The organism is Roseovarius sp. D0-M9 (genome assembly GCF_037083805.1).
GTDB lineage: Bacteria > Pseudomonadota > Alphaproteobacteria > Rhodobacterales > Rhodobacteraceae > Roseovarius.
The window spans coordinates 54371-112041 of sequence record NZ_JBAPKZ010000013.1 but is presented as its reverse complement, the minus strand read 5'-3'; the positions used below and the strand labels follow the sequence as shown (position 1 = coordinate 112041).

46 protein-coding genes and 1 tRNA gene (2 of these 47 running past the window's edge) are annotated in these 57671 nt (G+C 63.6%); 13 read left to right on the top strand and 34 right to left on the bottom strand.

What is annotated here, in order from left to right; all coding sequences use genetic code 11:
• Together V8352_RS10750 and V8352_RS10745 are read left to right on the top strand one after the other, a co-directional pair.
• Positions 1 to 3624: the 3' portion of an Eco57I restriction-modification methylase domain-containing protein gene (locus tag V8352_RS10750; RefSeq protein WP_336424289.1), read on the top strand. 144 nt of this gene lie to the left of the window's left edge; only the last 3624 of its 3768 coding nucleotides appear in the window; its start codon lies off the left edge, out of view; its stop codon occupies positions 3622 to 3624.
• A complete protein-coding gene (locus V8352_RS10745) occupies positions 3594 to 3920 on the top strand; it encodes a restriction endonuclease (protein WP_336424288.1) in 327 nt (108 codons plus the stop codon). Before V8352_RS10750 ends, V8352_RS10745 begins: the two co-directional genes overlap by 31 nt.
• Positions 3921 to 4073: 153 nt before the next feature.
• Here V8352_RS10745 and V8352_RS10740 read toward each other — a convergent pair whose 3' ends face one another.
• Positions 4074 to 4271: a hypothetical protein gene (locus V8352_RS10740; RefSeq protein WP_336424294.1), complete on the bottom strand. Its 198-nt coding sequence runs from the start codon at positions 4269 to 4271 to the stop codon at positions 4074 to 4076.
• On the opposite strand from V8352_RS10740, the gene V8352_RS10735 reads away from it, so the two are divergent.
• Both V8352_RS10735 and V8352_RS10730 read left to right on the top strand, forming a co-directional pair.
• Positions 4221 to 5387: a YfjI family protein gene (locus V8352_RS10735; protein ID WP_336424287.1), complete on the top strand. Its 1167-nt coding sequence runs from the start codon at positions 4221 to 4223 to the stop codon at positions 5385 to 5387. The two genes, V8352_RS10740 and V8352_RS10735, sit on opposite strands and share 51 nt — an antisense overlap.
• Positions 5388 to 5708: 321 nt before the next feature.
• Positions 5709 to 6260, top strand: coding sequence for a hypothetical protein (locus V8352_RS10730; protein WP_336424286.1), 552 nt, complete (start codon positions 5709 to 5711; stop codon positions 6258 to 6260).
• A 548-nt stretch (positions 6261 to 6808) separates the two neighbouring features.
• Here the strand turns inward: V8352_RS10730 and V8352_RS10725 are convergent.
• The 18 genes from V8352_RS10725 to rpiA all read right to left on the bottom strand — a co-directional run bounded on the left by V8352_RS10725 (position 6809) and on the right by rpiA (position 26838).
• On the bottom strand, positions 6809 to 7198 hold the full coding sequence (locus V8352_RS10725; RefSeq protein WP_336424285.1) for a hypothetical protein: 390 nt from the start codon (positions 7196 to 7198) through the stop codon (positions 6809 to 6811).
• A 2-nt stretch (positions 7199 to 7200) separates the two neighbouring features.
• The gene (locus V8352_RS10720; RefSeq protein ID WP_336424284.1) at positions 7201 to 7737 is read right to left on the bottom strand and encodes a HEPN domain-containing protein; all 537 of its coding nucleotides are present in this window, start codon (positions 7735 to 7737) and stop codon (positions 7201 to 7203) included.
• Between the two features lie 441 nt (positions 7738 to 8178).
• Positions 8179 to 8268: transfer RNA gene (locus tag V8352_RS10710), tRNA-Ser, on the bottom strand.
• 55 nt (positions 8269 to 8323) lie between these two features.
• Positions 8324 to 9043 carry an alanyl-tRNA editing protein gene (locus V8352_RS10705; protein ID WP_336424283.1) on the bottom strand — a complete coding sequence of 240 codons (720 nt, stop codon included), beginning with the start codon at positions 9041 to 9043 and terminating at the stop codon, positions 8324 to 8326.
• A complete protein-coding gene (locus tag V8352_RS10700) occupies positions 9040 to 11586 on the bottom strand; it encodes a DUF3772 domain-containing protein (protein ID WP_336424282.1) in 2547 nt (848 codons plus the stop codon). Before V8352_RS10700 ends, V8352_RS10705 begins: the two co-directional genes overlap by 4 nt.
• Complete coding sequence (locus tag V8352_RS10695; RefSeq protein ID WP_336424281.1) at positions 11583 to 12614, bottom strand: cysteine synthase A; 1032 nt, start codon at positions 12612 to 12614, stop codon at positions 11583 to 11585. Before V8352_RS10695 ends, V8352_RS10700 begins: the two co-directional genes overlap by 4 nt.
• Positions 12615 to 12673: 59 nt before the next feature.
• Positions 12674 to 13789: an NUDIX domain-containing protein gene (locus V8352_RS10690; protein ID WP_336424280.1), complete on the bottom strand. Its 1116-nt coding sequence runs from the start codon at positions 13787 to 13789 to the stop codon at positions 12674 to 12676.
• A gap of 1 nt (position 13790) precedes the next feature.
• On the bottom strand, positions 13791 to 14249 hold the full coding sequence (locus tag V8352_RS10685) for a TrgA family protein (protein ID WP_336424279.1): 459 nt from the start codon (positions 14247 to 14249) through the stop codon (positions 13791 to 13793).
• 3 nt (positions 14250 to 14252) lie between these two features.
• The gene (locus V8352_RS10680; protein WP_336424278.1) at positions 14253 to 15461 is read right to left on the bottom strand and encodes a cyclopropane-fatty-acyl-phospholipid synthase family protein; all 1209 of its coding nucleotides are present in this window, start codon (positions 15459 to 15461) and stop codon (positions 14253 to 14255) included.
• Positions 15462 to 15529: 68 nt separating this feature from the next.
• Entirely contained in the window at positions 15530 to 16951 is a 1422-nt protein-coding gene (locus V8352_RS10675; RefSeq protein ID WP_336424277.1) for a cryptochrome/photolyase family protein, read from the bottom strand.
• 53 nt (positions 16952 to 17004) lie between these two features.
• The gene (locus V8352_RS10670) at positions 17005 to 18231 is read right to left on the bottom strand and encodes an aminotransferase class V-fold PLP-dependent enzyme (protein WP_336424276.1); all 1227 of its coding nucleotides are present in this window, start codon (positions 18229 to 18231) and stop codon (positions 17005 to 17007) included.
• Between the two features lie 103 nt (positions 18232 to 18334).
• Positions 18335 to 20047, bottom strand: coding sequence for a BCCT family transporter (locus V8352_RS10665; protein ID WP_336424275.1), 1713 nt, complete (start codon positions 20045 to 20047; stop codon positions 18335 to 18337).
• A gap of 381 nt (positions 20048 to 20428) precedes the next feature.
• On the bottom strand, positions 20429 to 21868 hold the full coding sequence (locus tag V8352_RS10660; protein ID WP_336424274.1) for a Do family serine endopeptidase: 1440 nt from the start codon (positions 21866 to 21868) through the stop codon (positions 20429 to 20431).
• A gap of 185 nt (positions 21869 to 22053) precedes the next feature.
• Positions 22054 to 22251, bottom strand: a complete 198-nt coding sequence (locus V8352_RS10655; RefSeq protein ID WP_336424273.1) for a DUF2065 family protein — start codon at positions 22249 to 22251, stop codon at positions 22054 to 22056.
• Complete coding sequence (gene hflC, locus V8352_RS10650; RefSeq protein WP_336424272.1) at positions 22251 to 23330, bottom strand: protease modulator HflC; 1080 nt, start codon at positions 23328 to 23330, stop codon at positions 22251 to 22253. Before hflC ends, V8352_RS10655 begins: the two co-directional genes overlap by 1 nt.
• A 2-nt stretch (positions 23331 to 23332) precedes the next feature.
• Positions 23333 to 24499 carry an FtsH protease activity modulator HflK gene (hflK, locus tag V8352_RS10645; protein ID WP_336424271.1) on the bottom strand — a complete coding sequence of 389 codons (1167 nt, stop codon included), beginning with the start codon at positions 24497 to 24499 and terminating at the stop codon, positions 23333 to 23335.
• 123 nt (positions 24500 to 24622) lie between these two features.
• Positions 24623 to 25978, bottom strand: coding sequence for a glutathione-disulfide reductase (gene gor, locus V8352_RS10640; RefSeq protein ID WP_336424270.1), 1356 nt, complete (start codon positions 25976 to 25978; stop codon positions 24623 to 24625).
• A 71-nt stretch (positions 25979 to 26049) separates the two neighbouring features.
• Positions 26050 to 26838, bottom strand: a complete 789-nt coding sequence (gene rpiA / locus V8352_RS10635) for a ribose-5-phosphate isomerase RpiA (RefSeq protein WP_336424269.1) — start codon at positions 26836 to 26838, stop codon at positions 26050 to 26052.
• 286 nt (positions 26839 to 27124) lie between these two features.
• Between rpiA and V8352_RS10630 the strand changes: the two genes are divergently transcribed.
• The 4 genes from V8352_RS10630 (at position 27125) to V8352_RS10615 (ending at position 32238) form a co-directional block, all read left to right on the top strand.
• Positions 27125 to 28831 carry an ABC transporter substrate-binding protein gene (locus V8352_RS10630; RefSeq protein ID WP_336424268.1) on the top strand — a complete coding sequence of 569 codons (1707 nt, stop codon included), beginning with the start codon at positions 27125 to 27127 and terminating at the stop codon, positions 28829 to 28831.
• Between the two features lie 85 nt (positions 28832 to 28916).
• Entirely contained in the window at positions 28917 to 30140 is a 1224-nt protein-coding gene (locus tag V8352_RS10625; RefSeq protein ID WP_336424267.1) for a multidrug effflux MFS transporter, read from the top strand.
• A 41-nt stretch (positions 30141 to 30181) separates the two neighbouring features.
• Entirely contained in the window at positions 30182 to 31474 is a 1293-nt protein-coding gene (gene serS / locus V8352_RS10620; RefSeq protein ID WP_336424266.1) for a serine--tRNA ligase, read from the top strand.
• Between the two features lie 59 nt (positions 31475 to 31533).
• Complete coding sequence (locus V8352_RS10615) at positions 31534 to 32238, top strand: TspO/MBR family protein (protein WP_336424265.1); 705 nt, start codon at positions 31534 to 31536, stop codon at positions 32236 to 32238.
• A 54-nt stretch (positions 32239 to 32292) separates the two neighbouring features.
• On the opposite strand, the gene der is transcribed toward V8352_RS10615, so the two are convergent.
• From der to V8352_RS10600, 3 genes are all read right to left on the bottom strand, one after another.
• Positions 32293 to 33747, bottom strand: a complete 1455-nt coding sequence (gene der / locus V8352_RS10610; RefSeq protein WP_336424264.1) for a ribosome biogenesis GTPase Der — start codon at positions 33745 to 33747, stop codon at positions 32293 to 32295.
• 48 nt (positions 33748 to 33795) lie between these two features.
• Positions 33796 to 35136, bottom strand: coding sequence for a PQQ-like beta-propeller repeat protein (locus V8352_RS10605; RefSeq protein ID WP_336424263.1), 1341 nt, complete (start codon positions 35134 to 35136; stop codon positions 33796 to 33798).
• 85 nt (positions 35137 to 35221) lie between these two features.
• The gene (locus V8352_RS10600) at positions 35222 to 35941 is read right to left on the bottom strand and encodes a hypothetical protein (RefSeq protein WP_336424262.1); all 720 of its coding nucleotides are present in this window, start codon (positions 35939 to 35941) and stop codon (positions 35222 to 35224) included.
• Positions 35942 to 36259: 318 nt separating this feature from the next.
• Between V8352_RS10600 and V8352_RS10595 the strand changes: the two genes are divergently transcribed.
• The 3 genes from V8352_RS10595 (at position 36260) to V8352_RS10585 (ending at position 41880) form a co-directional block, all read left to right on the top strand.
• On the top strand, positions 36260 to 37573 hold the full coding sequence (locus V8352_RS10595) for an efflux RND transporter periplasmic adaptor subunit (protein ID WP_336424261.1): 1314 nt from the start codon (positions 36260 to 36262) through the stop codon (positions 37571 to 37573).
• Positions 37570 to 41403, top strand: coding sequence for an efflux RND transporter permease subunit (locus V8352_RS10590; protein ID WP_336424260.1), 3834 nt, complete (start codon positions 37570 to 37572; stop codon positions 41401 to 41403). Before V8352_RS10595 ends, V8352_RS10590 begins: the two co-directional genes overlap by 4 nt.
• Before the next feature lie 222 nt (positions 41404 to 41625).
• Positions 41626 to 41880 carry a VPEID-CTERM sorting domain-containing protein gene (locus V8352_RS10585; protein WP_336424259.1) on the top strand — a complete coding sequence of 85 codons (255 nt, stop codon included), beginning with the start codon at positions 41626 to 41628 and terminating at the stop codon, positions 41878 to 41880.
• A 58-nt stretch (positions 41881 to 41938) separates the two neighbouring features.
• Here the strand turns inward: V8352_RS10585 and xrtE are convergent, their stop codons facing one another.
• The 4 genes from xrtE to V8352_RS10565 all read right to left on the bottom strand — a co-directional run bounded on the left by xrtE (position 41939) and on the right by V8352_RS10565 (position 47736).
• Entirely contained in the window at positions 41939 to 43492 is a 1554-nt protein-coding gene (gene xrtE / locus V8352_RS10580; protein WP_336424258.1) for an exosortase E/protease, VPEID-CTERM system, read from the bottom strand.
• 174 nt (positions 43493 to 43666) lie between these two features.
• A complete protein-coding gene (locus tag V8352_RS10575; RefSeq protein WP_336424257.1) occupies positions 43667 to 44008 on the bottom strand; it encodes a hypothetical protein in 342 nt (113 codons plus the stop codon).
• Positions 44008 to 45825 carry an ABCB family ABC transporter ATP-binding protein/permease gene (locus V8352_RS10570; RefSeq protein ID WP_336424256.1) on the bottom strand — a complete coding sequence of 606 codons (1818 nt, stop codon included), beginning with the start codon at positions 45823 to 45825 and terminating at the stop codon, positions 44008 to 44010. The genes V8352_RS10575 and V8352_RS10570 overlap by 1 nt, the downstream gene beginning before the upstream one ends.
• Before the next feature lie 135 nt (positions 45826 to 45960).
• Positions 45961 to 47736 (bottom strand): LysM peptidoglycan-binding domain-containing protein, encoded by a 1776-nt coding sequence (locus V8352_RS10565; RefSeq protein WP_336424255.1) that lies wholly within the window; start codon positions 47734 to 47736, stop codon positions 45961 to 45963.
• 177 nt (positions 47737 to 47913) lie between these two features.
• Here V8352_RS10565 and V8352_RS10560 point away from each other — a divergent pair, with 177 nt between their 5' ends.
• On the top strand, positions 47914 to 48486 hold the full coding sequence (locus V8352_RS10560) for a TIGR00730 family Rossman fold protein (RefSeq protein WP_336424254.1): 573 nt from the start codon (positions 47914 to 47916) through the stop codon (positions 48484 to 48486).
• Here V8352_RS10560 and rarD read toward each other — a convergent pair.
• The 8 genes from rarD to V8352_RS10520 all read right to left on the bottom strand — a co-directional run bounded on the left by rarD (position 48405) and on the right by V8352_RS10520 (position 56302).
• On the bottom strand, positions 48405 to 49322 hold the full coding sequence (gene rarD / locus V8352_RS10555) for an EamA family transporter RarD (protein ID WP_336424253.1): 918 nt from the start codon (positions 49320 to 49322) through the stop codon (positions 48405 to 48407). The two genes, V8352_RS10560 and rarD, sit on opposite strands and share 82 nt — an antisense overlap.
• A gap of 125 nt (positions 49323 to 49447) precedes the next feature.
• A complete protein-coding gene (locus tag V8352_RS10550) occupies positions 49448 to 49903 on the bottom strand; it encodes a host attachment family protein (protein WP_336424252.1) in 456 nt (151 codons plus the stop codon).
• The gene (locus tag V8352_RS10545) at positions 49904 to 50125 is read right to left on the bottom strand and encodes a hypothetical protein (protein ID WP_336424251.1); all 222 of its coding nucleotides are present in this window, start codon (positions 50123 to 50125) and stop codon (positions 49904 to 49906) included.
• A gap of 134 nt (positions 50126 to 50259) precedes the next feature.
• Positions 50260 to 50859, bottom strand: coding sequence for a superoxide dismutase (locus tag V8352_RS10540; protein ID WP_336424250.1), 600 nt, complete (start codon positions 50857 to 50859; stop codon positions 50260 to 50262).
• Between the two features lie 148 nt (positions 50860 to 51007).
• Positions 51008 to 51586, bottom strand: coding sequence for a sarcosine oxidase subunit gamma (locus V8352_RS10535; protein ID WP_336424249.1), 579 nt, complete (start codon positions 51584 to 51586; stop codon positions 51008 to 51010).
• Positions 51579 to 54593: a sarcosine oxidase subunit alpha family protein gene (locus tag V8352_RS10530; RefSeq protein ID WP_336424248.1), complete on the bottom strand. Its 3015-nt coding sequence runs from the start codon at positions 54591 to 54593 to the stop codon at positions 51579 to 51581. Before V8352_RS10530 ends, V8352_RS10535 begins: the two co-directional genes overlap by 8 nt.
• A 58-nt stretch (positions 54594 to 54651) precedes the next feature.
• Entirely contained in the window at positions 54652 to 54981 is a 330-nt protein-coding gene (locus tag V8352_RS10525) for a sarcosine oxidase subunit delta (RefSeq protein ID WP_336424247.1), read from the bottom strand.
• Between the two features lie 76 nt (positions 54982 to 55057).
• Positions 55058 to 56302: a sarcosine oxidase subunit beta family protein gene (locus tag V8352_RS10520; protein ID WP_336424246.1), complete on the bottom strand. Its 1245-nt coding sequence runs from the start codon at positions 56300 to 56302 to the stop codon at positions 55058 to 55060.
• Positions 56303 to 56574: 272 nt separating this feature from the next.
• On the opposite strand from V8352_RS10520, the gene ccmI reads away from it, so the two are divergent.
• Positions 56575 to 57671, top strand: the 5' portion of a protein-coding gene (gene ccmI / locus V8352_RS10515) for a c-type cytochrome biogenesis protein CcmI (RefSeq protein ID WP_336424245.1). The gene runs 196 nt beyond the window's last position; only the first 1097 of its 1293 coding nucleotides appear in the window; it begins with the start codon at positions 56575 to 56577; its stop codon lies off the right edge, out of view.

The following is a 57671-nucleotide window of genomic DNA, read 5'->3' as shown; positions in this document are numbered from 1 at the left end:
CTTCGGCGTTGGGCCGCTCGGGGCAGTCAGAAAGAAACCACAGCACAAGCTGCGTTATTTGAAGAATTTTTCCGAGCCACATGGGGTTACGTGCAGGCCGGTCAGGCTGGCGGCGAAACGAATTACACCCTCTATCCTGCATATCCAGTCGCGGGTGCCGGGCAGCGGGGCGGTATGGGAGAGGCTGATGCTGCCCTCGGCTTCTTTGCCCCAGACGAATCCTCGCCAGTGCCGCAGGTCCTTGTCGAGTTCAAAGACATCAAGAGTGCCCTTGACGCTCCGCAGAAACGAAAAGGCAATTCCAGATCGCCGGTAAAGCAGGGTCTTGATTATCTATATGCCAGCAGAAAAGGGATGTTTGGCTATGAGTCGATCATTCCCACGTGGGCAATCGTCACCGACATGAATGAATTTCGCCTCTATTGGGCGGATCGGGGCGAGCGTCAATTCATCAGCTTCGCAATCGAAAAGAAAGACCTGCTCCAGCACGCCACTTTGCTGGATGATAACGATGAAGGCCGGTTTGACCGGTTCCTGTTCTCGCGCCTGTTCCACCGCGACACGTTGATCGTCAGCGGCACCAGTGGCCGCGCGCAGCTTCTATCTCTCATCCAGCAACAGCGGTTTCGTCAAAGCGAGTTGGAGAACCGTTTCTACGCCGAGTATCGCGGTTTCCGCGAACACCTCTACCGAACCATGCTGGAGCACAACGGCCCGGACACCGACCGCTTCCCCGGCACCAAGGGGCGGCTGGTCCGAATGGCGCAGAAAATCCTCGACCGGGCGATCTTCGTGTTCTTCTGCGAGGACATGGGCCGCGCCCTGGGCTTTCCGCCTCAGCTTCTGCGCGACTACCTGATCCGGCAGGGCGACGATCAGTTCTTCGATCTTAAAGGCGGGGAAATCTGGCAATGGTTGCGCCGCCTCTTCACGGCGATGAACGATGGCCGCGCCTTCGGCGACCACCAGATAAACCAGTTCAACGGTGGCCTTTTCGCGCCCGATCCCGACCTCGAAAAGCTGCACATTCCTAACAGCATCTTCTGCGAGCGCGGGCAGGGCCAGAACGAGGCCAGCCTTGCCGCCAACAAGCTGACGCTGCTCTATCTGTCTGCGAACTACAACTATGCCTCCAGTTGGGGCGAGGGCGTGGTTAATGATGAACACGCGCCAGCGGCCAAGCGCGATCCCGAGCGCAGCATCGGCCTCTACACCCTTGGGCGCATTTTCGAGCAGTCGATCACCGAACTGGAAATCCTCGAAGCCGAGGAAGAAGGCCGCAAGTCGGTCAACAAGGAAAGCAAGCGCAAGCGCGATGGCGTCTACTACACGCCCGAATGGGTGGTGGAACGCATAGTGGATGAAACGGTGGGCCGCCGACTGGCCGACCTAAAAGCCGCCTGCGGCTGGCCATCAGAAAAGCAGGACAAGCTGCCCACGATTGAAGCGATCGACGCCTACGAGGCAGAACTGCGCGACATCCGCATTGTCGATCCCGCCTGCGGTTCTGGCGCGTTCCTGATCACGACGCTCGCCTACCTGCTTGACGAATGGAAGGCCCTGCGCAATCTGCGCCGACAGCTTGGACAGAAGATGGCGGAAGAGGACTGGACCGACGCTGCGGTGCGCGAAATCCTGCGCCGTAACCTCTACGGCGTGGACATCAACCCGGCCTCGGTCGAGATCACCAAGCTCGCGCTCTGGCTTCACACAGCGCGATCCGACCAGCCGTTGTCCTCGCTCAACGACCACATCCGCGATGGCAACAGCCTGATCGGACCGGAGTTCTACAACGGCCTCGCACCCTATAGCGAGGACGAGAAAGAGCGGATCAACGCCTTCGACTGGCAGGCCGCATTCCCCGGTGTGTTCGAGCGTGGCGGGTTTGACGCGGTGGTCGGCAACCCGCCCTATGTGAAGCTCCAGAATTTCCGCAAAGTCCATGGCGACATGTCCGCGTTCCTGAAACGCGACCCAGAGGAAGGCGGCGTCTATCACAGCACCCAGACCGGCAATTTCGACCTGTATCTGCCCTTCATCGAACAGGGCATCCAGCTTCTGAATGAGGATGGCCGCTTGGGCTACATCGCCCCCTCCGTCTGGCAGATGAACGAATATGGAGCGGGGCTGCGTGGGGTGATCGAGGCTGGCCGACACCTCTGGGGCTGGATCGACTTCGGCTCGCACCAGATTTTTGATGAGGCTACGGTCTACACCGCGCTCATGTTCTTCTCGAAGCGCCCCAATGACGAAGTGGCCGTGGTGCAGGCCCCGAACGGAGTTGTGGCCGAAAGCCCGTGGGAGGCGGAGGACATACGCTTGCCCTATGACCGGCTAACCTTCGGGGACCGTTGGCTGCTGGTGGCGGGGGGAGAGCGCGACCTGATCGACAAGCTGACGGGCAACGGGGTGCGGCTGGATGATCCCGCCGTGACGCGGAACATCTTCGTCGGCATCCAGACCAGCGCAGATCACATCTACCACCTGAAACGGTTGGGGCCGAACCGCTACGAGGAAAAGCCGCCGAAAGGGGCCAAGCGCGGGCGTGTGGTCGAGATCGAAGACGAGATCATGAAGCCGCTGGTGTCTGGCGCGGAGGCCAGCCGCTACCTAACCCCTCAGACCGACACCTACCTACTGTTTCCTTACTCGGTATCTGGCGGACGCGCCCAGCTCATCCCGCCGTCAACGATGAGAGCGCAATACCCAGATGCCTGGATTTACTTGACCGGCCATGAAGAAACTTTGCGAGCCCGCGAGGGCGGAAAGTTCGACAATGATGGGTGGTATCAATTCGGTCGCAGCCAGAACTTGGGCAAGCAAAACGTCGAAAAGCTGATAGTGCCGCGACTGGTTAGGCAGGTTTGCGCTACGGTGGATCAGTCGGGTGAATACTACTTGGATAATGTTGATGTCGGGGGAGTGGGTGCGGCACGAGACGTTTCGCCTTGGTTCCTCGCTGCTGCAATCAATGCAGCGCCTGCCGGTTTCGTATTTCGCCGCATTTCAAAACCATTCCGTGGCGACTTTCGTTCCGCTAACAAGCAGTTCATAGCGCCGCTACCAGTTCCTGTAGTTCCCGAGATGGAACGAGGAGAACTTGCAAATGACGCTGAGCGCCTTCAAGCGTTGAGTGGGCGGAAGCGACAGGCGCTGGACGACATCGCCCGCCGTATGGCATCCGTCCGCATCCGGCCTCTGCCCGATGATTGGTTATTTCGCGATCTGCCCAAACCGGACGAGTTGAAGGACACCGCCCCCAAGCGCCTGATCGGCACCGAACGTCGCAAATGGGCCAAGGACCGCCTCGCGCGCGAAGTCGAGGCCCGCCAAGCCGCGCTGGAAGAACACCTCAAACCCGGCGTGCCCCTGTCGGCAGAACTGGAACGCGGCGAGTTGCGCTTCCTGATCGACGGCATCCCCGCCGTCACAGGGATTTTCCCGCCCCCCGAACAAGCCCCGTTCATCCTCGCCCAATGGAAGGTTCTCGCCAGCCGAACCGAGGTCAGCGCCCGCATGACCGGCAAGAAGCTGGCGACTGAGTTGAAGAAGGTGAGCCCGCCCGCGTCACCCCAAAGTCAGGTGATGGGGGCGTGGATGTCATCGCCCATATGGACCCGCTAGGCTTTCAACCGCCTATCGTAAAAGTCCAATGCAAACGGACAACCAGCCAAACGCCACGTTCGGATGTGGACCAACTCTTGGGAACCTTGGGCGACGGCGAATATGGGCTGTTCGTCAACCTTGGCTCATTCGCCAGGGGCGCTGTTGAACTGGAACGCAACCGTGCCAAGTTGCGGCTGATCAACGGCGAACAGTTTGTGGAACTCGTTTTTGAGCACTACTCCAAGTTGTCACCCCGCTATCGGGCATTGATACCACTGAAGCAGATTTTCGTCCCAGACCTTCAGCAGGACTGACCTGACCTCATCTCGTTTTTGGTTGGGGCAGCAATTCAGTTTGAGCCTTCTAGTCGTTGTCAATTCGCAGCCAGTAGGCGAGGCTATTGCGGTCGAACTGCCAGATTGGCTGAGATGGGAAATGGCTGCGCATCTGCACCCGCACCTAAAGCATCAAACTGTCGCCTCGATCAAAGAAATCTCTACAGGCGTTAGGTCATGCAGGCGGTAGATCGTCTGGTTGATCCGGATCTCCAGCGTGGCGATCTCGATCTCTGCGGTGGAAATCTCTTCCTGCAGGCGGATCACGTCGGCCATGATGTGATCGTCGACGCTCAGCGCGACGATGTGCGAAGCTGGCAAAACACGCATGCGCTCTGGAAAGGCGATTGTGACCGCATCTTGACCGAAGCCAAGAGAGGCAAAGGCGAGAAGCGCACGGCAGCGGAGGCGGATCTGGCGGCGCTAGGCGGCGAACCGGCCGCGCCGCCCAGCCCTGACCGAATCGTGACTGAGCCGACATTTGAGGGGCTGACGCGGCTCTATGCGACCGGACAACCGTCACTTGGCATTTTCTCGGATGAAGGCGGGCAGTTCCTTGGTGGTTTTGCCATGAACAGCGACAACCGGCAAAAGACGCTGACCGCGCTTAATGGCCTCTGGCAGGGAAACCCAATAAGGCGCACTCGTGCGGGCGATGGGGCATACACCCTCTACGGGCGGCGGCTGGCGGTGCATCTGATGGCGCAACCGGGCGTGGCGCATGCCTTTATAGCAGACCCACTGGCGGCAGATAGCGGCTTTCTGGCGCGCTTCCTGATATGTCAGCCGCCCAGTGCAATCGGCACGCGGCTGCATCGCCATATGACGCCGGATAGCGGCGCGCTGGGCGCATTTTCCAGCCGCCTGCGCGGGATACTGGATACACCCATGCCAATGGACACTGACACGCGCGAATTGCAGCCCCGCGTCCTGCCCCTGAGCCAGGGGGCGCGTAGCCTCTTGATTGAGTTTCACGATACAATCGAGGCATTGCAGGCACCCGGCGGCGACCTGGCCCATATCACCGGCACAGCGTCTAAGGCGGCAGAACAAGCCGCGCGCATCGCTGGTGTGCTGACGCTCTGGCAAGATCTTCAAGCGGTCGAGGTTTCGGGGCAGGACATGGTGCACGCAATCATGCTGGCAAAATTCTATCTGTCCGAGGCTGCGCGGCTGGCTGAAGCCGCAACCGTGTCGGCTGAAATCGAGCGGGCGGAAAAGCTGCGCAAATGGCTACTCGAAAGTTGGGGCGAGGCAGATATAGCCCAATCTGAGGTCATTCAATCCGGCCCATATGCGTTGCGCGATGTGAAGGTCGCGAAAGCTGCGCTGGCGCTATTGGAGCAATACGGTTGGATTGTCCGATTGGATAAGGGCGCGGTGGTGCGCGGGTCTGCCCGCAAGGATGCGTGGCGCATCGTGCGAGGGCTGGCCGATGTGGTTTGACGCGCAAGCCGCGTTGGCAAGAATGGGCGGCGGCGATGCGCTGCCCGCTCTATCTGCGCCGCCAAACTTGGGCGCAGGCGGATTAGCAGGAATAGCAGGAATAGCAGGTCAGGAAGGTCGCGAGGCAGAAACACCAACGAGCGCCGCCTTGCAGTCCATGCCCCAACCATATGGGGCATCCGCCGGCGGCAGGCCGCTGACGTATACCGGGTGCGTTGTATCGCTGGACGCCTGGCGCAACCTGACCGGCTGGGACACGCCTGCATCAGGCGGCCGCACATGGGTTGCGCGCCAAGTCAGTGGAGAACAGAGGGAACCGAAATGACTGAGAAAAAGGTATTGGCAGAAAAACCGCCCTTGGCGGACAAGAACCGCAAGACTCCTAGCCTGAAAATGACTCGGGATGAGACGGGAGCTTTAGAGATTGCGCCACGCGGAGATTTTGACCGCCTGAATTGTGCGGTCGCCAATCTGGACGTTTCCGCAGGTCTGATGATGCAGGTTGCGGCTCTTGGATTTCACGGCAATCAAATGGACGAACGCGCAGTCAACTTTGCGTTGGGCTTTGTCGATTCGATGCAACCGAGAGATGCCGCCGAGGCTGCGCTGCTGGCGCAGATGGCCGCCATTCATCAAGCAACGATGGCGATGGCACGACGGCTCAATCATGTTGACAATATACAGCAACAGGATGCGGCAGAACGCTCCTTGAACAAGCTTACGCGCAGCTATGCGGCGCAGATGAAAGCCTTGAAAGGGTATCGCTCAAAGGGGCAACAGACGGTGCGGGTTGAGCGTGTGACGGTGCAGGATGGCGGGCAGGCTATCGTGGGGAATGTCGAGCGCGGGGGTGGGGGCGACGATGAAACCTGACGCTTACCCCATGCAAAGTGCGCATAGCGCGCCTCGATGCACTGCTAAGTCAAAACGCACCGGCTTCAAATGCCGCAATCCAGCGGTTCGCGGCTGGACCGTATGCCGGATGCATGGTGCGGGCGGAGGCGCAGGATCTGGCAAAAAACATCCAAACTACAAGCATGGCGAACGCAGTCACGAAGCCGTAGAACTACGGTTACTGGTGAATGCCCTCATTCGTGACAGTGCAGCAACTCTTAAAACCTAGGACCTACCCGATGGACAGCCAATGAAGCCATGCTCGCGTCCGGGAGCTTTCAATACCTTTGTCGAACAAGCTCCAATGATGGCTTTGCGGACCTTCGTAGTAAAGGCAGCGAACGGCGGCTTCTCTAATTAGGTGTTTGGGTCAAGCTCGTTTTCCTTCTTTCTTCTGGGTCCTTGTCGCTCATCCGGGTCACTCTTCTCTTCGCAGTCTGGGTGGTGCCGTGATGGCACCGCTGCACGCATGTGTCGGATTGGCATTGGATAGGGGGGGGACAGACCGAGGCCAGCAACGAGATCAGCTAGTGGGTTTCGTAACCGGCCGGGATTTTCATCACGCCGACGATCTCCGGTTGCTTCTTAAGCGGCCCGGATCGGGTGGTGCCTGAATCGATATAGAGCTGGCTGCGGTCTTCAAAGCGCAGTGCTAACACCACCCAAGGCTGCGTCTTTGTCGCGCTGTAATGACGATGGATCATCGCATCCCGGCTGATCTCGCTGTAGGAAATAGTCTCAAGCATTCCGCCGAACTTGCTTGCCGGGTGCAGCCCATCAGCCTTGATTTTTTCTAGGTTTATCGCAGGGGTTGCGTGAAAGACGGTCAACTTATCCGTCTCCAGCTTGTCGGGGAACAGCAGATAATTGCGGCCCTCGAGACTCCCTTCCGGCAGCGGGTAGTAGGTCAGTGCCATCTCTAGAAAAATGCTTTCGCGTGCTCTTCGAACCGCGCTGCCAGCTGCTCGGAGTAATTCCGAAACGTCCTCACCTTCGCCAGCGACAACAAATAGTCGGCGTTGTTGACACGCAGGGGATTAGCGCCGTGCGCGATGCTGTTACGGACGTGATTCAGTTGGTTGAGCCGACTGCGCACGGTAGCGTTGTCGCACTTCTGCCAGCTCAGGTCGGCGAACACGTCATCAACGCCGATCTTGAGGAAGAGTCGCTTGACGTTCTCCGCACTCGGATTGCCCCAGCCTTTCATTTCCTTCCAGTAGGCCACCCAAACCGCGTCATCGTCAAGCCTTGGCAGAGCCTTCTTGGCGCAGATTTCGAACACGTTCTGCATGTAGGATTGGAGTAGCGCGCTCATCATGACGATGCAGCTTCTGTTGATCGAGGCACCCTCCCGGGAGCCGTCCTCGACCTTTTTGGGCGCGCCACGGCTGCCGCCGTGCAGCACCTGCCGCACGCTGATAAGCTCGTCCACATAGGTGAGATTTAGTCCGACCATGACACCCTCGATTTAGGTCACATGCACGGACGTATAACATACCCCACGCATCGCGATAGGGCTTGAAGTGCGCAGCCACGGTGCGGGATCGCTTGAACCTGCCTGGGTCATCCACTGCCGCCTTTAATGTAAGGGCTGCGATCGGCCCGACGCCCAGGACAGTCATCGTGCGCATGCAGACCGCGTCCTGAGAGGCTGGGGCAGGCCCCCAAAAACACAAGCGCGAAGAACGCGTAGAGATGAAGGGGACTATCGAGCCTTGGCTGGGGGCATTTCAGGACCAGCGGCGTCAGTCAAATTTGTGCGTGGGCGATTCCAAGACAAAAAGTTGAGTCCGGTAAAAGCCGCTACCATCCGAAAATGAATGGGGGTATTTTTGTGGGAAGCGAAAATCACACAACCCCATAACATCTTGAAAAATAATAAAATACTGGGATTATGTGGCGGAGCGACAGGGATTCGAACCCTGGAGACGGTCTCCCGCCTACACACTTTCCAGGCGTGCGCCTTCGACCACTCGGCCACCGCTCCGTTGGGCCTCTTTAACGGGGGCGTGGGCGGCAGATCAAGCGGATAATGGCACTTTTCAATCGTCGAGGTGCAGATAGACCCGTCGGTTCTGGCGCCCCTTCTTTTCGATCTTGCCGAGACGAAGCCAGCCGATCTCGCCGGTGCGCGCAACATGCGTGCCGCCGCAGGGCTGGCGGTCGGTCCATGGGGCGGCCTCGCCGATCTGAACGAGGCGGATGCGCCCCGCACCGCGCGGGGGCGCGACCGACATCGTCTTGACCAGCTCGGGGTTGGCGTCGAGTTCGGCGCCGGTGATCCAATCCACGCTCACCGGCAAATCGGCGTCCACCAGCGCATTGAGCGCCGCCTCAAGCGAGCCGGTGTCCTCGGGCGGCTCATCCATGTTGAAGTCAAGGCGGCTGCGCTGCTCGCCGATGGCGCCCCCCGAGACGGGCAACGGGATCACCACCGACAAAAGGTGCAGCGCCGTGTGCATGCGCATCAGGCGGTGTCGCCGGGACCAATCGAGCACCTGCCGGACCGCCGTGCCCACCGGGGGCAGCGCCTGGGGTGCGGCGGGCACCAACACGATGGCGCCGCCCTCGCCCTTGACCGTGGTGGCGACCTCCATGGTGCCGCCGGGCCAGGTGATGTGGCCGCTATCACCGGGCTGCCCGCCGCCCGTGGGGTAAAAGACCGCACGGTCGAGAATGACACCCCCCTCTGCGGTATGCCCTGCAACGCTGCCCGGCGCATCAGCGAGGTAGGCATCGTCGATAAACAGCGGATGCGTCATCTTCCGTCTCCTCCTGCGTCGCCAGCGCCATCATCCATGCGCTGCGCCTCATCGGTGCGCGATGCAGCGTCGGTGTCCTCGTGCGGGGCGGTGACGGGGTCCGCGCCACGGTCGTCTGCCGGGTCTGCGGCAGTCTCGTCCGCAGAGGCCTTCTGCGCCGCGCCTGCGGCTGCGCCAGTCAGGGCCTCGGGATTGCGCAGCCAGATGTCGCGCTGTTGATACGGAATCTCGATCCCCTCCTCGCCAAAGCGCTTGGCGATTTCGTGATTCATGTCCGATTCGACGTTCATGATCCAATTGACGTCGCGCAGGATCGCGCGGATCTCGAACTCATAGCTATCCGCACCGAACCCTCTGAAAAGGATGGTCGGCTCGGGGTTCATCAGAACCATCGGGTGGCCCGTTGCCACCTCTCTGAGGATGCTCTCGATACGCTTGGTGTCGCTGCCGTAGGCGACGCCGACCTTGACGATCACGCGGCCCGCCGAGTTGCCCTTGGTATAGTTTGTCACCGTGCCGCTGACGAGATCGGCGTTTGGGATAATCAAGTCCGAGCGATCGAACGTCTCGATCCGGGTCGAGCGGACCGAGATCTCGCGCACGGTGCCATGCTGGCCATTGACCTCGATCCAGTCGCCTTGGCTGATGGGCCGCTCGATCAGCAGGATGATGCCCGACACGAAGTTCGACACGATGTTCTGAAGACCAAAACCGATACCGACCGAAAGGGCACCGGCGACGATGGCAAGACTGCTGAGGTCGATGCCCGCGCTGGTGACGGCGATCAGGGCCGCCAGAAAGATGCCGATATAGCCAACGCCCGACACGATGGCATCCCGCGCGCCCATCTCCATCCTGGTCTTGGGCAACAGCGAATTCTTCAACGTGCCCTGCAAGACGCGCGTTGCAACATATCCCAGCACGAAAACGATGGCCAACGTCAGGAAGATCGTTGGCGATATGGTCAGATCGCCCAGTTTGACGCCGCGCGTGAACTTGACCCAGATTTCGGTCAGGTCGGCCACCCGCGCACCCCAGACAAGCGCAAAGAACGGCAGCGAGCACATGACGAGGAAGAAACCCGCCAGCATCGGGATGAGATCATCCGACGCGCCCTCGCTCTTGCGGGTCAGCAGGACGTAGATTTCCACGACAACGCCGCGCAGGATCAAGATCGCCGCAATCAGCATCAACGACAAAAGCGATGGAATCAGCAGCCCGACGGCGGCCTTGTAATAGCCGATACCCGCCAGAACCGGCGCCACAATCGCCACACCGATCAGGAGTTTGGACAGGAGGCGACCAATACGGCTGCGGTATCCTTGCGCGATGGGACCGTCCGTTTCCTCGGTCCCCGCCTCAGCGCGGCAATGCGCGGCAAGAAGGCCCGACAGGCGCAGCAGCAGAAGGCCCGCAACCACCATGACGGGAAAGATGACCGCGACGCGCGCATCGGGCGACCAGCCATTGCCATCCGCGATCTCGCGAACGAGATACATGGCCGACACGACGATACCCAGCGCACTGCCATATAGCCGCCCTGCCCGGCGCTCATCGGCCTCAAGGCTAAGCAAGAGGCGACCATCGTCCTGCTTGGGGAAAAGGCGCAAAGACAGCCAGCGTGTGACAAGAACGATCACGACCGCGATCAGCAGGGCATCCAGAAAGGCGGTCGACTGCTGCCCCGTGACGCCGCTGAGCGTGAGGCCCTGGATCAAGACCAGCATCCCGATCATCGGTATCACGATCTCGCCCAGCGACATCAGGAACTTGATCAGCCATTTGCCCGACGTGGCGGTGCGTGGCAGAGCAATACGAACCACCCATTCGGCCCAGAACCTGCCCCGCAAAAGCAAAATCAGGCCGATGATACCCAAAAAGATCGCAGCGGGCAGTTTTGGCACCAGCTCGGCACGTTGCGCAGGGTTTTCCAGACTGCCCATCACCTCGGCCCGCACACCCTCGAAAGAGGCGTAGATCGCGGCCAGCCCGGTGCCCCAATGCGCTGGGTTCAGCGGGGATGGGCCCCGCTCCAGCAGCTCTTCGGTCTGGCGCTCGCGGATGATGCGGTCGACATTGCGGATCATCTCGTCCGCTTTGCTATAGGCCAGTTCGGCGCGCTGGACGGGCGCGCGCAGGTCGGCCATCTGATCGTTCAGGGTCTCGCGCTGCGAGGCAATCTCGGCGCTCTCTTCTTCGCCTTCGGCAGGGGCCGGGCCCAGCGCCCTCAGTTGCGCCTCAAGCGTGGAAATCGCGCTGGCATTGATGTTCTGGGCGTTGGCAAAGACGCTGCGCCATTCAGCCAGTTGTTCGCGCAAGGTCTCGAAGGCGCCAAGCGAGGCGCGCTGGTTCTCGATGGCATCGCCAGCCCGCTCGGCCAGGCTTTCCCAACGCTCATAATCGGGCGCCGACGGCGGTTGCTGCGCGTGGGCCGCACCGGGTGCCACGAGAGGCCCCACTAGAATAGCCCCGCCCACTGGTGCCAAGAGGGGCACCAACGCAAGCGTCAGTGCCAGCAGCAGCTTGCGCAGCGCTGCGATCATTCCGCGAAAACGCCGGGGATCGAACGCGGCGCGCCCTGCATCCAGTCGGCGACGGGCAGGCCCTTTTCGCGCAGGAAATCAGGGTTGAAGAGCTTGGATTGATAGCGCGAGCCATAATCGCACAGGATCGTCGCAATGGTGTGGCCCGGCCCTAGGTCGCGCGCCAGGCGCATCGCGCCCGCAACATTCACGCCGGTGGAGGCGCCCATGCAAAGCCCCTCCTGCTCCAGCAGGTCAAAGACGATCGGCAGCGCCTCGTGATCGCTGACCTGATAGGCGAAATCGGGGGTGAAGCCTTCGAGATTGGCGGTGATGCGCGCCTGCCCGATGCCCTCGGCGATGCTTTCGCCCTCACTCTCCAACTCGCCGGTGGTGTAATAGGAATAAAGCTTGGCTCCCATCGGGTCAGCCAGCGCCACCTTGACCCCCTTGGGTTGCAGCGCCATGCCGACACCGGCCAGCGTGCCGCCGGATCCGACCGCGCAGCAAAACCCGTCCAGCTTGCCGCCCGTCTGCTCCCACAGCTCGGGGCCGGTCGTCTCGATATGGGCGAGCCGATTGGCGGTATTGTCGAACTGGTTGGCCCAGATCGCGCCGTTGGGCTCGGTCTTGGCCAGTTCCTTGGCGAGGCGCTCGGAATAGCGCACGAAGTTGTTTGGGTTGCTGTAGGGCGCGGCGGGCACCTGCACCAGATCTGCGCCAGCAAGGCGCAGCATGTCCTTTTTCTCTTCGCTCTGCGTCTCGGGGATGACGATCACGGTCTTGAAGCCCATGGACGCACCGACCAGCGCAAGGCCGATCCCGGTATTGCCCGCCGTCCCCTCGACGATGGTGCCGCCCGGCTTCAACTCGCCGCGCGCGACCGCATCGCGAATGATATAGAGCGCCGCGCGATCCTTGACCGACTGGCCGGGGTTCAGAAACTCGGCCTTGCCCAGAATGGTGCAGCCGGTCTCTTCGCTGGCGCGGCGCAGCTTGATCAGGGGGGTGTTTCCGACCGCGTCGGCCAGATCCTCGGCAATGCGCATGGCGCGTCCTTTCAGCGTTGAAGCGTTGGCATCACACTTAGGCGCGATGCGCCCCGGACTCAAGGCAAACGGCGCAACCTAGATCGCTCGCGCGCGAGCCACATCAGCGACAGGATGAGCGGCCCGTTATCGGCCTCGCCCGTCTCGATCAGTTGCATGACGGCCTCGAAATCCATGATGTGCACCCGGATGTCCTCGGCCTCTGTCTCAAGGCCGCCAAGGCGGGGCAGATCGTCAGGCAGATCCGCAATACCCACGAAATTGTGAAAATATTCAGTCGAGTAGCCGGGCGTACAATAATAGCTGGCAATCGGCTCGAGCCGGCTCAGCGTCAGCCCGGCCTCTTCGGCACATTCGCGGGCGGCGGCCTCTTCGGGCGTCTCGCCCGCGTCGATGCGCCCGGCCACAGGCTCCAGCATCCAGGGGCGCGGATCGCCGCGCCCATATGGGCCCATCCGAAATTGCTCAACCATCAGAACCCGGTCGCGCAGCGGATCATAGGGCAGCACCATGGCCGCGTCGGTGGCGATCATCAACTCGCGGCGCACCACCTCGCTGAGGCCACCCTGAAATGTCGGATGACGCAGGCGCCGCGTCTCGAACCGGTAAAATCCGATATGATCGACCTGCGTTTCCAGCAAATCGACCTGATCTGCGCCGGTATCCGTGCGGACATCCGCAGGCACGCCAACCGCCGAGAGGCGCGCCGAGGCGCGCGCGCGGATCATCGGCATGCGCGCGGCCAGCGTCTCACCGTCCATCCGCCCGAGATATTCCATCGCCTCACGCGCGGCGAGACGGCTGAGCGCGCCGTGGCGGACCTGCCAGTCCGCCAGATCAAAGGGCGCCCCCGGCGGCCATAGATCAGGACGGGGGAAATAGACCTGCGCGGGGCGCTTCTGTCCCTCGCAAAGCACGGTCACGGGCTTCAAATCATAGCCAAACCCACCCTCGTAGAAATCGAGCCGCGCCATGAGAACCGCATCAGCATCCATCAGCAACAGCCCGCGCGCCTCGTCGCCATGGCTTTGCGTGATCGTGGGAAACATCTGACCATCGGCCCAGGCGACGGCATGACCCGGCAGCAACGCCTCCTTTACCTCTGTCTGCCCTCCGGCCACGATGGCGCGCAGTTCGGCATCGCGCAAAGCGCCAAAGAGGAAAAGGTCGCTCACCTCAGCTCCAGCGCCGCGAGGCCGCTTCGGCGAGGACGCCGCAGATCATTCCGCCGATCAAGAGCACCCCGATCAGCATCGGGTCGATCAGATATTGCGCATAATCCAGCGCGTTCGAAAATATGCCGACGATCGCCTCGATGGGGCCATCGAACCGGTTTTCCATGGATTGTTTGAGCATCAGGTTGAAGCTTTGCAGGAAAAAGCCCCAGATGATCATCGCCAGCACCCCGGTCAATCCGTTGGCGAGCGCCTCGGTCATGCCGCGCCCTGCGCGGCTGCCGATGACGAACCAGCCGCACAGGAGGCCAAGTATGGCATTAACGTAGTTGAACCAGCCAAAGGCCGTGCCCTCGGGCATCAGAGGGCGAACAAGATCGGAGGCGAACCAACCCAGCGCCCCCAGCGAGAGTGCCGCAACAAGGCGGGCGGCGGTGGGCAGAGTGCGCGTGGCGGGCATGGCTTATCCGGGTTTTGCGATGGTGATTTGCGTCACGTCGCAGTTTCCAGCGTGAAACGATCCGGCGCAAGAGGTGAGATAGAAATTCCACATCCGGCGAAAGCGCTCGTCAAAGCCGAGGGCCGCGACGCTGTCCCATCGGTCGTTAAAGCGGTCATGCCAGCGCCGCAACGTCTGGCTATAGCTTTCGCCAAATTCGATGGACCCGTCCACCACAAGGCCCGCCCGCTCGACCTCGGCCCGCAGGGCGCTGGGGCTGGGCAGCATACCGCCCGGAAAGATGTATTTCTGGATGAAATCGACGCCCCGGCGGTAAACGTCCCAGCGATCATCGCTGATCGTGATGACTTGCAATGTCGCGCGCTTGCCGGGGCGCAGACGATTGCGGACAGTCTCGAAGTAGACGGGCCAATATTGCTGGCCGACCGCCTCGAACATCTCGATACTGGCGATCCCGTCATAGGTGCCGCGCTCGTCGCGGTAGTCCTGCATCTTGAAATCGACCAGATGGGAAAGTCCTGCCTTTTCAATGCGAACGCGGGCATAGTTCAACTGCTCCTGACTGATCGTGAGGCCGGTCACCTTGAGGCCACGCTCGGCCGCGGCATATTCGGCAAAACCGCCCCAGCCACAGCCGATTTCCAGCACGTGATCGCCGGGCTGCACCCCCATCTGATCGACCATCGAGGCATATTTGGCGATCTGCGCCTTCTCCATGCTTTCCTGTCCGGTCTCGAAAATGGCGCTGGAGTAGGTCATCGTCTCATCCAGCCACAGCTGGTAGAAGTCGTTGCCCAGATCATAGTGGTGGCTGATGTTCTTGCGCGCCTGACCTTTCGAATTGCCGCGCAGCCAGTGCCGCGCCCGCTCGAACGCGCGCACAAGGCTCATGCCCGGAAAGCCGTCATAGACGTCCTCGTTGTCGGTGCAGATGAAGTCCATCAGACCCTGAAGGTCGGGCGTAGACCACCAGCCATCCAGGTAGGCATCGCAAAACCCCAGATCGCCCTCGCGGATCAGGCGGGCGAAGACGTCGGTGTTGTGCAGATGCACCTCGCCCACCGGGCCGGGATTGGGGCCATCAGCGCGAAAGACGCGCCCGTCCGGCAACACGTAATCCAGGCGGCCACGGTTGATGTTCTTGGTCTTTTCAAAGACGCGGGCAAAATAGCGGGGCAGATCTTTCTGGCCGTCGGTCGAAGTCAGGATCATTGTCGTGGTCTTTCCGTTTTTATTGGCCCGTGGCGCGGATGCGCCGGACAGTTCCTTTGGCAAATCGCTCAGAACGAGCGGTCTTGATAGGCATCGAGCGCACGCCGCCGACCCTCGCTGAGGCCGACGACGGGGCCCAGGTAATCATCCTCGGGCGACAGATCCCAACTGCGCGGGATCGCGTCGAAATAGCTGAGCGCGGTCTCGCTCGGCTCCTTTTGACCTTCCACGATCCATGCGCGCACATAGTTTCCCTGTTTGTCGAATTTATCCAACTGCGTCTCGGGGTTGAAGATGCGGAAATAGGGCGATGCATCCGGGCCACACCCAGCCGCCCACTGCCAGCCCATCGCATTCGAAGCGATGTCCCAATCCGTCAGATGGTCGTCGAACCACGCCTGCCCGACGCGCCAATGGGTCATCAGATGCTTGGTCAGATAGCTGGCGACGATCATGCGCGCGCGGTTGTGCATCCGGCCCGTCACATACATCTCGCGCATGGCCGCATCGACGAATTTGATCCCGGTGCGCCCCTGCTTCCATGCCATGACTTCGGGAGTGTTGCCATCCTCGTTCCACGGAAACTCGTCCCATTTCTCGCGCCAGTTGCGCGTGGCGATCTGGGGCGTGTGATAGATCAGGTGATAGGCAAACTCGCGCCAAACCAGTTCCTTGATCCACGCCTCGGCGCCGCTGGCACCCTCGTGAAGCTTGCGCTGGCCCGCGTGCCAGCATTGGGCAGGGCTGATCTCGCCCAATGCGAGGTTTTCGGACAAGCCCGAGGTGCCATCTACGGCGGGCTTGTCGCGGGCACTATCGTAGTCTTCGATCGGGCCGTCGATGAACCACGCCAGCCGATCTTGCGCCGCCGCCTCGCCGATGGTCTGATGCGGCAGGCACACCTCTGCGCCCCGGTTCATCGCCGCGCCCATCCGCCAGTCGGCCAGCGCGTCACTGTCGGGCCAGTCCTCGGGAGGGCGCAGATCCTCGGGCGTCTTGAGCGGGCTTGCCACGCTGCGATCCTTCACCGCGCGCCACATGGGCGTATAAACCTTGTAGTAGCCGCCATCCTTGGTCTCGACCGTCCAAGGCTCGAACATGAGATGGCCCGCATGGCTCTGCGCGTCGATCCCGTCTTCCTTGAGCGCCGATTTGACGGCCTTGTCACGCGCGATGGCATCCGGGTCATAAAGGCGCGACCAATGCACGGCCCCTGCCCCGGTCTGCCCGATCAGGTCGCGCAGCACCTCCAGCGCATCGCCTTGCCGCAGGATCAGGCGACTGCCCCTGCCCTCCAGCGTCTCGGCCAGCTTTTCCAGACCAAGGCCCAGCCGCCATTTCGGCGCGGCGCCCAGATCGGCCACCGTATCGTCGTGGATAAAGACCGGAATGACCGGCACGCCCGCGTCGAGCGCAGCCGTCCACGCGGGATGATCGCTCAGCCGCAGATCGCGGCGCAGCCACAAGAGGATGGGTTTGCTATCGCTCATATCACGTCCGGGTTAAAAACACTCGGTCAGGACATAGGGCGCGGCGCGGCAGATCAAAGAACTTCATCCAGCGCCGTCATCAGCTGATCGACCTCTGCCGCAGTCGTATAGTGAACAAAGCTGAGACGCAGCACGCCATGCGCCGGATCGACGCCCATCGCCCGCAGCGCGCGCACCGCGTAGAAGTCGCCGCCCCCGGCCATGATGCCATGATGCGCCAGATCGCGCGCGACCTCCTCGCCGGGGCGGTCGGTGCGCAGAGCCACGGTCGGAGCACGGCCCGCCGCGCGGCCCGGACCAAGCAACCGGACGGAATTGCGCGCCGCCGCATAGTCCAGCAGCGGCTGCAACAGCGCCTCCTCATGGGCGCGCATCAGATCATGCACACCCTGCCCCCGCGCCGCCGGATTGCCGCTCAGCCCGTGGTGATCGGCCAGAGCGTCGATGTAATCGGCCATGCCCGCACAGGCCGCAACCTGCGCATGATCGGGGCCTGCGGGCGTGAAGCGTTTGTAGAGGCTGTCCTCGTTGAAATAGTGCCCCTGATTGGGCAGCAGCATGCCAAGGGCGCGCCGGATCGCCATGATGCCCTGATGCGGCCCATAGGTCTTGTAGGCGGAAAAGAGATAGATATCGGCCCCCATCGCGCCCACATCGGGGATGCCGTGGGGCGCATAGCTGACCCCGTCAACGCAGACGAAGGCGCCCGCCGCATGGGCCAGCGCGGTGATCTCGGTCACCGGGTTCACCTCGCCCACAACGTTCGAGCAATGCGGAAAGCAGACAAGGCGCACACGCTCGTCCAGCAGATCCTCGAGATCGGCAGGGTCCAGGTGCCCCGTATCGGGATCAATGCACCATTCGCGCACGTCATAGCCATCCTCGGCCAGCCTGCGCCAAGGCCCGGTATTGGCCTCATGATCCTGATTGGTGACAATGATCGCGTCGCCAGGCCGCATCCACTGGGAAAAGGCGCGCGCCAGAACGTAGGTATTCTGCGTCGTCGAAGGGCCAAAGCTCAGCTCGTCGGTGTCGATGCCCATGATCGCCGCCAGCCTTTGGCGTGCCTCGTCCATCTCGGCGCCGCCCAGCGTGCTGGCCTCATAGGGCGCGTAGGGCTGCACCTTGCGCTGGCGGTAAAAGCGCGTCAGCCGGTCGATCACGGGGGCGCAGGCAAAAGATCCGCCCGCATTCTCGAAAAACGCCTGTCCCTGAAGCGAGGCCTCGGCAAAGGCGGGAAACTGCCCGCGCACGAAATCCGTATCCAATGTGCCGCTCATTTGCCTTGCTCCCCTCGCGATATATTAGGGGTCACAAAACAGCAAAGCCCCCCGACGCGCAAGCATCGGGGGGCTTTTCCGTGTCGCCTATCTGGCTGATCAGTCAGGCATTCCGCTCTGATTGCAGGCCGCGGAAGATCGCCCAGCACATGACCAGCAGCACCAGCGTAAAGGGAAGGCCCGTCGCAATAACCGCCGATTGCAGTGCCGCAAGGCCACCGCCCACCAGCAGAACGATCGCCACCGCGCCCTCGAAGATGCACCAGAACACCCGCTGGGTCACCGGCGCGTCCACCTTGCCGCCCGCCGTGATCGTGTCGATCACAAGGCTGCCGGAGTCCGACGACGTCACGAAGAACACGATGACGAGGATGATCCCGATGGTCGAGGTGATCGTCGCCAGCGGCAGCTGGTCGAGCATGTAAAACAGCTTGAGCTCGAGCGATGCATCCTTGGCCAGCGTGTAGCCGTCATTGACCACCTGGCTGATCGCCGTGCCGCCAAAGACGCTCATCCAGAGCACGCAGACGAGGCTGGGGATCAAGAGCACGCACACCAGAAACTCGCGCACCGATCGGCCACGGCTGACGCGGGCGATGAACATGCCGACGAAGGGTGACCAGCTGATCCACCACGCCCAGTAAAACGACGTCCAGCCCTGCACGAAGTTGGTATCATCGCGCCCGACCGGGTTGCTGAGTGCGAAGAGGTTCTGGAGATATGCCCAGAGGCTGTCCGCAAAGAAGGTCAGCAGAAAGATCGGACCGCCCACGATGATGGTAAAGAGCAGCAGCAGGCCCGCAAGGCCCATGTTGATCTCGGACAGGACCTTGACCCCGCCGTCCAGGCCACGCACCACCGATATCAGGGCGATGGCCGTGATGCCGGAAATCAACAGCACCAGAAGCAGGCTCGAATTGGCGACGCCGCTTTCTTCTGAGTTGCCGTAAGGTATGCCGAGGAAACTGCGTGTCCCTTCAGCTGCATCGCCCGACCCGTAAAGGAAGGTAAGGCCCGATGCCGCCTGCTCGGCGCCAAAGCCCAGCGATGTGGCGAGGCCAAAGAGTGTGGCAAAGACCGCCAGCGTGTCGATGATATGGCCGGTCCAGCCCCACACACGCTCGCCAAAGATCGGATAGAAGGCCGAGCGCAGCGTCAGGGGCAGGCCCTTGTTATAGCTGAAGAGCGACAACGCCAGCGCAACGACCGCGTAGATTGCCCAAGGGTGCAGACCCCAGTGAAAGATGGTGGCCGCCATGCCAAGGCGCATCGCCTCGTCAGAGTTGGCCGCCGCGCCCAAGGGGGCCCAGTCAGTGCGCAAACCGTCCTCCGTCGCCGTGCCGCCAAGCGCAGCGCCGAAATGGCTCATCGGTTCGGACACGCCGAAGAACATGAGGCCGATGCCCATGCCCGCAGCAAAGAGCATCGCGAACCAGCCGACATAGCCATAATCCGGCGTCGCCTCACTCCCGCCCAGCCTGACCGAGCCGAGGGGGCTGACGATCAGGAAAAGGCAGAAGATGACAAAGATGTTCGCGGCGCTGAGGAAGAACCAGTCGAACTTCTGGGTCACGAAGTCAAAGAGGAGGGTGAAAAGGGCGCTGGCCTGATCGGGCAAGACCAGTGCGAAAATCACGAAGAGGATGACGGAAAGGCCCGCCATCGCGAAAACCGGATTGTGAAAATCCAGCGCGAAACGCCAAAGTGACGTCTCATAATTGTCTTGGCCGATCTCGTAATCTGTTTCGATTATGTCCGAGTCGCCTTCGGGCGCAGGTATGCCCTGCGCCGCTGGGTCTGTTGTTTCATCGACCATTGATCGTCCCTTCTGTCCGTTGTGGCTTATTGGCCATGCACGCATCCTGCCTGCGCGCGGGCCATGCCTCAGATTGCGTCATCCAGCGCTGAGCGCGCCGAGTTCTCTGGTCGTCAGGTGGCCTTTTGCGGCTTTCGCGCGCGGCCTTTGCGACAAAATAGGGCTGAAAAATTGCCCACCAGTTGCCGCCATGAGAGGGGTCGTATCAACAGACTACAGGGAATCGCAACCAAAGCAGCAATTTAATTGCCGTAAACCATCATCCGGTCCAAAGCGACTGACCCCAAATCACAAGAAAAAGCCCCCACCAGTCCATGCTGGCGGGGGCGTTGATCTTCTCGTTTGGGCAAGCCCCATCGAGAGGGGCCCGCGCCAAGCCAATCAGTCCTCCTGAATGGTGAGCGCAACAAACCTTGGCTGACCATTCGAGCGCACGAGCAACAGGAGCGACTTGCGCCCTGCCTCACGCGCCGCGTCGATCTGGACCTCCAGATCTTCGATACTCACGATCTCCTGTTGCCCAGCCTCGGTGATGACATCGCCCGCGCGCAGACCCTTTTCAAAGGCTTCCGACGTCTGGTCGATGTCCTGCAAGACGAGGCCTTGCGCATCATTCGCCAACTCCAGTTGGCTGCGCAACTCGTCATCCAGCGGGGCAAGCGTCATGCCCATCATCGCCTCCGGCTCGGGGGCCGCTTCGGGCTCATCGCCGCCCGGGCCTGCACCTGCGGCGCGCTCGGCCTCCTCGCGGCGGCCCAGCGTCACCTTCAGCGTCTGTGTGCCACCATCGCGAAAGACAACGACGCGCACCGTCTTGCCGACCTCGGTCTCACCCACTTGGCGGACCAATTCGCGCGTGTCAGGCACCTTGACCCCGTCGAAGGAGGTGATGACATCACCCGCCATCATGCCCGCTTCGGCGGCGGGGCCATCGGGCACATCGGTGACCAGCGCACCGGCAACCATGTCGAGACCCATTGCCTCGGCCACGTCAGTCGTGACGTCCTGAATCACGACGCCCAGCCAGCCGCGCCGCGTCTCGCCGAATTCCTGCAACTGATCGACGACGCGGGTCACCACGTTCGACGCCATCGAAAAGCCGATGCCGATCGAGCCGCCATTGGGGCTGAGGATGGCCGTGTTCACGCCGACGACCTTGCCGTCCATGTCAAAGAGCGGCCCGCCCGAGTTGCCTTGGTTGATCGCAGCATCCGTCTGGATGTAATCATCGTAGGTGCCACTGAGGGCGCGATTGCGCGCCGACACGATACCGGCACTGACCGAGAAGCCCTGACCCAACGGATTGCCCATCGCCATGACCCAATCACCGACGCGCGCCACGTCGCTGTCGCCAAAGCTGACGAATGGAAGGGGGTTGTCCGCCTCGACCTTCAGCAGGGCGATATCGGTCTTGGGGTCGGTGCCGATGACGGTTGCCGGCATTTCGCCGCCTTCGTAGAATTCGATGATGATCTCGTCGGCGCGTTCGATCACGTGGTTGTTCGTGACAATATAGCCATCCTCGGAGATGACGAAGCCGGAGCCGAGGGCCGAACTGCGGCGCGGACGTGGCATTTCGCCGCCTTCGCCTTCTTCACGCTCCCGAAACTGGCGGAAAAACTCCTCGAAGGGCGAGCCGTCAGGCAGGACCGGCCCACTGCCGGTGCCGCGTGCCACGGTGGTTGACGTGGTGATGTTGACGACTGCCGGGCTGACCGTTTGCGCCAGATCGGCAAAACTCTCGGGTCGGGCCTGCGCAACGAGTGCCTGCGCCATGACCAGTGCCGTCACCAGCATGGACAGCGCAAGGGCCTTGAACATCGCTGTATTCAGACGTGCTTTTGCTATGCTTGGATGTTTCAAAACCGGTTCTCCTAAGTTGCGTTCTTTGATCGCTTGGAATGAGTGTAAAGCGCGGCGCGCCACGTGCAAACGCTCAAATCGCAGATCACGCGAGTGTTACGCGACGCCAACCGTGGAGCTGCCCCCATGGCATGGTGGCCAGTTCAGGCGCCCAGCAGCTTGGCGAGCCAGACCAGCGCCATGCCCGCCGCCATCGCGGCGAGGCCCAGTAGCCGCCGCGTCTCAACCGGAATGGCACGCAGTGCCTCGAGCATTCGGTCGATTATGCCGGGGGCCAGTGCATAGACCAGCCCCTCGACAATCAGTACAAGCCCCAGCGCCAGAGCACCGGTCGCCAGCATCACTCGGTCGCCGTCTGGCCGCCGCTCGTGGCGCCCTCTTCGAGCACGCCACTGGTGGACGCGCCGGACGCGGCGTTATTGCCCCCGTCCGTTTCGGCATCATCTTCAGCGGCCTCTTCGTCATCGGTCGCTTGTGATCCTGCGTTTCCACCCGAAACTCCGGCCTGAGCTTCTTCTGCCGCAGCGAGACCTGCCGCACCAAGGGGGGGGATAGGCCCACCGACAGAATTGAAGTAGCTGAAGAAATCACTGTCAGGTGACATCACGATCGACGAATTTTCACCGCGCAGCGCCATGCGATAGGCGTCGAGCGAGCGGTAGAATTCAAAGAACTCAATGTCTTCGCCAAAGGCTTCGTTGAAGACCGCGTTGCTGCGGGCGTCGGCCTCGCCTCGGGTGATCTCGGCTAGCCGCTGGGCGTCCGACACCAGCTCGGTCTGTGTCCGGTCGGCTTGGGCGCGCACACGCTGCGCCGCCTCGTTACCGCGGGCAATCTCGTCTGCGGCTTCACGTTCACGCTCGGCACGCATCCGGGCGAAGGTTGCCTCGAGGTTTTGCGTCGGCAGGTCCGTCCGCTTGAGCCGCACGTCGACAACTTCAATGCCCAATTCCTGGGCCTCGGTAATTGCCGCGTTGCGAATGCGGAGCATCAAAGCCGCCCGATCCGCGCTGAGGATATCGTTGGAACTGACCGAGCCAAGGACTTCGCGGGTCCGCGAACGCAGGATCGAATCCAGCCGATCCTCGGCAAAGGCGATGCCACCATCGCCAACCGCCTCACGAAAGCGCCGTACATCCACGATGCGGTAACGTGCAAAGGCATCAACCACGAGGCGTCGGTCGTCCAGCGGCGTCACTTCCAAGGGGTCGATATCTCGGCTCAGGATCCGGTCATCATAGCGCACAACTTGCTGGATGAACGGGATCTTGAAACCAAGACCCGGCTCTTCCTTGACATCAACGATCCGGGAAAACTGGAGCACCAGCGCCTTTTCACGTTCGTCGACGACAAAGATCGACATGAGGCCGACAACGACCACGACTACGATGGCGGGCAGAATGATTACTGACTTACCCATTATTATTGACCTTCCGAATTCTTGCGCAGCTCGTTGAGCGGCAGGTAGGGAACAACGCCTTGCGCGCCGTCGCCCGCGTCCTGGTCAAGGATGATCTTGTCCATATCGCCCAGAACTTCTTCCATCGCTTCGAGGTAAAGACGCTTGCGCGTCACTTCCGGCGCCTTGGAGTATTCGCCCAAGACGGCGCTGAAGCGGCTTGCCTCACCCTCGGCCTCGTTCACGACACGGGCGCGGTAACCTTCGGCCTCTTCCAACGTCTGAGCAGCCTGACCACGCGCCTCCGCAAGGATCCGGGCGGCATAGGCATCAGCCTCTTTCTCCAGACGGTCACGCTGCTGCTCTGCTGCCTGAACGTCACGGAAGGCGTCAATCACTTCGCGGGGCGGGTCGGCCCTGTCAAAGTTGATACGGACAACGTTGATGCCGCTTTCGTAGTTGTCCAACGTTTCCTGCGTCAACTCTTCAAGCCGCGCCGCGATAATGCCACGGTCACGGTTGAGGATGGGCGCAAGCAGCGATTGTGCGATAATTTCGCGCATGGCAGATTCGGACACAGCACGGATCGTCGCCTGCGGATCGCGCAGATTGAACAGAAGCATGGCCGGATCGTTGATGTTCCAAACGACCTGGAAGTCGATATCGACAACATTTTCGTCTCCGGTCAGCATCAGGCCCGCGTCGGTACCTTGCGAACCGACACCAATGTCTTCGCTGCGCTCGGTTGTCACAACCACCTTGTCATAGGTCACAAAGGGCCAGGGCGCGATGTGCAGTCCCGATCCAACGGTGCGGTAGTACTCACCCAGAAACAACTCGACGGACTGTTCTTCTGGCTTGACCGTATAAACGCTGGAAAAAAGCCAGACTGCGACGGCGCCAAGAACGCCGATGCCGACCATGCCGCGCGATATGCGTGGGCCTTCGCCGCCTCCGCCGCCATTTGCACCGCCGCCACCGCCGCGGCCGCCCATCAGGACGCGCAGCTGGTCTTGGCCCTTGCGGACAAGCTCGTCGATCTCGGGCATCTGGCCGCTGCCGCCGGGACGCCGGCCGCCTCGGTCGCCGCCACTTGGGCCGCCACCGTTCTGACCGTTACCTTTGTTCCCACCCGAGCTTCCGCCCGAACCACCGCCGCCGCCCCATGGGCCGCCCGATTGTCCTGCCATGAATGTTCATCCCTCTGAAATACTCTGAACCGGGAACCAAAGCACCCCGTTCGTGTGTTACCTGTGTAGCGTAGCCCGAAAATCAACCCAAGGCCCGCCGGTGATCTGCATTGAGGCCTGCGACTATCCCGCGCGCACGGGCGTCTTCATCGTCACCAGTTCCTCTGACATGGTGGGATGAACCGCACAAACACGGTCGAAATCCTCTTTGGTCGCGCCCATCTTGACCGCGATCCCGGCCATCTGGATCATCTCGCCCGCGCCGGGCGCGACGATGTGACACCCCAGCACCCGGCGCGTCGCCTGGCTGACCACCAGCTTCATCAGCACGCGGCCCTTGCGACCGACGAAGGCGGTTTTCATGGGCCGGAACGAGGTGCAGTAGACCTCGATCGGCTCGATGTCGCGCGCGGCCTCTTCACTCAGACCAATAGTGCCAATCTCGGGCTGGGTAAAGATCGCGGTCGGGATCATCTCGTGATCGACGGGCGTGGGGTTGCCTTTGAACACCGTCTCGACAAATGCCATCCCCTCGCGGATCGCCACGGGCGTCAGGTTGACCCGGTCGGTCACGTCGCCGATGGCGTAGATCGACGGCACGGCGGTCTGCGAGTATTCATTGACCTCGATCTGGCCGTTGCGGCCAAGGCCCACCCCCAGATCCTCCAGCCCCAGATCCGCGCTGTTGGGGCGCCGCCCGGTGGCAAAGAACACCTTGTCAAAGCGTTTCTCGTCGCCATGCGTGGATTTGACCATGTAACCGCCGTCGTCCGGCGTGATATCGAGGATGTTGGTGCCCAGCTTCACGTCGATGCCGCTGTCGATCATATCCTCCGACACCAGACCGCGCGCCTCTTCGTCAAAGCCCCGCAGGATCTGCGCGCCGCGGTAGAACTGTGTCACATCGACGCCGAGGCCGTTGAGGATGCAGGCAAATTCGCAGGCGATATAGCCGCCGCCAACCACAAGAATACTGCGCGGCAGCGTGTCGAGGTGAAAGATGTCGTCACTCACGATGCCATGTTCCGCGCCCGGCATGTCGGGGCGCAGGGGCGCGCCACCGGCCGCGATAAGGATATGCTTGGCTGTGAAGCTTTCGCCGGTCGAAAGGCTGACGGTATGCGCGTCGCTCAATTTGGCCCGCGCGTCATAGGTGGTCACGCCGCTATTGCGCAGCAGGTTGCGATAGATCTCCTCGAGCCGGTCCAACTCGGTGTGCAGATGGCCGCGAAAGGCAGGCCAGTCAAATCCGCCCGAATGCACCTTCCAGCCATAGGCCTGCGCATCGATCATCTCGTTGGGAAACTCGCTCGCGAACACCATGAGCTTCTTGGGCACGCAGCCACGGATGACGCAGGTGCCACCATAGCGGCTCTCTTCGGCCAGTGCCACGGTTGCGCCTGTTGCCGCCGCCACGCGCGCGGCGCGCACCCCGCCCGAGCCGCCGCCGATCACGAAGAGATCATAGTCGAATGTCATGTCTGCCTGATTCCTTGGGTTTTGGTCTTGGGTCGATGCTCTGGCGCGCATATCGGTGCGCAGGGCTGTGCTCAGTCCATCATGTCCTTGAAGAGATTGTCGGATTCCACGAAGTCCAGCCTGTCCTGCTCGACCGTTCCCTCGTTGATGTCGCGCAGGACGATGCGCCCGTCGCCGTGTCCGATCACCACGACGTCACAGATATCGACGAAAAGGCCATTCTCGACCACGCCGGGGATCTGGTTGAGCACGAGGGCAAGCTGCCGTGCATTGCCGATGCGGCCCAGGTGCAGATCGAGGATATGGTTGCCCTCATCGGTCACGTAAGGATGATCGCCGTTCATCCGCAGCGTCACGTCGCGGCCCAGCACATCGACGGAAATCAGCATCTCCTCGATCAGCGCGCGACTGGTCTGCCAGCCAAAGGGGATCACCTCGACCGGAAGGGGAAAGGCACCAAGATGCCCGACCTCCTTGGCCGCGTCCGCGATGACGATCATCTGGTCGCTTGCCGTCGCCACGATCTTTTCCTGAAGCAGCGCGCCGCCCCCGCCCTTGATCAGGTTCAGCTCGGAATCGAATTCATCCGCGCCGTCGATGGTCAGATCCAGCCATTTGGCCTCATCGAGGCTGATCACCTCGATACCGACCTCGCGCGCCAGTTCGGCGGTGCGGGTGGAGGTGGGCACGCCGCGAATCTTCAGCCCGTCCTCACGCACCAGCTCGCCAAGGCAGCGCACCATCCAGGCGGCCGTGGACCCCGTGCCGAGACCGACGCGCATGCCGTCCTCGACATAGTCGACCGCCTTCTTGGCGGCGACAAACTTGGCCTTGTCGATCGGTGACAATTGTCCGGACATTGCAGCGACTCCCCAGTGTTGGCGCACCCAAGCTATAGGGCTTAAGACGATGTGGCGCGAGAGGCAATCAAACGCGCAGGCGCCACGCGCCTGATCCGGCGTCCGAAAATCAGGCAAAGCGCGCCGAAGGGCTGGCCGAAATGGCGCAACTGCACGCGCCCCCGCCCTACCGCAGTCTGAACCACGACGCGCCCAGCGGCACGATTGCATATCGGGCCGCGTTGCGGAACAAATGAAAGGGCCGGGAGCGTGCGAATCCCGGCGCCCCCGGCTGGAGACGCCCCAGATGAGCCGCACCCGCCCCAAACTGCCCCAATGGCTGCGCACGCAGGCAAGGCGTCTGCGCGAGACCGGACCGGGACCGGATGCGGCGGACCGGCGCGAGTTTCTGGCCCTCGCCAGCGCGTTCGGCGCGAGCGCGGCCACCGCCTATGGGATGCTGGGCCTGCCCGCCCCCGCCGCCGCGCAAGAGGGCACAGGGGCCCGGCCAGAGAGCGGCCCAGGATCCAACCCCCGCCGGGTCCGCATCCAGATGCTGGTCCGCGATATCGGTGATCCGCGCAGTTTTGACTGGTTTCAGGCGGCGAATTTCACGCGCGGCTGGCTGGAATATCTCATCAGCTACGAAAACGACGGCACGTTTCGGCCTCGCCTGCTCACGGATTGGCACATCTCGGATGCGGCGGACGAATACACCCTTCATGTGCGGCAGGGCGTGACCTGGAACGACGGCACGCCCTTCGATGCGTCGGACGTGGCGCGCAATATCGCGCGCTGGTGCGACCGCAGCGCGCCGGGCAACTCAATGGCTGGCCGGTTTGACGTGCTGATCGATCCGGGCACGGGCCGCGCCATCGACGGGGGCATCACCCAGATCGACAGCCATACGGTGCGCCTCAGCCTGCCGCGCCCGGACATATCCCTGATCGCGGGCATGGCGGATTATCCCGCCGCCCTCGTGCCGCGCGACTTTGACGCGGCCACCATGCTGGAAAATCCGGTAGGCACCGGCCCCTACCTGCCCGAAACGCTCGAGCCGGGACGCCGCGCGGTGCTGGTGCGCAACGACGCGCATGACTGGTGGGGCGCGCAAGAGGGCGCAGGCGGCGGCGCGTGGATGGAGCGTATCGAATTCATCGACACCGGCACCGATCCGCTGGCCGCCCTTGCCGCCGCCACCGACGGGCAGGTCGACATGACCCATTCCATCGAGGGTGCGTATCTGCCAGCCTTCGCGGCTCTGCAGGACTGGCAAACGCATGACATACGCACTGCCGCCACGGTAGTGATCCGCCCCAATCAGCTGGCCGAGGTGAATGGCTTCCGCCCCTATGCCGACATCCGGGTGCGCCGCGCACTGCAAATGGCGATGAGCAATGCGGTCCTGCTGGAACTGGGGCACGCGGATGTTGGCGAGATTGCTGAAAATCACCACGTCTCGCCCCTGCATCCGGCCTATGCGCCCATGCCCGCGCCAGAGTTCGACCCCGCGCAGGCCCGCCAACTGATGATTCAGGCGGGGATGCAGGACTTTGTCCACGAGTTGATCTCGATCGACGACAGTTGGCGGCGCAACACCGCAGATGCCGCCGAGGCGCTGCTGCTGGATGCGGGGATCAAGGTGCGCCGCGTGATCCTGCCCGGCCCGCTGTATTGGGAAGGCTGGGCAACATTTCCCTTCAGCACAACCGACTGGGGGCACCGCCCGCTGGGGGTGCAGACCTATGCGCTGGCCTATCGCTCGGGCGAGCCGTGGAACGAGTTCGGCTGGTCCAACCCCGAATTCGACACGCTGCTGAGCGAGGCGCTCGCCACGCTCGACATCGAGGCGCGGCGCGCGCTCATGGCCCGGCTCGAGGCGTTGGTGCGTGAGGATGCCGTCACGGTTCAGCCCTATTGGCGCACGTTGACGAACCATACGCGGCCGGGGCTGGTCGGCGGCGCACATCATATCGCGTTCGAAATCCGGCCCGCTGAATTGCGCTGGACCTGAGACGCGGCCGGGCATAGGTGCGCGGGTGCCGCGCTGTCCCCACTCCGGTCGCCGGCATTGCCGCACTCCCCGGAAAGGCCACCTCATGCGCAAACCGATCATTCCCCTCCCGCTTCCGGAATTCGTCATCATGATGGCGATGATGATTTCCATCGTGGCGCTCTCGACCGACATGATGCTGCCGGCGCTGACGACCATCGGGCATGATCTGGGCGTGGATGATGGCAATGACGTGCAGTTGATCGTCTCGTCGCTCTTTCTGGGCTTTGCGGTGGGACAGGCATTTGCCGGGCCGTTGTCGGACAGTTTCGGGCGCAAGCCGATCATCTATCTGGGCTATGCCGTCTTTGGCCTCGGCTGCATCCTGTCGCTGACGGCGACCACTTGGGAGGCGATGATCGCGGGCCGCGTCCTTCAGGGCCTTGGCGCGGCCAGCCCGCGCATCGTGACGCTGGCGCTGGTGCGCGACGGCTACGAGGGGCGTGGCATGGCGCGCATCATGTCGGTTGTCATGGCGATATTCGTTCTCGTGCCCACCATCGCCCCGGCACTGGGGCAGGTCGTGATCCATTTCAGCGGCTGGCGGGCAACCTTTCTGGTGCTGATCGTGCTCGCCGTCATCGCCGCCACATGGTTTGCCATCCGCCAGCCCGAGACGCTGCCCCCGCAACAGCGCCGTCCGTTCTCCGCCAGGGCCATTGGCCGCGGGCTCAAGGAGATTTTTCGCAACCGGACCGCCATGGGCACCACGATTGCGCTTGGCATGATCTTTGGCGCGTTTCTGGCGTATCTCAGCACGGCGCAGCAGGTCTACGAGGTCGTCTATGACGCGGGCGCGCTCTTTCCGCTATATTTCGGGATGACGGCGCTGTCGATCGGCGCCTCTGCGGTGGTCAACTCGCTGTTGGTGATGCGGCTCGGGATGCGCTTTCTGACGCGCTGTGCGCTGTTCGGGCTGATCGCGCTGGCTGGCATCGCTGCCGTGCCAGTGACGCTATGGGGCGGTGTGCCGCCCCTGCCCCTCTTTATCGGCTGGCTGATCGCCTCGTTCTTTTGCGTCGGGCTTCTCTTCGGCAATCTCAACGCCATCGCGATGGAGCCCTTGGGCCATATCGCCGGTCTTGGCGCCGCGCTGATCGGGTCGGTGTCGAATTTCATCGCGCTGCCCATCGCCTATTTCATCGGCCATCAGTTCAACGGCACGGTGGTTCCGCTGGTCGCGGGCTTTGGCATCGTCGGGCTTCTGGCACTGGCCGTATTCATATGGTCCGAGCGCGGGCTGGCGCGTGCGGCGCAAACTGGTGCATAACGCAAGGCAACAGCTGATTCATCGATCCGAAAGGCCCAGCCATGCATGACATCCGTGCGATCCGCGAAAACCCTGCCGCCTTTGACGCCGCCCTGATGCGGCGCGGGGGTGAGGGCGCATCCTCCGCCATTCTGGCCCTCGACGAGGCCCGCCGCGCCAAGATCGCCGCTGCCGAAGGCGCGCAGGCCGAGCAGAACAAGGCCTCCAAAGAAGTGGGCGCGGCCAAGGCCTCGGGCGATGACGCCGAATTCGAGCGGCTGCGCGCCCTCGTCGGCGAAAAGAAGGCCGAGGTGGCCCAGATGCACACAGAGGCCAAGGCGCTGGACGCCGAGCTGGCCGAGATGCTGCTGGGCCTGCCAAACCTGCCGTTCGAGGATGTGCCGGATGGCGCGGATGAGGAAGACAACGTGGAGCTGCGCCGTTGGGGCACGCCCGCGACCTATGATTTTGCCCCGAAAGAGCACTATGAGCTGGCCGGCGTCCTGCCCGGCATGGATTTCGAGGCGGGCGCCAAGCTGAGCGGGACACGCTTTGTCGTGCTCAGCGGCGCTGTGGCGCGCATCCATCGGGCGCTGGCGCAATTCATGCTGGACACCCATGTCGACGAGAATGGCCTCGAAGAGACGTGGACGCCCGTGCTGGTGCGCGAGGAAATGATGTATGGCACCGGGCAGCTGCCAAAATTCGGCGAGGACAGCTACATGACAACGGACGGCTGGTGGCTGGTGCCGACCGCCGAGGTGCCGCTGACCAATCTCGTCAATGGCGAGGTCGTGGATGCCGCCAGCCTGCCGCGCCGCCATGTCGCGCATACGCAATGCTTCCGCTCCGAGGCCGGATCGGCGGGCCGCGACACATCGGGCATGCTGCGCCAGCACCAGTTCGAGAAGGTAGAGATGGTCAGCATCACCCACCCCGACCACAGCCGCGAAGAGCTGGACCGCATGACCACCTGCGCCGAGGGCATCCTGGAAAAGCTGGGCCTGCCCTATCGCACCATCGTGCTGTGCACCGGCGACATGGGCTTTGGCGCGCGGCGCACCCACGACATCGAGGTGTGGCTGCCCGGGCAGGACACCTACCGCGAGATCAGCAGCGTCTCGGTCTGCGGTGATTTCCAGGCGCGGCGCATGAATGCGCGGTTCAAGCCCGCAGATGGCGGCAAGCCGCAGTTCCTGCACACGCTCAACGGATCGGGCCTTGCCGTGGGGCGCTGCCTGATTGCCGTGCTGGAGAACGGCCAGCAGGCCGACGGCGCCGTGCGCCTGCCCGAGGCGTTGCAACCCTACCTGGGCGGCAAATCCGTGCTGAGCGCCGAGGGCCAACTGGTCTGAGAGGAACCGGGCGGACGCGCGCCCGGTTTCCTGCCAAATTTCACCCCAAGGATTGCCCCATGCCCTTTCTCATCCTGCTCGCCACGCTGGCCTTTGCCCTGTCTCCCCTGCTCTCGCCCGGTTTCGGCGGCTTTGAGGATGACCAGTTCCCGATCCCGCAGATCGACCCGCCGGTGCAGCCTGCGGGCTATGCCTTTGGCATCTGGGGGCTGATCTATGCATTGTTGATCGCGGCGGCGCTCTATGGCGTGTGGCAGCGGCGCAGCGACCCTCAGTGGCAGGCGATGCGCCTGCCCCTCCTGGTGACGCTGGTCGTCGGGGCCACGTGGCTGCCCATCGCGCAGACCAGCGCGGTCTGGGCCACGGTGCTGATCTGGATCATGTGGGCTTTTGCCGTCTGGGCCGTGCTGAACGCCCCGCGCGGGGATGGCGCCGACAAATGGCTGGGCCGCGTGCCCGTTGCACTCTACGCCGGGTGGCTGACGGCGGCGTCCTGCGTATCGCTTGGCCTGATGGCGGCGGGCTATGGGGCCATGAACCAGACGGTCGCGGCGATCCTTGCGCTGCTAATTGCGCTGGGGCTTGCCCTTTGGGTGGCGCGCCAGCGGCCCGACGCGCTGGGGTATCTGGCGGGCGTCATCTGGGCGCTGATCGGCGTTTGCGTGCAGAACGCCACGGGCGGCTCGACCTATGTTCTGGTGCTGGCCGCCGCAGGCGCCGCCGCGCTGATCGCAGTGGGCGGGAACAATATCAAGCGCACCTGAGATGCGGGCCAGAGATACCGGCTCCAGAGGCGCTTTTGAAGCCAGCCGGGCGCTTTACTTGCCCGGCTTGCTCAGGTGCTTGCGCAGGCTGGATGGGCCTGCCTTTTTCTTGGCCTTATAGGGGTTCTTGTCATTCTGGCTGCGCATGTGCAGTCGAATGGGTGTGCCCGGCATATCAAAATCCGTGCGCAAGCCATTAACCAGATAGCGCGAATAGCTCTCGGGCAGCTTGTCGGGGTGACTGCACATCACGACAAAGCCGGGGGGCCGCGTCTTGGCCTGTGTCATATAGCGCATCTTGATACGTTTGCCGCCGGGTGCGGGGGGCGGATGCTGCTCGAGCATGCCCGTGAGCCAGCGATTGAGCTGTGCCGTGGTGATGCGGCGATTCCAGACGTCATGCGCCTTTTCGACCGCAATCCTCAGACGATCGAGGCCCTTGCCCGTCTTGGCCGAAACCGTGACCAATGGCGCACCGCGCAACTGCGGCAGCAACCGCTCGAAGCTCTCGCGCAGATCGCGCAGCTTTTGCTGCTTCTCAGGCTCGACGTCCCATTTGTTGATTGCCAGAACGACGGCCCGGCCCTCACGCTCGGCCAGATCGGCGATGCGCAGGTCCTGCTGCTCGAACGGGATCGCGGCGTCCAGAAGGACGATCACCACCTCGGCGAACTTTACCGCGCGCAGGCCATCGCCGACGCTCAGCTTCTCAAGCTTTTCCTGCACGCGCGCCTTCTTGCGCATCCCTGCGGTGTCGAAGATGCGGGTGTGCAGCCCCTCCCACTCGATCTGAAGCGATATGGCATCGCGTGTGATCCCGGCCTCGGGGCCGGTCAGGAGGCGCTCTTCGCCAAGTATCTTGTTGATCAGCGTGGATTTTCCGGCATTGGGCCGGCCCACCACGGCGATTTGCAGCGGTTTCTTGGCCGTCGGCACGCGCGGCGCGTCCACATCGCCATCCTCGTCCACGGCAACATCGACCTCGGGCGCATCCGCCTCGGCGCGTTCGGCAAAACCATCGGCCAACGGCATCAGCACCGAATACAGGTCATTGAGACCCTCGCCATGCTCGGCCGACAGGCGAATCGGCTCACCCAGGCCAAGGCCATAAGCCTCGATCACACCGCCATCGGCGGCCGAGCCTTCGGCCTTGTTGGCGGCAAGGATCACATGCTTGGAGCGCTTGCGCAGGATATCGGCAAAGACCTCATCGGTGGGCGTGACCCCGGTGCGCGCGTCGATCATGAAGAGGCACACATCGGCCATATCGACCGCGCGCTCGGTCAGCTTGCGCATGCGCCCTTGCAATGATTCGTCAGTCGCCTCCTCAAGGCCCGCCGTGTCGATCACGGTAAAGCGCAGATCGCCCAGCCGCGCGGCACCCTCGCGCAGATCGCGCGTGACGCCGGGCTGGTCATCGACCAGCGCCAGGCGCTTGCCCACAAGGCGGTTGAAAAGCGTGGATTTGCCCACATTGGGGCGCCCCACGATAGCGAGGCTGAAGGTCATTTTGGCGCTCCGTGACGGATCAAGCCGCCGTCATAGTGCAATATGCGGTCAGCGGAAAGCGTGCAGTTGCCCATTCGTGCCAACGACGTAAAGAACGCCGCCCGCAACCACTGGATTGGTCGTGGCACCGCCGGGCACGGCGACACTGCCGCGCAGCGCGCCCGAGACCGGATCAAAGAACCGCAGGTAGCCATCATTCGAGGCAACAACCAGCTGTCCGCCCGCCATGACAGGTCCGTAATGGGCAAAGACTTCGGCCTGCCGCTTGGGCCGGGACTTGACGAAGAGAGGCAGTTTCGTGCCCCAGACGCGGCTGCCGTCCTCGGCGCGCAGGCGCACCAACTCGTTCTTGTCCGAGACAAGATAGATAGAGGCATCTGTCGCCCAGACAGGGCTCATCGGACCCTCGTTCGCCGTCCAGATCCGCTCGCCATTGGCAAGGCGCAGTGCGGCCATGCGGCCCGACTGGTTGCCCACATAAACACGATCGCCGACGATCACCGGATCGCCGGTGATATCGGTAACGAGGCTTTGGGCGAGGCCGTCACGCTGGCCCGCGATGACAGCGTCCCAAAGGCGCAAGCCGCCCTTGCGGAATGCGCCCTGCACCTCGCCCGAGCCAAAGGCAAAGACGGCGTATTTGTCGGAAATCGCGGGCGCGGGTCCACCCAGCACGTTGTTGATGTTGGGCGCGGCCGTCAGCTGCCACTGGATGCGGCCCGTATCGGTATCCAGCGCCCAAGCCGTGCCGTCGCCCGCGACCACATAGACCAGCCCGTCCATGACCGTGGGTGTGGCCGATGCGCTCTCCAGCAGTTCCTGCTCCCAGATCTTGGCGCCGGTGGCCGGATCGAGCGCCGTGAGGCGACCGAAACCCGAGGAGGCAAAGACTTTGCCGTCACCATAGGCAAGGCCGCCGCCGCTGCCCTCAGCGGGGGAATCAGCAGCCGGCACAAGGCTGGAGGTCCAGAGCGTCGTACCGTCAGGCGCCGTTGCGCTGACAGTGGCCGAGGCATCCATCGCGAAAATGCGGCCACCGGCAACAACCGGATCTGCCGTGACCCGGCGGCGCGCGCCATCACCTGCGCCGATGGGCGCGGACCAGATCAGGCTGGGCGAGGCGGACAGCGCCGGATGTGCGGGCCGCGTGGCGGGCGAGCCGATGCGCTGCGTCCACTCGCCATTGGTGCGGGGTGCGGGCAGGCTCACGGGCGCGGCGACATTGGGGCCGGATGCGCCGACCACTTCTGATGCCGCGGGCTCGGCCTGATCTGACCTGAGCACTTCGCGCAGGCCCTCGCGCTTGCCCGGCAGGATCGGATCGGGCTCCGAGCAGGCGGCCAATATGGCCAGCGCGGCCAGCATTGCGACAGTTTTGGATCGTTTCATCACCGCGTGCATGTCCCATGGTCCCCGTTATGTCGGTGCCAGCTCGCAGGGCGAATCCTGGCTGTCTTGCTGCGCTTTCGGCCGTTTATTCGACGGCCTCCACGGCCGCCGCATCGTCAATCGCGCCCTCCGGCGCACTGGCCTCGGTGCCCCCCGGCAGCATCGGTTCGCCGCCGAGTGCCACAATCACTTGTGTCGCACGGCGGCGCAAGCCCGGCGTTGCCCCGGCATCGGCCGATATCGCGTTCATGCGCTCGATCGCCGCCGCTTCGTCCCCAGTCTCGATCTCGAGGTAGGCCAGCTGCTCTTCGGCCAGAAGGCGGATGACCCCGCCGCCCAGCGCCAATTCCTCAAGCCGCGCCCGGCGCGCCTCGGTGTCCATGCCGCTCTCGTCGATCATCACGGCCTTGAGCGTCGCGATCTGGCGGTAGATCAGCGGGATATCCGTCATCGCCGCGATCTGCATCAATTGCGCGGAAGCTGCGGCAGGATCGCCCTCCAGCGTCTCAGCAGAGGCCAACATCTGCAGTATCGCAGCGCTGTCCGGCCCGGCAGGCGTGACATCGGCCAGCGCACCTGCCCGCTCAGAGCGATCCGGTAACTCGAGCGCGCCCAGCATCGCATCCCCCAGCGCCTCGGCACTGGCGCGCTCCTGCGCCTTGCGCCATTCGTTGTAGGCTGCGCCGCCCACGATGATCAGTAGGGCAAGCACCGCGATCCAGCCATAACGGCGCATGAGGCCAAAGAGGCGGTCGCGGCGGACCTCCTCACTCACCTCTTCGATGAAACTGTCATTATTGCTCACGAGAGGTGTGCCTGCCTTGTCTTGCTGCGGTTTTTCCCCTCTTAGCTGTTCATTCGGCGCGTGCCAAGGGCCGCCAGCCGCAGAGCGCTCAAGGGTGCTTTTGACTGGAGGAATACCAGTGGCCATTTCGCCTGCAAATCGCTGCGTACCCATGCACCGCGAAAAATTTCACAGCGCGCCGCAAGAAATTACATCTGAACCGACGAGTTCAGCGTATAGTTCTCGGGTGCAAAATGGCCCTTGAGGGCCGCACAAAGGGATCATGACGTAGCGGGATTTTTGCGCTATGAGCGCGAGGAACGCTTGAGAAGGGCTGATATGCGACTGTTTTCGATCCTCGCCGCGGTTGCCGCTGCGCTGCTGATTTACGCTTTCGTCTTCGAGCGCGACAAATTCGTGGCGGCCCTCGCCCCCAGCGGAAACACGGCGGGCGACGCGCCCGAGGCCGCCGAGGCCACCCCCGACGACAGCGGCGATACGCCCGATGTCATCCGCGTCGTCGCCATCCACAGCCGGGCCAAGACCATCGACAATGCCGTCATGCTGCGCGGCCAGACTGAGGCGCTGCGCCAGGTCGATGTGCGCGCCGAGACGTCAGGGCGCATCATATCCGAGCCGCTGCGCAAGGGCGCGTTCGTCGAGGCCGGGCAGCTTCTTTGCCAGTTGCATCCCGGCACGCGGGAGGCCGCGCTGGCCGAGGCCGAGGCCCGCCGCGCCGAGGCCGCGACCCGCATCCCCGAAGCCGAAGCGCGACTCGCCGAGGCCGAGGCCCAGCTGGCCGAGGCGCAGATCAATGACACCGCCGCCTCCCGGCTGAGCGAAAGCGGATTCGCCTCCGAAACGCGCGTGGCAAGCACCCGCGCGGCCGTGAGTTCGGGCAAGGCCGCAGTTCAGGCGGCCAAATCCGGCCTAGACGCCGCGCGCACCGGGATCGAGGCCGCCGCCGCCGCCTCGGCCACCGCCCGCGAAGAACTGGCGCGCCTCGAAATCGCTGCGCCATTTGCCGGGCTGCTCGAGTCCGACACAGCCGAGCTTGGCGCGCTCTTGCAGCCCGGCGCGCTCTGCGCGACTGTCATACAGCTTGACCCGATCAAACTGACCGCCTTCGTGCCGGAAACGCAGGTTGATGGCGTCGCCTTGGGGGCCACGGCGCGCGGGCGGCTGGTCTCGGGGCGTCAAGTGACGGGGGAGGTGACATTCCTCTCGCGCTCCGCTGACCCCCAGACGCGCACCTTTCAGGTCGAGATTACCGTGGAGAATGCCGATCTGTCGCTGCGCGATGGGCAAACTGCCGAGATCGCCATCGCCTCGGACGGCACCGATGCGCATCTGATTCCGCAATCGGCGCTGACGCTGAACAATGACGGCGTGCTCGGCGTGCGCCACATCGTCGATGCCCGCGCCGAATTCGCCCCCGTCGAGTTGATCCGCGACACGGCAGAGGGCGTCTGGGTCTCGAACCTGCCGCAGGCGGTGGACATCATCGTGATCGGTCAGGAATACGTCATCGCGGGCGTGCCCGTCGAGGCAAGCTATCAGGCCGGCAGGGCGCCCGACGAGGTCGCGGCAGAGCCTGCACCGGCCACGGATGAGGCCATGCCAGCCGCGAGCGCCGCGGAGATCATCCAGTGACCGGCATCGTCGATTGGGCCGCCAGCCGCGCGCGGATGGTGCTGGCCTTTATCGGCCTCAGCCTGCTGGCGGGGGGCGTCGCCTATGTCGGCCTGCCCAAGGAGGGCGAGCCGGATATCGAGATCCCCGCCCTCTTCGTGTCGGTCCCCTTCCCCGGCATTTCCGCCGAGGACAGCGAGAAACTTCTGGTCAAGGTCATGGAGACCGAGCTGAGCGATCTGGACGGGCTGAAGGATCTGAGCGGCACCGCGTCCGAGAATTTCGCCGGGGTCGCGCTGGAGTTCGAGTTCGGCTGGGACAAGACGGCCATCATGGCCGATGTGCGCGACGCGATGAGCGCCGCCGAGGCCAAGTTCCCCACAGGCGCCGAAAAATACACCCTGAACGAGATCAATTTCAGCGAATTCCCCATCATCATCGTCAACCTCTCGGGCGATGTGCCCGAACGCACGATGGCGCAGGTCGCCAATGATCTTCAGGACCGGCTCGAAGGGCTGGAGCCCATTCTGGAGGCTGGCATCGCGGGCAAACGCGAGGAGATGGTCGAGGTGTTGATCGACCCGCTGCGCCTTGAATCCTACGATGTGACGGCGGGTGACCTGATAAATGCCGTCAGCAACAACAACCTGTTGATCGCCGCAGGCGAAGTCCGCAGCGAAGGCGGCGCCTTCTCGGTCAAGATCCCGTCCTCTTTCGACCAGACCCGCGACATTTACTCCCTGCCGGTCAAGGTGAACGGCAACCGGGTGGTCACGCTGGGGGATGTGGCGCGCATCAATCTGACCTTCGAGGACCGGATCGGCACCGCCCGCTTCAACGCCGAGACCACGGTCGCGCTACAGGTGGTCAAGCGCAAGGGCTTCAACATCATCGACACCGCGCAGCTGGTGCGCGACACCGTGGACGAGGCCAGCGCCGGATGGCCTGCCGGACTGCGGGCCGCCGTCGATGTGGGCACCTCTAACGATCAGTCCCGCACCGTCGCCTCGATGGTCAGCCAGCTGGAGGGATCGGTGCTGACGGCCATCGCATTGGTCATGATCGTGATGCTCGCAACGCTGGGCATCCGGCCTGCGCTCTTGGTTGGATTTGCGATTCCCACATCATTTCTGCTCTGTTTTGCACTGATGGCGGTCATGGGCATTACAATTTCGAACATGGTGATGTTCGGGCTCATCCTTGCCGTTGGCATGCTGGTGGATGGCGCCATCGTGGTCGTCGAATATGCCGACCGCCGGATCGAAGAGGGTTCGGGGCCGATGACCGCCTATGTCGAGGCGGCCAAACGGATGTTCTGGCCTGTCGTCAGCTCGACCGCGACGACGCTCTGCGCCTTCCTGCCGATGCTGTTCTGGCCGGGGGTGCCGGGGCAGTTCATGGGGATGCTGCCAGTCACGCTGATCTTTGTCCTCTCGGCCTCGCTGCTGGTCGCGCTGGTCTATCTGCCGGTGCTGGGCGGCGTCACGGGCCGGATGGAAAACTGGACATCGGCGCAGCTGGCGCAGATCGCGGGCGGCTGGTGGCTGTGGCATCTGGCACTATTTCCCATCGCGGCGGGTCTGGTCATGGCAGCGGGTGCAGGCGTGCCCCCGCTTCTTGCCCTGATCGGCGCGACCTTTGCCGGGATCGACATGGGCGCGATCCTCACTTCAGTCATCCCGTCGCTTGCCACCGCGTTCGTTCTTGGCGTCGGCACGGCCTTGCTGGCGGCCGCGGGCGTGGCGGGCGTGGCCGCGATCCTGCTGGGGCTTCTGGCGCTCGGGCGGCGTCTTGCCAATGGCGCCGGCTGGCTGGGGCGCAGCATGGTGCCGCGCCGCCTGCGCCCGGCTGCGAAACCGCTGCGCTCGGGCTACCGGCGCACGCCTTTTGGCTGGGTCATCCATGCCATCGTCGGCAACCCTGTGATGCCGCTGGTCAGTTTCGGGCTGATCTTTGTCATCGTGGGCACCACGCTGATCTACTACATGCAGAACAACAACGGCACCGAGTTCTTTGTCGAGTCCGAGCCCGAGCAGGCCATTGTCTATGTTCGTGCGCGCGGCAACCTGTCGATCGAGCAAAAGGATGATCTGGTCGCGCAGGTCGAGACTGCCGTGCTGGCGCAGCCGGGCGTCGCCTCGGCCTTTGCCTTTGCCGGGGATGGCGGGCTGAACAACAACACCGGCGGCGCGCAGCCCCCGCTCGACACCATCGGGCAGGTGCAATTCGAGATGATCCCATGGGACGAGCGCGGCACCGTCACCGACCCGTGGCTGTGGGGCCTATGGGACCGCCAGATCAGCAACCCGGCCATCGACGGCGATAAGGTCATCGCCGAGCTGACCGATACGCTGGCCCGCATTCCCGGCATCAAGACCGAAATCCTCGGCCAGACCGGCGGGCCCGCCTCGGCCAAGCCGGTGCATCTGCGCCTGACGGGTGACAACTGGGAAGAACTTCAGGCCGCGACCGCCATGGCCCGTGCCAAGTTCGAGGACACTCAGGGCCTAACCCTGATCGAGGATACGCTGCCCCTGCCCGGCATCGACTGGCAGATCGACGTCGATGTCGAAAAAGCGGGCCAGTATGGCGCGGATGTGGCCACCGTCGGCGCGATGGTGCAACTTGTCACGCGCGGCCTGATGCTGGGCGAGATGCGCGTGCCCTCGTCGGACGAAGAGATCGACATCCGTGTGCGCCTGCCCGAGGCTGACCGTGTGCTCAGCACGCTGGACGCGCTCAAGGTGCGCACCAACGATGGGCTGGTGCCGCTGGCCAATTTCATCACACGCCAGCCGGTGCCCAAGCTGGCCCAGATCGACCGGATCGGCCAGAAACGCTATTTCGACGTCAAGGCGGCCGTCGCCACGGGCATGACGACCACGCGCACCGGCGCGGATGGCACTGAGACCACCCAGCCGCTGACCGCCAATGAACGCATTGTCTATCTGACCGAATGGCTGGACAGCGGCCCCCTGCCCGCCTCGGTCAGCCATGAATGGACCGGCGATCAGGAGGATCAGGAGGAATCAAGTGCCTTCCTGATGAAGGCTTTCGCAGGGGCGCTTGGCCTCATGTTCATCATCCTGCTGGCGCAGTTCAACAGCATCTACAATTCGGTTCTGGTGCTTCTGGCGGTCATCCTCAGCACGACGGGTGTGCTGATCGGGATGCTGGTCATGGGACAGACATTCTCGATCATCATGACCGGCACGGGCATTGTCGCGCTGGCCGGTATCGTGGTGAACAACAACATCGTGCTCATTGACACCTATCAGGAGTTCAGCCGCTACATGCCCCGCAGCGAGGCGATCACGCGCACGGCCGAGGCGCGGATCCGCCCCGTCCTGCTGACCACCATCACCACCATGGCGGGCCTTGCGCCGATGATGTTCGGCCTTAGCCTCGACTTCATGAATGGCGGCTACAGCTTTGACAGCCCGACTGCGCTCTGGTGGAAACAGTTGGCGACCGCCGTGGTCTTTGGCCTCGGGATTGCGACGGTTCTCACGCTTGTCTTTACCCCGTCGATGCTCGCGCTGCGGGTCTGGCTGGGCACCTATGCGGCGTGGTTGGCACGCGCGCTGGCCGCCATGTCGATGGGCCGGGCCAGCCGCGCCGCGCGCGACTGGTCGCTGGAGCGCGCGGCGCGCCGCGTGCGTGCGCCCGAAATCATCTGGGCGGATGGCACCGCGCCCGCCGCCGCTGGCGACACCTATATGGAGGTCGAGGGCGCGGATCTGGGCCTGGAAGATCTCAAGCGAATCATGTCGGTGCGCGAGGCAAATGAAGAGGAATCCGAGTCAGACGATTCGGCCAAGCCTCCGAATCCGTTGCGCGCAGCCGAATAGTACCGCCCCGAATCGTCAGTCGGCGGATCTGCAAAGGCGCGCCTCGGACTGCGTCGCGCCGCATATTGTCGTCGTGGCTGGAACAAAGCGCCGACATTCCAGCGCTTGTTTCCAATCGGTCCCAGCTGACGGAGAATTATGCCTCCCCACCTAGAAAAATGTGGCGAAGTTGTGCCTAAAAATGTACGCAGAGAGAGCAAAAGTTATTTCTGGGGTGTAACGATGACTTCTTTTTTCAAAACCATGTCTGCCTCCACTGCTTTTTTGGTGGCGAGCGCAGTCGCGGCCTCGGCACAGGAGAGAAGCTCTTGGCTGGGCGGTTTTCTTGGCAATATCTTTGACCGTGTCACAGGCGGCAACCACGCGCCTGCGCACAACGTACCGGAAATTGATGCATCCTCGGGTCTTCTGGCCGGTGCCGCGGTTCTGGCATCGCTGGTGTTGGCCTGGGAAATTCGTCGCCGCCGTCGCGGCTGAAATCATTTCTCCGCATCCAAGACGAAAGGCCGCCCACGAGGCGGCCTTTTTCTTGCGCTCAGATCAGCGACCAATCCCCGTACCAGAACGCTGCCGCCGCGATCACGGTATTGGCGACCGCATGGGATATGACCGCGTCCATAAGGCGGCCTCGATGCAGATACACCAGGCAAAAGACCACACCCGCCAGACCTGCCTCGACAAAGCGACCGTGCAAGAGCGCAAAGAGCGCCGAGGACACGGCGATGCCCCCGATCCGCCAGATCAGCCTGTCATCCGCAATCCGCGCCAGCACATATCCCCGAAAGAAGGCCTCTTCGATGATCGGGACAAACAGGGCCGTACCGATGACGCGCACCCCGATCCAGACCACCAGCGCCGCGCCAGCCAGCGCCGGCGCCCCGCCACCTTGGCCCTCGGCGAGTGCCAGCCAGACCGCCCCCACCAGCAGCCCCGCGCCGATACTGAGGACGGAGGGAACGCAAATCAGGCCAATCAAGGGGCGCCGCGCCCACCAGAGTGCGACAAACATCGCGGCCACTTGCCACGGATAGGCCTCGGCAGGATCGCTCCAAAAGGTTTGCGCGACGACGCCCGAGGCCATGAACACGATGAATGGCACGATCAGCGCCGCCGCCAGATCCCCGGACAGCGGCACCGAGGGTGTCTGGCCCACCTCCCGGTGCAGCCAGCGCACACGCGAGGCCACGATCAGAACCCCGAGCGCCAACGCCGTGAAAAACAGCCACCCGGCAAAGCTGTGAAATCCGCCAACCGCCAGATCGGGCGAGACATGTGCCCCGATCCAGACCAGCACGGCGATGCGCACCACGTTCAGCAGCCATGACGCCAGCAACGCGGCGGGCCAGATGACGGCCCAAAACCGCGCCATCCGTAGGGTATCGCGGAAAAGCCAAGCATAGAGCGCCAGAAAGGCGGTGATCAGCGCAAAACCCTCGACGCCCGAACAGCTGTCAGCGATCGCCACGATGAAATCACCGGTGCCGAGCACTTGGGTGGCCGGATTGCCCACTGGCTGCTCGCCAATCAGCCACAAGAGCACCGCAACCCCGGCAAAGGTAACCTCGGTCAAGCGCTGCCAATACCAAAGCGGTCCAGCGGCGGCGGCCGCCATCGGCAAAAGTGCCGCGCCCAGAAACAGCATCAGCAGAACAGGCCACCGTCCCCGCGTCCAATCCCACCAGGCCGCGGGCGGCGCCAGCCAGAAGAGCCCCCCGACAGCGGCCATCGCGCCGCCTAGTATCAAGAGTGCAAAGACGGCACCAAAGGCATCGTTGAGCCCCGATGACGGGATCAGCACAACCGGCAGCAGCATCAGCACGGCGCCCAAGACATGCAGCGCCTGCCAATGCCAGCCCTGCGCCGGCGCGCGCAGCAAGCCCGCCAAGGCATGCCGCGCAGAGGTTGCCGCCCAGAGATAGACCCCCAAAAGCGCGGCAAGGCACATCAGACTGACGGCAACGCCGCGCAGCGCCCGGCAGGCCAGTGCCATGCCGGTCAGGCGACACTCGATCGGTGTCGCAAGCTGGAACAGCAGCGCAATCACGACAAGCTCGGCCAGCAAGAGCGCTGGCAGCAAGACCGCCCTCATAGGAAACCGCGGCACGCGCTGCGCTTTCCGTTCGTGATCACTTGCAAATGTGTCTCTGTTCATAAGGCCCATGATGTCGCATATTTCGTTCCCAATTCTTATGCCCCTGACTTCAGACCAAACAATGGCACTGCGGCGACAAATCATGGGCCACAGCCTCTGGGCACCCGGATTTCAACTACCGCGTGCCTGCTCCGCCTCGCCCAGCGCCGCCCACCACGCGGCATAGTTGGAGTTCTTGGGGTGATGCCCGCCCTCGTCAGGTGCGCCGTCCTGCCACCAGACCGGCCCGCGTTCCCCCAGCGCGCGCTTGGCCGCATCGACATCGGCGCGCGCCGCGCGCTCGGCGGCGGCATCATCCCCTGCCAATTGAACCGCGCGGCGCGCCTTCATCAACGCCTTGATCGCGGCGCGCCGCTCGCTGCCCTCAAGGCCAGGATCCGTGCAGCGCCAGAGCCGCCCGCGAGAGACGAAGTAGCGCCCATCCGGGGTCTGGGGGTAGTCCTTTTGCGGCATCAGGCCGCCTCGTCCGATTGCTGGCGATACCACAGACCCGCATAGCGCCCGTCCTTCTCCAGCAGTTCCGCATGGCTGCCCTGCTCGACGATGTGGCCATCATCCAGCACCACGATCTTGTCCGCATCGGCCACGGTGCTGAGGCGGTGCGCGATCATCAGAACGGTGCGGCCCTGCCCGGCGCGGGCCAGTGCGTCCTGAATGTCACGCTCCGTCGCGGTATCGAGCGCGCTTGTCGCCTCGTCCAGCAGTAAGATGGGCGGATCCTTGAGCAGGGTCCGCGCGATGCCGACCCGCTGCTTTTCCCCGCCCGACAGCTTGAGCCCCCGCTCGCCAACGGTTGTGTCATAGCCATCGGGCAGCGAGACGATGAAGTCATGGATCGAGGCCGCCTTGGCCGCCGCGATCACGTCGTCCTGCGTGGCACCGCCGCGGCCATAGGCGATGTTATACCCGATGGTGTCGTTGAAAAGGACAGTGTCCTGCGGCACGACGCCGATCGCGTCGTGCAGACTGGACTGGGTGACATCCCGGATATCCTGCCCGTCGATGCAGAGTGCCCCCTGCGAGACATCGTAGAAGCGGAACATGAGGCGGCCGATGGTGGATTTGCCCGACCCTGTGGGCCCGACGATGGCAACGGTCTGCCCCGGCTCGGCAGTCAGGGTAATGCCCTTGAGGATCGCGCGCGCAGTGTCGTAGCCAAAATGGACATCGCGCAACTCGACCTTGCCGCCCGTCACATGCAGCACCTTGGCATCCTTGGCATCCGTCACATCGGGCGCCTGATCGAGAAGACCGAACATCTCGCCCATGTCCACCAGCGCCTGCCGAATCTCGCGGTAGACGGTGCCGAGAAAGTTCAGCGGCATGGTGATCTGGATCATGTAGGCGTTGACCATGACGAAATCGCCCACGGTCAGCGTGCCGTTCTGCACGCCGATGGCGGCCATGACCATGACGATGACAAGGCCCGCCGTGATCAGCAGGGATTGGCCGAAATTGAGGAATGACAGCGAGTAGGAGGTGCGCACCGCCGCGCTCTCATACCGCTCCATGGCGAAGTCGTAGCGCGCCGCCTCGCGCTCTTCGGCGCCGAAATACTTGACCGTTTCGTAGTTGAGCAGGCTGTCAATTGCCTTCTGATTGGCGTCGGTGTCCTGATCGTTCATCTCGCGGCGCAGCTTCACACGCCATTCCGTGACCTTGAACGTGAAGGCGACATAGAGCGCGATGACCACGACCACCACGAAAAGATACCAGAAATCGAAGGCTGCCCAGAGGACGATGCCGACGAGGAACAATTCGAGGATCAGCGGAAAGATCGAGAACAGGAGGAAGCGCAGCAGGAAGTCGACGCCCTTGACCCCCCGCTCGATGATGCGGCTGAGACCGCCAGTCTTGCGCGTGATGTGATAGCGCATCGACATGCGGTGTATGTGCCGGAAGGTGCGCAGTGCCACCTTGCGCAGCGCACGCTGGCCAACGGGTGCAAAGAGCGCGTCGCGCAGCTGTTGCAGGCCGGTATTCATCAGGCGCGCCATGCCGTAGGCGACGGTCAGCCCGATGGCCCCCGCGCCCAGCGCCCAGGCCGGATCCGTGCCCTCACCTGAGAGCGTATCGACCGCCGCCTTGTAAAAGAAAGGCGTGCCGACCGCGATCAGCTTGGCCGCGACCAGCGCGGCAAGCGCCAGTATGACCCGCCGCTTGACCCAGCCGCCCTCCTTTCGCGGCCACACATAGGGCGCGACGCGCAGGATGGTCGCCCAGCCGGACGCTGAAGCCGCAGAAGAGTCGGACGGAGGTGATTGGCGCATGAAGGTCCCTTGCGTGTGGCGAGAGGTCACATCTAGGCCGCAAACGCCGGGATATCCAGTCGCGACAGGGCGATGCGGCAAGCGTCATGTGCTTGATGCAACGGTAGAATGAGTATTTTCAGAACAATGAAAGGTTTATTGTGGCAGTTCGAAGACCTGGCCGGGATAGATCAGGTCCGGGTCACGGATACGGTCGGAGTTTGCCTCGAAGACCCGCACATAGAGAATGCCCTCGCCGTAAGTGTCGCGCGAAATGGCCCAGAGCGTATTGCCGGGCTGAACCGTGATCGCGCGGACAAGCGGCTGGGCGGGCTGTGTGTCGGGCTGGGGCGCGCCCTGCGTGCCCGAGGGCGCCCCCACCGCCTCCGGAACGGATGTGGTAGGGGCGCCGGTGGATGCGTTCTGATCGCGCAACTCGGCCAGAAGGGCGCGATCCTCGCGCTTGAACGGGGTCTCGACCCGGCTGGTGACGAGGCCTTCGGGGCTGACTTCGTCAATGCGCAGGGTGTATACGCCGGTGTCGACCTGCGGCAGATCGGTGCGCCATGTGCCAGCCTCGCTGATCCGCGAGGTCGTGATCGGCGTGTTGTCTAGGTAGACGCGCACAAAGCCGGTGCCGGCGGCGCGGCCCGACAGCTGCACGGCGCCATCGCTGGAGTAGCTGATGGAATCAAGCGCGACGGAAGACATGACCTCGGGCGCGGCGCCGGGTGATTGCAGAACGCGCACGCCGTCTGCATCGGCCATGAGAACGGTGGGAGAGGGGGCTGGAGCGCCGGCCTGCTCATCGGTCTGCTCATCGGTTTGCTCGGCCGACGCCAGGCCCCCTGGCTGCGGCGGCGTCTGTGCGAGGGGCGCGGCGCCGGGTGACGTGGCAGGCTGGCCCTCCGCCTCTTGCTGCGCCTCGATACCTGTTTGAGGCTCTTCCACCGGCGCGGCATCCCCTTGGGTCTCGCGCGCTATCTCACGCGCGATGGCCGGCCGGGCCGCGATATCGTCCGTGCCGGCGGGCATATCCGAGCCGGGCTCAAGAGCTACAAGGCCCGGCGCGCTGCGCGGCGGCTGATCTGCAGGCGGCGCATCTGCCGCCTCCTGCGTGGCCGCGAGTGTGGAGGTGGACGCGGATGCGGCCTCTTCGCTGGTTGGTTCGCCGTCCGTTTCCGGTGTGTCGGTGGCAGTCTCTGCGCCGGGCTCATCGCGGGCAAGCTCATCAGGGCCGGACTCATCGGGCGCGGCGCGGGGCGTGTCCGCTTGCGAAGGCGCGGAACTGCCTTGGCTCTTCAGCGCGATCTGCGGCGTGGGCGCTATGATGATTTCGGTCTCGCCAGCGATATGTCCGCCCCCGTCCGGGCCGGTCATGGTGAGCGACAGGACACGCGGTGCGGTGCTGCCCGGCACCTCGACAAACTCGGCAAAGGCGCCGACGGTGCCAGACTCAAAGCTGGAAAGCAACGCGCCATCGAGTAGAAGAGAGACCTGCCAGCCAGGCGCCGCGCGCCCGGCGACGAGGGCCGTGCCGTCCGGCTCAAGCCGGAAGACGTCGATCCTAGGGGCCTGCGGTGCGTCGGGGGCGGCGGATGCCGCCTCGCGGGTGTCTTCCCCGGCAGGCTCGGCCCTTTCCTCGGTCGTTTCCTGCGGCTTTTCGGATGGCGCCTTGGCAGGCTGGTTCTCGGCTGCGCGTGCATCATCCGGCTGATCCGAAGGCGTCGTCTGATCTTCCGCGGCGCTCTGCGGCGCGCTCGCGCTTTCGGCGCGATCCTTGGCCTCGCCCGTCCCCGCCTCATCGCGGGTCAGCGCCGCGTCACGCGGTCCGATGGCACCGCCCACATAGAGCACGGCAATGGTCGCAGCCAAGATGGCGGCGCCTGCACCGATCCAGACGGCGGGGCGCTTGGTTGCGTTGATGCTCATCCCGCAGACACCTTCCGAATAGTTCCCCAGACAGCTTCCCGATAGCTTCACGACAGCCCGATCATGCAAAAGGGCATGACCCACGCGCATGTCATGGCACACTGGTCCGGGTTGCCGGACCCTAGCAACATGGCTAACACGCGTCAAAACACTCCTGCACGAAAGGGCCACCGCACCATGAGCGATCTGTCAATCTGTGTCTTTTGCGGCGCACGCGAGGGCGCGCGGCCCGTTTATGGCGCCGCCGCCGATGCGCTGGGGGCCGGTATCGCCGAGGCGGGCTGGCGTCTGGTCTATGGCGCGGGCGATGTGGGGCTCATGGGCCGCTGCGCGCGCGCCGCTCAGGCGGCCGGGGGCGACCTTCTGGGGGTGATACCGCAGCATCTGGTCGGGCTGGAGGCACGCGCGGGCGTCACCGGCACCCGCGTCGTCACCGAGACGATGCACGAGCGCAAGAAAGTGATGTTCATGAACTGCGACGCCATCGCGCTCTTGCCGGGCGGGGGCGGGTCACTGGACGAGCTGTTCGAGGTGCTGACATGGCGCCAACTGGGCCTGCACGACAAGCCCGTGATCCTGATCGACGTGGAAGGCTATTGGCAGCCGCTGATCGCACTGCTTGAGCATGTCGTGGCCGAAGGGTTTGCCGGAACGGACTTGTCGGAGGGTTACAGGGCGGTGCCGGATGTGGCCGCCGCCCTCGCGGCCTTGCGCGCCGCCCTGCCCCGGCGCCAGGACGAGGCGGTGTAGATCGCCAGCGCCGTCCAGATCAGCGCAAAGGCAATGGCGTGCCAGAGGGTGAAAACCTCACGAAAGATCAAGGTCGCCACCAGAAACTGCAAAGTCGGGTTCAGGTATTGGACAAGGCCGATCGACGCCATCGAGACCCGCCGCGCCGCATAGGAAAAGAGGATCAGCGGGATAGCCGTGATGATCCCCGCCAGCATCAGCATAAGCGTCGTCGTAAGCTCGGCACCAAAATGCCCCTCGCCGCGGGAATGGATCACCGCAAGCCAGCCGATGGCAAAAGGGGACAATACCGCCACCTCGGCTGTGACCGAGACGACGGGACCGGTTGCTAGGCTCTTCTTGACCACGCCGTAAACGGCAAAGGAAAACGCCAGGATCAGCGCGACCCAAGGGGCCACCTGCAAGCCGAACGACAGGATCGTCACCGCGACAGTCGCCAGCGCGACCGAGATCAGCTGCGGGCGGTTCAGCTTCTCCTTGTAGAAGACCGCCCCGGCAAGGACGGCAACCAGCGGAAAGATGTAATATCCCATCGACGCCTCGGTCGCATGATCCAGATGGATCGACGTGATGAACACGAACCAGTTGAGCGAGATCATGAAGGCGGCGATGGCGACGATGCCAAATGTACGCGGTGTGTTCAGCGCCATGGGCAAGGCGCGCAGCCGCCCTTGAATCGCCAGCACGCATAGAAAGAAGATGAAGCCCCAGAAGGTGCGGTGGCATAGGATCTCGATGGGGGGAACATCGTCCAGAAGCTTGTAATAAATGCCCGAAAGGCCCCAGACAGTGCAGGCGCCGATCATGGCGAGGACGCCTTTGACCTCATCTGTCATGGGATGGCCCCTTCTCTGTCCTGCTTTGCCATTCCCCCATAGCCGAGGGCGGCAGCGTTAGAAAGAGGGACGCACACGCAAGATCGGCGCGGGCACCAGCCAGAGGCCCCGCGCCGACCGCCGCGTTACTTCTTGGCCAGCTCGGCCTTGATCATCTGCTCGACCTTGTCGAGCGGATGGTTGGTCAGATCCTTGTCGATCTCGGCGATCACCTTGGCGGCGACCTCCTTGTGCAATTCGCCGCGCAGCGCGCCCAATGTCTTGGAGGCCGCGACGATGACGATATGGTCATATGCGCCGCGATGCGCCTGTTTATACAGGCGATCCGCGAGGTCCGAGGCAAATCGCTCTTTGGCCAGTTCATGCCAGTCGGTATCATCATAGGCCGAGCGGTGACCCGGTCCGTCGTCGTTCATGCGGCCGGGGCGGTTCGCGGATTGGTCGATGTCCTTGGGGTTGTCCTGCTCGTCGATGCGCACGACGTTCAGGTCAGGCGCTTGCGCATCGCCATCATTGCGCAGGAACAGCGCCTTTTCCCCATCGCAGATCAGCACCCATGTGCCTGTTTTCAGTTCGGCCATTTACGTGTCCTCCTCGGGGGCGTGCCCGGTCTCGCGGCTGTCCTGCCCGGTGACGCGGGTGGCGCCAGCGGGCTTTTCCTTGGCGCGCTTTTCCTCGTCGCGGGTGGCGACCCGGCGCTCTAGATCACCGCCTTGGCGGCCTGATTGCGAAATATCCGCCGCCTCGCCGATGATCTCTTCGGTTTCGCGGTGGCCGTCCTTGGAGCGCTTGCGCTCTGCCATGGTCTCCTCCTTTTCGCGTTGAAATCTGTAGGGAAAACGGCCGGGTGCGGAGGGTGGTTCCTCCGGCGCACGAAAAAGCCCCCGGCAGTGCGATCCACCGGGGGCTGATGTGACGTGCTGATCTCTGGCGCAGGTTACATGCGGCTTGCGACGTTTTCCCAATTGACCAGCTTGTTCAGGAAGTTGTCCAGATAGGCGGGGCGCTTGTTGCGGAAGTCGATGTAATAGGAATGCTCCCACACGTCGCAACCCAAGAGCGCCGTCTGGCCGAAGCACACAGGGTTCACGCCGTTTTCGGTCTTGGTGACCTTGAGGCTGCCATCGGCATCCTTGACCAGCCACGCCCAGCCCGAACCGAACTGACCGGCACCAGCGGCGGCAAATTCCTTCTTGAAATCATCGACGCTGCCAAAGCTCTCTTTCAGCGCAGTCTCGACCTCGGACGGCATCTTGGACTCTCCGGGGCTCATCATTTCCCAGAACTGATTGTGGTTCCACAACTGACTGATGTTGTTGAATATCCCCGACTGCGCCACCGCATTCTTGTCGTAGGTGCCCTTGATGATCTCCTCAAGGGTCTTGCCCTCCCACTCGGTGCCCGAAATCGCCTTGTTGCCGTTGTCGACATAGGCCTTGTGGTGGATGTCGTGGTGGTATTCCAGCGTCTCGCGGCTCATGCCGTTGTCGGCCAGTGCGTCGTGCGAATACGGAAGATCGGGAAGTTGGAATGTCATGGGTTGGCCCCCTTTTAAGTGAAAAATCCTATGGCTCCTAGATGGTAGCCTTGGGGGTGGAACGTCAAGAGCGCGCGGTCGGTTCCGGGCAGTTCGGGCGCGCCCATCTGATTTGGCCTCAAAACGCCGACAGGCGGCCGCGCGCCGCTCACTTGGCCAGATAGCGCACTTCGCTGCCCGGAGCCGCCGCGCCCTTGAGCACGTCAAAGACATATTGCGCGACCGAGCGGAAGCAGACGACGCGCGCATCGCCCTCGGCTGCCATCCACATCGCAGCCGGCACCTGTGCCATGCGCGAGCGGCGGAACTGGCCCACCTTGAAGGCCGCAGGGCTGAAATCCACCGGAGCCAGCTTGGCCAATGCCTCGCGCACCAGCGCATCGTCGCCGGTGATGCTGAACATGCAGCGCGCGTCCGACACATCCGCGACCAGGTGGTGATCCTCGAACAGCGCCTTGTCGATCGCCGCCATCTTGTCCGCAACATCCGCGTAGGGGACCATGATCAGCACCTCGTCGGGCGACATCCAGGCCGCGCCGCCGGTCTTGGACAGGGCGACATGGCCCTGCCCCGGCATGTCGCCGCCCGTGACCGATTGGATCACCTTCTTCAGCTTGACCTCGGCCAGATCACCCCGCAGCGTGATCATGCCTTGCAGGCCCATGTCGCGGATCTGGACGAATCCCGATGCGCTCGCGCCGTTCAATGCGCTGACTGCGTTAGACATTCTGCTTTTCTCCTTCACGGTCGAAGAATACCTGATCGACGATCTTGGCCCGCATCACCGTGCCATCGACGCGCGGGAATTCCAGCACCTCGCCCATCCGGTCCGGCCCGTTGAGCACAAGGCCCATCGCGATGCCGCGCCCCAGCGTGGGCGAATGGTAGGTCGACGTGACGCGGCCTTGCGTCTCGCGCTGGCCATTGTCGTTGGTCCCCTCGGCGGTGGCATAGGCCCCATCGGGCAGCACCTTGCCATCGACGGTCTCGAGGCCGACCAGTTTCCAGCGCGCGGGATCGGTCATATGGCTGCGCTCTTGCGCGCGCTTGCCGATATAGTCGTCCTTCTTCTTGGAGATCGCCCAACCCATGCCCAGATCCTGCGGGATGACCGTGCCGTCGGTCTCGTCCCCGATCATGATAAAGCCCTTTTCGGCCCGCATGATGTGCAGCGCCTCGGTGCCATAGGGCGTGATGTTCGCCGATGCCCCGGCGGCCATCAGCGCATCCCAGAGCGCGCGGCCCTCCGACGCCTTGACCGCGATCTCATAGCTCAGCTCCCCCGAGAAAGAGATGCGATAGACGCGCGCCTCGATCCCGCCCAGCGTGATGTCCTTCCACGCCATGAAGGGCAGCGCCTTGGCGCTTATGTCGTCACCGCTCAGCCGCTCCAGCGTCTCGCGGGCACGCGGGCCGACGACGGCAATCTGGGCGTATTCTTCGGTCAGATTGGCGACGTAAACCTTCCAGGTCCACCATTCGGTTTGCAGCCATTCCTCCATGTGCCCATGGATCGCCTCGGCACCGCCGGTAGTGGTGTGACAAAGGAATGTATCGTCCGACAGGCGCGCCACGACGCCGTCGTCCATCAAAAAGCCATTCTCGTTGCACATCAGGCCATACCGGCAGCGGCCCACGGCAAGCGTGCTCATCATGTTGGTATAGAGCATGTCGAGGAACTTGCCGGCATCGGGGCCCTTGACCACCAGCTTGCCCAGCGTCGAGGCATCGAGGATACCAAGGCTGGCTCGGGTATTCGTGACCTCGCGCGCAACCGCCTCCTCTATGCTCTCGCCCTGCTTTTGATAGGTGTAGGGCCGCCGCCACTGGCCAACAGGCTCCCAATAGGCGCCGTTCTCGACGTGCCAGTCATAGAGCGGCGTGCGCCGGATCGGCTGAAACCGCTCGTCGCGCGCCTCGCCCGCGATCGAGGCCATCGAGATGGGCGTATAGGGCGGGCGGAAGGTGGTCGTGCCGGTCTGCGGAATGGGCTGGCCCACCGCGTCCGACAGGATCGCCAGACCGTTGATATTGCTCAGCTTGCCCTGATCCGTCGCCATACCGAGGGTAGTGTAGCGCTTGGCGTGCTCGACACTCTCGTAACCTTCTTGTGCGGCCAGTTGCACATCCGACACCTTGACGTCGTTCTGATAGTCCAGCCAAGCCTTCTGGCGCTTGGCGATGCCTGCCCCCTGCGGCATCATCCAGACGGGGGCCATCGGCGCCTCCTCCGGCGTCTCGGCCTTGGGGGCGGCGTATGCATCGCCGACATGGCCCGCCGCCTTGGCCGCAGATGTGCCCGCCGAGGTGGCATCCATCAGGATTTCGGCCAGCCCAAAGGCGCCATTGGCGGCGCCTGCGGGCGTGACGAAGGCCTGCCCATCGGCGCCGGTCGGCGCCTTGCCCGCATCGGGGCGGAAGGCGGCTGTCGCCTCGTCCCAGATCAGCTTGCCGCCGCAATGGGACCAAAGGTGGACCACGGGCGACCAGCCGCCAGACATGGCCACCACGTCGCAGGTGATCTCCTCCAGCACGGCGCCCTCGCCCGCCTGAGAGCAGACACCCACGCCCGTCACGCGCTTGGCCCCCTGAACCGACGAGATGCCGCTGCCCATGAGCACGCGGATGCCCAGCGATTTGGCCTGCGCCATCAGCGCACTGTCCTGCGCCGTGACCCGCGCGTCGAGGATGACGGGCACATCCAGGCCCGCCTCCTTGAGGGTGAAGGCGGTGCGATAGGCGTCATCGTTGTTCGTGACGATCACGGTGCGGTCCCCGATGGAAACGCCGTAATCGACCACATAGTCGCGCACTGCCGAGGCCAGCATCACGCCCGGAATATCGTTGCCCGCAAAGCTGAGTGGCCGCTCGATCGCGCCTGTTGCGGTCACGATCTGCGCCGCACGGATGCGCCAGAGGCGGTGGCGCGGGCCCTGCGCCTTGGGGGCATGATCGCCCACGCGCTCGTAGCCCAGCGCATAACCATGGTCATAGACACCCGCGCCCATGGTGCGGTTGCGCATGGTCACATTGTCCATCGACGCAAGGTCGGACACGAGGCCGTCGATGTAATCGGCGACCGGCGCGCCATCCACCATCCCGCCATCCACCGGCGCGCGTCCGCCCCAATGCGCGGTCTGTTCCAGCAGCAGAACCTTTGCGCCCGCCTCGCCCGCCGCACGCGCGGCCTGAAGCCCCGCGATACCGCCACCGACGACCAGCACGTCGCAGAACGCATAGAAATGCTCGTACGTGTCCGTATCGCGCTGCTCGGGCGCCGCGCCGAGACCCGCCGATTTGCGGATGATCGGCTCATACACATGCTTCCACAGGGGCCGTGGATGGATGAACATCTTGTAATAAAAGCCCGCAGGCAGAAAGCGCGCCAGTTTGGTGTTGATCGCACCGACGTCAAAATCGAGCGACGGCCAGTGGTTCTGGCTCGTGCAGGTCAGCCCGTCGAACAGCTCGGTCGTGGTCACGCGCTGGTTCGGCTCGAAGCTGGCGCCCGTGCCCATGCCGACAAGGCCGTTCGGCTCTTCGGCACCCGAGGCGACCACACCGCGCGGACGGTGGTATTTGAACGAGCGGCCCATCAGCATCTGGTCATTGGCTAGAAGCGCCGAGGCGATCGTATCACCCGCATAGCCCTTGAGACGCCTGCCGTTGAACGTGAAATCCATCCGGCGCGCCTTGTCGATCAGACGGCCGCCGTTTGCCAGACGTGTGCTCATGCCCCTGCCCTCGCGTGCGTGGTTGGTGTCGATCGAGTATTTTTAGCAAGATGAAGGCTCATGCGAACTCCCTCCACGACCAGCCGGGTCGCTTGGCGGTGATGGCATCCTTGATGTGCTGAGGCGGCTCGGATGTCTGCGCCTCGTAAGTGCCGTAGACCTCGAGCGTGACGGTATCGCGGGCGGCATGAAACCACTTGCCGCAGCCGTAATTGTGGCGCCACCGCTCGAGGTGGACGCCTTTGGGGTTCACCTTGGAGAAAAGATAGTCGTGGAACTCGGCGTCGGACGAGCCGGGCCCGAACCGTTTCAGGTGCGCCTCGCCGCCGCCGTGAAATTCGGTTTCCTCGCCGGTCACGCCGCAGCAGGGGCAGGTCAGGATCAGCATGTCGTATCTCCAGTCATCCGGGTAGCAGGAGTTCTCGAAAACTCTTGGCGCAATTCTTTGAAGAACTGTGTGGCCATCAATGCGCGACCCCCGCCGCGACGCTTTCGTCGATGAAGCGGCCCTCGACGAAGCGGTTCAGCCCGAAGGCGTCCGTCAGCGGGGAGTGGCCTTTTGCCATGAGTTCGGCAAAGCCCCAGCCGGAGCCGGGGATCGCCTTGAAGCCGCCGGTGCCCCAGCCGCAGTTGACGAAGATGCCGTCGACGGGCGTCTTGCTGAGGATTGGCGAGCGGTCGCCCGTCACGTCCACGATCCCGCCCCATTGGCGCAGCATCTTGAGGCGCGCGACCATCGGGAAGGTTTCGACCAGCGCGCGCACCGTCTCTTCGATGTGGTGGAAGGCGCCGCGCTGCGTGTAATTGTTATAGCCGTCGGTGCCGCCGCCGATGACCATTTCGCCCTTGTCGGACTGGCTCATGTAACCGTGGACCGTGTTGGCCATGACGACCACGTCCATGCAGGGCTTGATCGGCTCGGACACCAACGCCTGAAGGGCGACGCTCTCGATCGGCAGGCGGAAGCCGGCCATATCGGCAAGGTGGCCCGAGTGGCCCGCGACGACCATGCCCAGCCGGTCGCAGCCGATGGCGCCGCGTGTGGTGTTCACGCCCGTGACCTTGCCGTTTGCCTGCTCGATCCCGGTGACTTCGCATTTCTGTATGATGTGCATGCCCATGTCGCTGCACGCCCGCGCATAGCCCCATGCGACCGCATCGTGGCGCGCCGTGCCCGCGCGAGCCTGCCAGAGCGCGCCCAAGACCGGATAGCGCGGCCCGTCGATGTTGATGATCGGGCAGAGCTGTTTGACCCGGCTGGGGCCGATGAACTCGGTCTTGACCCCCTGCAAGGCGTTGGCATGGGCCGTGCGCTCATAGCCGCGGACTTCGTGCTGGGTCTGGGCCAGCATCATGCAGCCCCGCGGGCTGAACATGACGTTGTAATTCAGATCCTGGCTCATCGTCTCGTAGAGCGAGCGGGATTTCTCGTAGATCGCCGCCGAGGGATCCTGGAGGTAGTTCGAGCGGATGATCGTCGTGTTGCGCCCGGTATTGCCGCCGCCCAGCCAGCCCTTTTCCAGCACGGCCACATTGGTGATGCCAAAATTCTTGCCCAGATAATAGGCGGTTGCGAGGCCGTGACCGCCAGCGCCGATGATAATGACATCGTATTTCGCCTTCGGCTCGGGCGAGGCCCAGGCGCGGTCCCATCCGGTGTGGTTGCGAAGCGCCTCACGGGCGACGGCGAAGGCTGAGTAGCGTTTCATGCGCGGTCTCACTCTGGTGATGGATTCGCGGGGGGCTCGCGTGGTTAGGGAGGGTATGCGCCGTGTGGGAGGATCGCAATATACCGGGTGCGGCGCAGGGCGCGCGATTTGCGACAATGGCGCCGCGCCTGCGGTCCCTGACCCGCCAGCGCGCTACCAGTGGCCTTTCAATGGCCCTCCAAAGGCGCCGGGTGCGACAAGAACGGCACGCATCGGCCCTTTCGCCGGGCGCGCCGCGCCGTTATGTGGACAGGGATAGCAGGAGAGCCGCCATGATGTTCTGGATCGTCGCCGCCGCCTTGGCATTGGGAGCCAGCGCGCTTATCGCGCTTGCGCTGATGCGCGGGCGTGTCAGCACGGCACCGCCTGCGGCCTATGATCTGGAGATCTACCGCGTTCAACTGGACGGCGTCGACAAGGACCTGGCACGCGGCGTCATCTCCCAGACCGAAGCCGGCCGCCTCCGCGCCGAGGTGTCACGGCGCATTCTTGCCGCCGATGCGCAGATCCGTGCCTATGGCGCCGATGGCGGCCAACCGCGCCGCGCCGGTCAGGTCATGGCCGCGCTTCTGGTCGTGGCGGTGACCGGCGGCACCATATGGATCTACGGACAACTGGGCGCGCCGGGCTACGTCGATCAGCCCCGCGCCGGGCGCCTTGCCGCATCGGACGCCGCGCGCGCCGATCGGCTGAGCCAGGCCGAGGCCGAGGATCGTTTTGGCCCCGGTGATCAGTCCGTGGAGCCACCCGAGGATTTCGCGCAGCTCATGGTGCAATTGCGCGCGGCCGTCGAGGCGCGGCCCGGCGACCTGCGCGGCCTTGCCCTTCTGGCGCGCAATGAGGCCAGCCTTGGCAATACGGGCGCCGCCCGCGCCGCGCAGGAGCAGTTGATCGCGGCGAAAGAGGGCGAGGCCACGGCTGCCGATCACGCTTTTCTGGCCGATCTGATGATCACTGCGGCGGGCGGCTATGTCTCGGCCGAGGCCGAGGCCAGCCTGCGCACCGCGCTGTCGCTGGACCCCTCGCAAGCCGAGGCGCGCTATTACTTGGGCGTTTACTTTTCTCAGGTCGACCGGCCCGATGCGGCCTTCCGCACGTGGGAGGCGCTGCTGAATGACAGTCCCCCGGATGCCGTTTGGGTCGCACCGCTGCGCGAGCAGATCGTGGGGGCCGCAGATCGCGCCGGGATCAACTACACACTGCCCGAGGCGGGCAGTTCCGGTGCGGCGGCGGGCCCCACGCCCGAGCAGGTCGAGGCCGCCGATGACATGAGCGAGGAGGAGCGCCAGACCTTCATTCGCAGCATGGTCGATAACCTGTTGGCGCGTCTGGGAAGCGAGGGTGGCCCGCCACAGGACTGGGCGCGACT

Coding starts and splice junctions, on each gene's coding strand:
- V8352_RS10615 (WP_336424265.1), top strand. CDS start 31,534: ATGCCCTTTCTCATCCTGCTCGCCACGCTGGCCTTTGCCCTGTCTCCC.
- V8352_RS10585 (WP_336424259.1), top strand. CDS start 41,626: ATGACTTCTTTTTTCAAAACCATGTCTGCCTCCACTGCTTTTTTGGTG.
- V8352_RS10665 (WP_336424275.1), bottom strand. CDS start 20,047: ATGGTCGATGAAACAACAGACCCAGCGGCGCAGGGCATACCTGCGCCC.
- V8352_RS10700 (WP_336424282.1), bottom strand. CDS start 11,586: ATGATCGCAGCGCTGCGCAAGCTGCTGCTGGCACTGACGCTTGCGTTG.
- V8352_RS10525 (WP_336424247.1), bottom strand. CDS start 54,981: ATGCTGATCCTGACCTGCCCCTGCTGCGGCGTGACCGGCGAGGAAACC.
- V8352_RS10695 (WP_336424281.1), bottom strand. CDS start 12,614: ATGCGCATTGCCGAGGATCTGGCCGACGCGGTCGGAAACACCCCCCTG.
- V8352_RS10605 (WP_336424263.1), bottom strand. CDS start 35,136: ATGAAACGATCCAAAACTGTCGCAATGCTGGCCGCGCTGGCCATATTG.
- gor (WP_336424270.1), bottom strand. CDS start 25,978: ATGACATTCGACTATGATCTCTTCGTGATCGGCGGCGGCTCGGGCGGG.
- V8352_RS10575 (WP_336424257.1), bottom strand. CDS start 44,008: ATGCCGCAAAAGGACTACCCCCAGACCCCGGATGGGCGCTACTTCGTC.
- V8352_RS10545 (WP_336424251.1), bottom strand. CDS start 50,125: ATGGCAGAGCGCAAGCGCTCCAAGGACGGCCACCGCGAAACCGAAGAG.
- hflK (WP_336424271.1), bottom strand. CDS start 24,499: ATGGCAGGACAATCGGGCGGCCCATGGGGCGGCGGCGGTGGTTCGGGC.
- V8352_RS10720 (WP_336424284.1), bottom strand. CDS start 7,737: ATGGTCGGACTAAATCTCACCTATGTGGACGAGCTTATCAGCGTGCGG.
- serS (WP_336424266.1), top strand. CDS start 30,182: ATGCATGACATCCGTGCGATCCGCGAAAACCCTGCCGCCTTTGACGCC.
- xrtE (WP_336424258.1), bottom strand. CDS start 43,492: ATGAGGGCGGTCTTGCTGCCAGCGCTCTTGCTGGCCGAGCTTGTCGTG.
- V8352_RS10535 (WP_336424249.1), bottom strand. CDS start 51,586: ATGTCTAACGCAGTCAGCGCATTGAACGGCGCGAGCGCATCGGGATTC.
- V8352_RS10675 (WP_336424277.1), bottom strand. CDS start 16,951: ATGAGCGATAGCAAACCCATCCTCTTGTGGCTGCGCCGCGATCTGCGG.
- hflC (WP_336424272.1), bottom strand. CDS start 23,330: ATGGGTAAGTCAGTAATCATTCTGCCCGCCATCGTAGTCGTGGTCGTT.
- V8352_RS10540 (WP_336424250.1), bottom strand. CDS start 50,859: ATGACATTCCAACTTCCCGATCTTCCGTATTCGCACGACGCACTGGCC.
- V8352_RS10685 (WP_336424279.1), bottom strand. CDS start 14,249: ATGCCCGCCACGCGCACTCTGCCCACCGCCGCCCGCCTTGTTGCGGCA.
- V8352_RS10670 (WP_336424276.1), bottom strand. CDS start 18,231: ATGAGCGGCACATTGGATACGGATTTCGTGCGCGGGCAGTTTCCCGCC.
- V8352_RS10630 (WP_336424268.1), top strand. CDS start 27,125: ATGAGCCGCACCCGCCCCAAACTGCCCCAATGGCTGCGCACGCAGGCA.
- V8352_RS10680 (WP_336424278.1), bottom strand. CDS start 15,461: ATGATCCTGACTTCGACCGACGGCCAGAAAGATCTGCCCCGCTATTTT.
- V8352_RS10705 (WP_336424283.1), bottom strand. CDS start 9,043: ATGACGCATCCGCTGTTTATCGACGATGCCTACCTCGCTGATGCGCCG.
- V8352_RS10550 (WP_336424252.1), bottom strand. CDS start 49,903: ATGGCCGAACTGAAAACAGGCACATGGGTGCTGATCTGCGATGGGGAA.
- V8352_RS10595 (WP_336424261.1), top strand. CDS start 36,260: ATGCGACTGTTTTCGATCCTCGCCGCGGTTGCCGCTGCGCTGCTGATT.
- V8352_RS10520 (WP_336424246.1), bottom strand. CDS start 56,302: ATGAAACGCTACTCAGCCTTCGCCGTCGCCCGTGAGGCGCTTCGCAAC.
- V8352_RS10730 (WP_336424286.1), top strand. CDS start 5,709: ATGACTGAGAAAAAGGTATTGGCAGAAAAACCGCCCTTGGCGGACAAG.
- V8352_RS10740 (WP_336424294.1), bottom strand. CDS start 4,271: ATGCGTGTTTTGCCAGCTTCGCACATCGTCGCGCTGAGCGTCGACGAT.
- V8352_RS10625 (WP_336424267.1), top strand. CDS start 28,917: ATGCGCAAACCGATCATTCCCCTCCCGCTTCCGGAATTCGTCATCATG.
- V8352_RS10725 (WP_336424285.1), bottom strand. CDS start 7,198: ATGGCACTGACCTACTACCCGCTGCCGGAAGGGAGTCTCGAGGGCCGC.
- V8352_RS10530 (WP_336424248.1), bottom strand. CDS start 54,593: ATGAGCACACGTCTGGCAAACGGCGGCCGTCTGATCGACAAGGCGCGC.
- rpiA (WP_336424269.1), bottom strand. CDS start 26,838: ATGTCCGGACAATTGTCACCGATCGACAAGGCCAAGTTTGTCGCCGCC.
- rarD (WP_336424253.1), bottom strand. CDS start 49,322: ATGACAGATGAGGTCAAAGGCGTCCTCGCCATGATCGGCGCCTGCACT.
- V8352_RS10570 (WP_336424256.1), bottom strand. CDS start 45,825: ATGCGCCAATCACCTCCGTCCGACTCTTCTGCGGCTTCAGCGTCCGGC.
- V8352_RS10565 (WP_336424255.1), bottom strand. CDS start 47,736: ATGAGCATCAACGCAACCAAGCGCCCCGCCGTCTGGATCGGTGCAGGC.
- V8352_RS10660 (WP_336424274.1), bottom strand. CDS start 21,868: ATGTTCAAGGCCCTTGCGCTGTCCATGCTGGTGACGGCACTGGTCATG.
- der (WP_336424264.1), bottom strand. CDS start 33,747: ATGACCTTCAGCCTCGCTATCGTGGGGCGCCCCAATGTGGGCAAATCC.
- V8352_RS10560 (WP_336424254.1), top strand. CDS start 47,914: ATGAGCGATCTGTCAATCTGTGTCTTTTGCGGCGCACGCGAGGGCGCG.
- V8352_RS10655 (WP_336424273.1), bottom strand. CDS start 22,251: ATGCTGGCGACCGGTGCTCTGGCGCTGGGGCTTGTACTGATTGTCGAG.